Raw genomic sequence first — 57,671 nt, 5'->3', positions numbered from 1 at the left:
ATACTTGATTAAATAGTTTCACTTAAAGTAGTTGTTTGACTACAAAGTGATTGATGTAGTTAAAATATAGGAGGGGGTATAGTGGCGTGATGAAGTGGATTCCTCCAATTAGAATTAGCTAAAATGGATTTTTGTCTAGCTACAGGAGTATTATTAAAAAAAAACGAAGTGTATCGCTACACTACTTTAGGGTTTAGTGCTGTCGATTTGATACTTATTACTAATTGTAATAAAAAATATTTGTAGCTCGGAATACTATTGTGCAATGCACTAATCTTTATGTATTGTTAGGTGTATGTAGTCATGATAACGCGACATCTATATTTGGGAAGTGCTTACGATTCAATTGTTTGCCTTTGGCTAACGGAATAGCCTTTATTTTTACGTCTTTATTTGGTTATGTATCTAGGACAATGGCTTTTTTTCTCTTGTCCTGCCGCTGAACTCGATTATATAAGGGTTTTTTATGCCCCTTTATATATTCGTATCGATCCAAATGGCTTAGTGCTGTTTAATGCTTCTGTGCTGGGATGCGTCGGAATCAATGCTATCTGGAGTACCGATTTTTACTGATTTTTCACCTTAGGGTTCTTCTAATATATCCCGTTCATGTTCCAATATATAGTCCAATATTAGAAACTAGTTGGTGGTGATTTAATTAACTACTAGATTATTTTATGCTTGTAAAAAGGGATAAATGAAAGAAAAAAACAAGCCTTTAAAAATATTGAAAATATATTCTTAAATAATATTTACCCTGTAAAAACAAAATGTTGTAACTAATTGTTATTAAAATGTACTATAAAGAATAATATTATTAATTGGTTTTATTATTCAATAGCACACTATCGTTCCACTATTTTAATTATTCGCTTATGCAATTTTACACTATCGATAAGGATATCCTAGAGAAATTAAATAAATCGGGGTTTACGATACTATCGTCAACGAATACGATGTTTGATGAAACTATCTATTGGTTTCCTGAAAAGGTATACGATATTGATGCATATTTTACAGCTTTAGATTTGTGCGGTGAGCTTAATTCTATACCCTCGATAATATCTATCGTAGATGCTATTAATAATATGGAAGAGAAAAACTTACGTGGTTTAGTTTTCAATTAAGCCACGTAGGTTTTAGTATAATGAAAGGTATTGGTTATGATAGTACAACTCAATCCATCTATATATGTAGATACCCCTTTGGGCAAAGGACATGCTATCTTTATTATTGATTATGGCATCCATCAAAATACCTGTTGGGTAGTCGTGTTGGAGAAAAATGGTATTGTTAAACACTTTGACGCCAACGATATCATTGTATGTACCAATTTTACTTATCATATTAATAAGGATAAAAATGGTTTTAATAGATCCGAATAGTATAATTATTTGTCCTTTACAGCTATATTAATAAAACTCCTGCCATATGAAGTAAGCTTATAGAATCGTTTTTGAATCTCAAAAACATGGCCTTTCTTCTCCATGTTTATTTTTAATTCCTGGAGATACGTACAATTTTCTATTTCCAGGTAACGGTCTTTTTCCAAGGAGAAACCTTCCGGAGATTCTAGTATTCCCATTCTAATGAAATTACCGAAATATAAAGGCATATTATCATTATACGCTACTGATAGGTCATGGTCCTTTGCTAAGCAAGTATGGTTTTCGAGTACAATACTATAGGCTTTAGATTCTTTAGTTGATTTCTGAAGAATATTGACATAAGGGATAGCTTCATTATACGTAAATATAGCAAGCAAACGTGCCTCATCCGGGCTCAAGCTTTTTATTATTTCTACATAACTAGGCAAAACCTTTGACGCTGCTTGTTTATCCATTGCGTTAGCTAATAAGTTAGCATACATATTCTTTATGTCATCATATTGTGCCACATACTTAACAGCGTCCATTACGGGACCCGATATATAGCTAGGTGCAGCTTGCAATTGCGCTGCAGGAATATCCTTAAGCTTTACTGATAAAGTAGAATCAAAGGTATCTAATGTTTTATCAAAGCGCCATACCAAATCTTTAATCGGCATTAACAATGATCTTATAGCTTTCTTCAGATGTTCATCAATATTTATCATCGTACTCACGATAGCCGAATTATTCAACAAAGTTGACGGCACTTCAGCATGATATAAAAAGCGACGATTGGTCCAGATAGCAATAATAAAGTAAAATAGACATATACCCCACATCTGATAGTATATATCTCGAATCTCAAATAATGAAGCCCCCGCTTGCGATAGCGCAAGAAAACCTTTTACACCGATTGTACTTGGAAAGAAAAAAGCCATTACTTTGATCCATACGGGGAAAGCCACAATAGGATAGGAGACACCTCCCATCATTACTGCAGGGATACTAAATACGGTACACAGCATAATAGTATCTTCACGATTCTTGAAGATATTCATCAATACCATTCCTAAAAATGTAATGGCTAGAACAACAGGTATTAGAAATACGAATACTTCCAAACTATCACCACGTTGTGGAATCGTAAAAATATGAAACACCACCTTAATCCCGAGCAACAATAAAAGCATAGAGATTAATAGGTAAGGTAAGGAGCGGCCTATGGTCATAAAGAAATATCCAAAGCGACTTCTTCGTCCAATAGCAAAGTTGGTAATAAAGGTATTGCGCTCGCGCAATGTACCATATAATACGCCCATTCCTGTCAACTGAAGCGTCTGTAGTGCGACAATGATAACTAATGGTATTATAAATATCGCATAGCCTTCATCCAAATTATATAGGGGTGTAGATATGATATTAAATGGCTTGCTCGATGCAATAGCTTCTTTCATAGGAACACCACTCATCATGGTCTGCTTGAGCTGAATCTCTCCCGTAAATGCCCCCAAAGCATTGGTTACTGCGAGTAATGTCTTGTCATAATAAAGCATGTACGAAGCATCACAATAAATCGCTATTGATGGATTACCACCACTTTTTTGTAGATCTTGGGAAAATTTCTCCGGGATTACAATTATTCCACTTACTTTTTCGTCTTCGAAAAGTTTCTTTGCTTCTGCCATACTGTTGACATCGTAAGCAATGTCCAGTGATTCAGTATCATTAAGCATCCTTCTAATTTGATGCGATTCTGTGGTTTGGTCATTATCAACAAAGGCAACAGGAAGATTGGTGAATATCTCTGGACTATATACAAACGTATAGAAAAAGTAAACCAATGCTACAAATAGGATATATATTTCCTTTACAGCATCATCTTTAAAGATTAATCTCCACTCTATTTTAGCTGTTTCTAAAATCAATGAAAGTGAATCACTTATTCTCTTAAGCATTATAATGTCCTTTCTTTAATTTTTTATGATATAATGGAACGCCAATAATGCCAAATAGAGCAAAAACACCTAGGGCTATAATATATCCTTTCTGTGTATCATTAAAAGCAATACCACGAATACCATAATCTACCACAAATCGCATATATGAGGTGAAAGGAAATATAAAACACAAAACTTGTATAAATTTACTCATACCAATAGCAGGGAATGTATAGCCTGCAAATGAAAAGGCTAATGCTGTATAATCGCCTCCTATGGTCAGGGCTGTCCTAAAACTGGTCGTAATAGCCGCAATAAATAAACCCACACTTTGTAATACGATAACGAATGCAAAGAAGATAAGGTTGACACCTAGGAAGCTACCTTGCAAGGGTGTTCCTATTTTGTAGTATAAAATAGCATTCATTAAAAAACCTAAGGCAAAGAATACAACAGTATAGGGCAAAATCTTGCCAAAAATAGCAATATATACTTTTCCACCAGCCTTTGCTAGTAGCTCTTGACCTTTATTTTGTTTAAGTACTAATCCAAAAGTATAAATCGCCATGATCATCACCATGATCTGTAACGCCATAGGCATAAAGGCTACATTTAGATAATAACTGTAGCTTGTATAGGGATTATATAATACGTGCACTACCGTATTGATCGGCAGGATAGAAGACATGGCTTGATCTGGTGAAAGCCCTTTTTCTTCTAATGTCTCTAATACGACACCAGCCATCATAGTCTGTGTCACGGTCTGAAAATCTTTTAATATAATAGCTCCTGACAATAAGTATTGTCCATTGTAATAACAAGAGACACTAGTGTAATTTCCCTTTAGTATATTGCGTTGAAATCCTTTGGGGATAATAATAAACGCGTAGGCATCATTTTTACGAACTAAAGTTTGTCCCTCTAATTCATCATTAACATTGTATGCAAGGTCAATGGTAGCAGAGGCGCTAAACATAAGCCCCATTTGTCGTGACAATGGGGATTTATCTTGATCTAGAATAGCCACTGGTAGCTTGGTGGGAACACCTTGCTGTAGTAAAGAACTATAGAAGAAAAAGACGAAAAAAGGAACGCCAAACAAAATAATTAATAAGCGTGGCGTATTAAAAATTTTATTCCATTCCTCTAAAAATATTTTAAAAAAGCTCTGTATCACAACCTTTGTTTAGTAAAAACATCTATTTTAAATCAGCTTCATCAACCAATGCACTCATCCCTGGTCTCAATCCTGGAACTTTATTTACCGGGTATGCTTTGATTAAAAAGGATTTCATGTCAAAATCCCCTAACGATTTTGTTGCATTCCATGTCGCATAATCTCCTTGTGCCGCAACATAACGTACTTCTAATCGAATTTTCTGATTATCTAAGCCCGGTATAATAGCATCAAATTGTGTCCCCATCTTAAATTTAGAAAGAATAGATTCTTTGATATTAAAATAAACCCATATATCATCTACATCTATTAGGTTGATAATAGGGTAGCCCAAGTTGATGATCTCCCCACTATTGGGCATGATCGTTAATATCTCCCCACGGCGTGGAGCTTTCACATGACCTTCTTCTTTCAATATACTGATGGTCTTGACACCGCCTTGTGCTTGGTTTACCTGTGCTCTAGCTACTCTTTTATCTTCTGGGCGCGCGCCACTTTTTACCATTTCATAGTTGGCTTTGGCTGCACTTTCGGCATTTAGGGCTACTTGATATTGCGTATATGCTTCATCACGATTTTGGGCAGATATGACTTTATCATTATACAAATTCTCTAAACGATTGTACGTTTTTAAAGCTAATTCTTTAGCAGCTTTGGCTTGTTGCCAAATATTATAGGTCGCTAATATTTCTTGTGAACGTGCCCCTTTATCTACCTTTTGATCAATGGCTTCAGCAGCTTCTTTGATGGACTCTGCGGTCCCCAATTGTGCGTCAATCTCTGGAGTACTTATTATGGCTAGGACCTGATCCTTTTCCACAAAATCACCTTCTTGGACTAATATAGAATCTATTCGTCCAGGTATTTTTGATGCTACATTTATTTGTTTCGCTTCCACTTGTCCTTGTAGGTATGATACAGAAGGAGCACTCATATACCAAAGTGAAACACCTACAATTACGAGGATCACAACAACTCCTAATACGGCATTTATTACCTTATTTTTCATGCTTTTATTTTAATTAGTATAATTCAAAAAATCTTTGCTTTGACCTGTAAATTCGAGTAGCCCTGCTAACGAAGTTATATACAAGTATTTAGCATTAAGTATTAATAATTTAACTACAGAAAGTGCATTTTCAGCATCTACGACATCGGTAGAAGTAGCTAATCCTTCCGAAAAGGCTCTATTTCGTGCTCTCACTAGCTCGGTGGCCAATTTCTCTTGTACTTGTAGATTTGAAACCTCCTCTTGGCTTTTTTGAACTTCAAAATACAAGTTCTCTACAAATGTGGTAACATCTTTTTGTGCTTTAGCTTCCAGAAAATCAACTGCTTCGCGTGTTGAAACGGCAGCTTTCAGCTCATTTCTACTTTTCATACCGTTAAATATATTGTAGGTAATCCCTACACCAACTACCCAAGGTCGCTGATTGGAGTGCTCCAATATACCGAAGCCCAAAGGATCATTGTGTAATAATGTCGTTTGACCAAATGCCGCTACTTCGGGATAATACATTGATTTCTTAGCTTTAATAGCTTGGTCAGCGAGATCTTTTTGAAGTAATAGTTTATTTAATTCAGGATAATTTTTTAATGCCGCTTGTTTATAAGCATCCAAACTGAAAAGTGTTATATTGGTAAAAAATGCTGTGGTCAGATTACCCGTTATTTGGTCTGCGTCTAGGGTGTTTGCTAAAGCAGTACGTGCTAGCTTGGTGTTTTTATCTGCTGACTGTAGCTCTCTATTTGCTTCTGATACAGCCACTTCTGCTACTAATTTTTCACTAGGTGCTATTATTCCATTTTCCTCTAATTTGGTCGCATTATAAAGGTGTTTTTTCATTCCTTCTAATACCCCTTGATGGACAACTAACGCCTCATCAGCCAATTTTACTTGAAAATAACGCTGTGCCAACTCCGAAATCAATCTATTTTCGGTACTCTCGATATCTTTTTTAGCGATCTCCGTTTCTATTTGTCCCGCTTTTATAGCAGCACTTATCTTGCCTCCTGTAAAAATAGGCCACAAGGCATTAAATCCTGCAAATGCCATTTCTTTCTTTCCTACCGGAACTTTCCAATCCCCTAATGCACTCGCATCTGGAATATTCAAAAATCCGGCTAAACCATTACGCCAATCATTGAAGCTTAAATCTAATTTGCGGTCAAATACCATTCCGATAGCGTATGCATTCACTGAGGGAAAACGTAAGCCTATCAATGATTTTGAAATGTACTTCGTTGCTTCATTTTGCTTGTTGATAGCTTTTAATGAATTGTTATCTTGATACATCTTGTTGTAAGCATCAGAAAAAGATAAACTTTGCGCATGAAGATCTGTTTTTTGTGTTAAACAGAGCGTAAAACAAAATCCTATAGTTAAATACTGAGATGTTTTAAACATTGTATATGGTAATATTAATTTTAAATACTAAAATGATAAAGCATTATTTATTTGGCTGATAGCCAATGCTATAGCATTATTTTGTCCAATATTAGATTTTAGATTCGAAAAATTATTCTAATTCAACAAATTATAAACCTAAATACATAACAAGAAATTGTTTATTGTGTTTTAGTTTTGGTAAAAAAAATTAATTAATTGTCCTCCATACAGTTTTTTGCAAATTAAATTAACCCAATAAGAGTCGTATTTTTAGTATTAGGTTGAATTGGTTTTTGGAAAATTGGTATTTTAAAATTATATATTATATATTTTAAAATAATAAAATGTTGTATATTTAATCGTTTAAATAACAATAACCAATTGAAACAGTAGTTACTGCGCATTATAATTCCCTTATGTATATGATCATCTTGAGTTCATTTTAACTAAAGATTTATTTTGTCATAGGCTTTTTATAAATAGAAATTTATACTAATTGAAACAAATAACACCTAAACACATGAGAAAGAGTTTTTTTTATTCACTATTGACCATATCGCTATTGTCAATGACTTCAATAGATACTGTTATTGCACAACAAAAGGAGGTAAAAGTATTTGCCCATAGAGGTGGGGTATCTGAATTTGATGAAAACACAATACATGCATTTGAAGAAACCTATCGAAAAGGGATACGAGGATATGAAACTGATATCCGTATGACTAAAGATGGGCATCTTGTGATTTTTCACGATGATAATTTCTCACGTATTGTAGGAATTGATGGTTCAGTCGAAGAAATTACCCTTGCTGAATTAAAGAAACTTAGAACAAAAAAAGGAAATCCTATTCCTACAGTAGATGAATTTCTTGATTTCCTAAAAAATAAGGACGGATTATATGTCGAATTTGAAATGAAAACAAAAGGAAAATATTATGATGAGCAAATACTTTCCAAATATTGTAATGAACTATATACAAAAGTAAATAAAGCAAAACTTCCTAATTCTACTTATTTATTTACATCTTTTGACAAAAGGCCTTTAATATTTCTAAAGGAAAAAGATAAAGATGTCGATTTACTATACATTAAATCTGAGGCTTTGTCACAGGCCGTACTTGATGAAGCTAAAGCGATGGGAATATCAAGAATTGGTTGCCGTGTTGAACAGACAACTAGGGATATGGTCGATAGTGCAAAAAAACAAGGATTCATTGTGAGTTTATGGCCTGGTAAATCTGTAAATGATTTCCTCCTGGGGGTCATGCTAGGGAGTGATTATTTGTGTACTGATGTGCCTATTCAGGTGACTGAATGGGTTAAGAATAATGCATCGTGGATAACTTTAAAGTAATCAATTATGAATAATTATTGTGGTCAACTATTGCTTTTTATAATAATTTTTACCTTTTCGGGCTGTCTTCCACAAGATCAAAAAAAAGAGGTAAGGAGCACTACATCAATTAATAATAATCTGTTGTCTTCAGAAAAAGATCTACAGCATTTGAAAGTTGGCTACTGTGGACCATCGATGGTGGCTCCATACTATGTTGCTTTGGAGACCGTTATAAAGGAAACAGTGAAGCATTATGGTATGGAATATTTTACTGCGGATGGACAGGAAGATATTTCGAAGCAGGTAGCGGCTATTGAAGATTTATTGTCTAAAGGTATCGATGTGCTCATTTTGAACCCCTTAGATCCCAAGGCTGTTGTTCCTGTTGTCAATAGAGCACATAATGAAGGCGTTAAGGTTTTTATTGTAGACTCTATGGTTGATCCTTCTGCCCATTATATATCTTCAATCGTCGCCAACAATATGATGAATGGGGAGTTGCTAGGGCTATGGTTGGCAGATCAAAAAGTAAAAGATCCCAAAATTGCGATTATATCGGGCAATCAAGGAAATCCTGTTGGAAGAGAAAAGAGGCTAGGTTTTATTAGAGGATTAGTAGATGGTCAACTGCACAATAATGCTAAAACTAATTTTACTATCGCCGCACACGGATGGGGTAAATGGAATAATAATGGCGGTGTCAAAGCAATGGAAGATATTTTGGTAGCGCATCCCTATATAAATGTATTATTTGCCGAAAATGACGCTATGGCATTGGGTGCACTAAAAGCAATACAGGAGATGGGCAAGCAAAAAGATATTTTAGTTATAGGAGTTGATGGACAAAAAGAAGCCTATGAAAAGATGATGGAAGGTGTATTTGCTGCTACAGCAGAAAATAGTCCCAAAAAACTAGGGGAGTTGGTTGTGCAGACGATGGTTCGTTACTTTAACGGTGATAAAGATATTGATAAAACAATTTATACGCCATCAATTTTAATTTCTCAAAACAATATTAAAGATTTTTACGATCCCAAAGCATTATTCTAATGCTGCATCATAATAGTATACCAAAAATCCCATTAACATCCTTAATGGGATTTTTTGTGCGCTGAAATAATAGTAAATGAAATTCTAATCCTACTACGAAGATTATATTATGTATTTGATTTGAATAGCAGTATTGTGAAGCTTTTTAAGTAAAAAAAGTCATCTAACGCATTATATAAACATATATTTTTAGGGTGCTAGTACTATTTATGGCATAAAAAAAGTCCTTACCGTTGAAGGTAAGGACTTTTATACGTATTGATTTGCTATTAATTAGCTATGTTGTCGTACCAGAATGGTTTCGAATCACCATTACTTGTAGCCCATTCCATAAAATCTGGATATGTCGTAGTAATTCTAATACTTTCCTTTGGATAGATAAATGACACAGGTGTACTTATTGCAAATGGCTCATTTCTTTTCGTTTTGAAAGGATCTGAAGATAATTCACCTTGTGGGCCTTGTTGCCTTGCAATTAAGCTGCTATTAATTTTATCTGTCGCTTTGCGACCTACTAAGTGTACTTCGTATCTTCCACCGGTTGTTTGTGCCAAATTAACAATAAATGGATTCAAGTCCGCTTGTGAAAAATCTTTGATAGGAGTATTAAATTCAATTGTAATTTCCGTTTCTATTGGCTGATAGCTATTATCATGTGTAAAGATAAATTGTCCTACGTTAGCACCAAATGCAGCATGACCATTGTCAACAATAGAGACGATCGCATGAGTTTGACCTTCTTCAATCCCTTTAGAATTTAATGGTATAATAGATCCTAGAAGATTTTGGTTTGAGTAGGTAGCTGATTTTATATTTCCTGCCAATACGTTGTCCAATTGAATAGCTGCAGATACATGCTTAGAGGCACCAATTGCGCGGATTTTATTTTTTAAGACTACTTTTTCAGTTTCATTAGCCGTGTTTTGATACTTGATGATTTGTACATCTACAACAAAGTCATTCATGTCATAATCACCATTAATCGTACTCGGCCAGTTATCTTCAAATGCATAAGAGTAGGTACCTAATACAACCTCTTTCGGTGTTTGATCTACTGGAGGATTCGTAGTTGGATGATTAAAACCTCCATCGTTACATCCTGAATTTGGAATTACCACATCAGAATTATTGTAACCTAGTATATTAACATCTTTATCAGATAAGTAGTATGTTTGGTATTCTGGGCTAATAGGGTGATTGTCAGTTGATATTGTTAGAAGATTTTTGTAGATAACAGAATGATGACCTTTTAAATTTATTTTCTTAAAACGTGCTAATGAACCTGTATTACCTGTTATAGTATTTGAATTTGTCGTGAATGTAACTTCATTTTTGACATCCAATATAGATTCTTTTCCTAATGTGTATAGTACTCCGCCAGATTTCTCAATTGTATTAATATCTAATCTTGCACCAGCAGCGATATTAACTTTAGCGCCATTGAATTCAGTAACCGTAGAAACCGTAGTATGACAATTTACATTAAATACAGTATTAATAAAGTTAAGTTCATTGATACTCATGTATCCTTCATTGGTAAGTATGCCTGTGTTAGAATTACCTGTAACTTTCTTAAAAATCGCTGACCCAGTATTTAGAACCTGTGCTCCTGAAGGTAAATTCATTTCACCAGTCACAGTTACTGTACCTGAGTTATTAAATGTACCATTACTATTAATTACAATATCTTTCGTTATGAAAGTTCCAGTATTCACAAAAGTACCTTCTGAAGGAATACTTAATCTCTCTTTAACATTTAAGACAGCGTAATTATTAATATAACCTGTATTGTTAGCCGTTAATCTATTGAATTCAGCAGTACCAAAATTAGTAAAGATAGGTGTGTTAGATGGCATTGATAATTCATTAGCTATTATTTTACCGCCTTCTAAAACAATAATGGTATTTTTGGCGCCTAAATTAATCGTTTTACCTGTACGATTCCATGTGCCTTCTACATAGATAACCATATTATCTATTCCTGCATTAAGTGGTATTTCGCCAGTATAAATTTCGTCTTTTTTGATAATAAATTTCTTCTTTGAGCTTGCTTCACTCCAAGTTACATCTACATTACCCTGTATTTCTTCGCCAACAGGAGTAGGCTGCGCTGGTGCTGTTGCTGGAGTTAAGCTAGTTGTAGAAGCCAAAAGGCTAATTCCTTTAGTATTGATTGTTGCTGCGCTAATGCCACTAGCAATTTTAGATTTAGAAATTGTCGTTCCAGATACTTCCAACATAGAATAAGACGTTATACCAGTAGGAGATGTTTGTTTAACATAAACATATTGCAAGCCTGTAGGTATAGAAGCTGTAGTTGTTAGGTCTTGACCTTTTTTTGCTACACCTGCTGCAAGAAGAGTAGCTCCTTCAGCATGTGGCTCTCTATCAAATATTTCTACTTTATAAAAGTATTTACCATCAAATTGATCATCTACCGCAATTTGAATATTGATAGATTTTGTTGTAGCCCAATTAAAAGCTGCAGAAATGTTACTATTTGGGATTAGCTCAGTTACTTCTCCTTGAGGCTGGTTGTACAAGTCTTCAACTTTAGAACAACTTGTGTTAACAAACATAAATCCTGCAGCAAGCGCTACTAATGGATTGAAATGTTTAGTCTTCATAATTTTCATAATAATAAAATAGATAGATGTAAAAACCAATAAGTATATTTCCCCTAATACACCTTTTAATTCTTAACAGATCAAAAGTAATATAATTCAACCTATCTTGCTGTTTATGTAGATTGTAATTTAATTTTTGTAGGGCTATAGCTACAAAAATATATCTTGTCAAATTGTAATACTTTTAAAAGATAAATCTTCTACAAATATTAGCACTAATAGTTTATGTAAAATCCTTAAAATAGCTAATGAACATACGGTTATATTTAATTTTGTTGGTCTAAGGTAATGTGTAATGTAAATAATATTCTGTAGCTGTTAAGTGCTTGGCAGTTTCAACCAGCATATATAGCAACTTGATGCTTTAGCCAAAATTATTATTGAGCTAGATTAAGCTCTAAAACAGAAGAAGGTGCCCTTTTAGGAGGGCACCTTCTTCTGTTTTAGAGCAAAAAAATTAAAATAAACCGTTAATTTCTGCTGTTATCTTTTCTATAGCCAAACCTAAATCTTCAGGGTTATTAGCAAAATCTAAAGTATCTTTATCTAATATCAATAATTTTCCTTCAGCGTAATTATTAATCCATTTATCGTACTTTTCATTCAATTTTGATAAATAGTCTAAGCGGATAGCTGATTCATAATCACGGCCACGCTTTTGGATATTGTTCACCAATGTAGGAACAGAAGCTTTCAAGTATATCAATAGATCTGGTGGCTTTATATAGTGGATTATGCTTTTGAAAATATTGCTATAATTTTCAAAATCACGCTCACTCATTAATCCCATATCATACAAGTTTTCTGCAAAAATATAAGCATCTTCATAGATTGTACGATCTTGAATCATATTGATACCTTTACTTTGAAGCTCTACAATATGTCTAAAACGACTATTCAAAAAGAAAATTTGCAAGTTGAATGACCATCTTTTCATGTCGCTATAGAAATCCTCCAAATATGGATTGTCATCTACTGCTTCAAATTGAGGTTCAAAATTCAAATGTTGCGACAACATCTTTGTCAATGTTGTTTTTCCTGCCCCGATATTTCCTACAATCGCAATATGCATTTCTCTTTGTTAAAATTTTTATTTAAATTAATACAATTTATTGGTTTAAAATAATCTTTTTAAGCCGATTATTTCACGCACTTCCTTAATTGTTTTTTGCGCACTAGCTTGTGCTTTTTCGGCACCCATACGCAATACTTTCTGGATATAAGCGTCGTCATTTTCAATCTCCTCTATACTTGATCGTACGGGTTCTGTAGCGATTACCATATCTTCGGCCAATTGTTTCTTAAAGTCTCCGTAACGGATTTCGCATTTGTTGTATAGCTCTTCAAAATGTGCCAATGTATCTGCTGTAGACACGACCTTCATCAGATCAAATAGGTTTTGTACTGATTCTGCTTTTGCTTGATGTGGCTCTGTAGGTCCTGAATCAGAAACAGCACGCATTATTTTTTTACGTATCACTTCTGGTTTATCAGATAGATAGATACAATCTGCTTCACCATTAGATTTCCCCATTTTCCCTTGACCACTTAATCCGGGTACTTTAACTAATTTGTCAGCGTAGCTGAAAGCAATTGCTTCTTTGAAATAATCTACTTTATAAAGATGGTTGAAGCGGTTACCAAAGGTACGCGTCATTTCTAGGTGTTGCTCTTGATCTTTCCCTACAGGTACTTTAGTACCATGGTGCAATAAGATATCACAAGCCATCAATACAGGATAGGTCAATAAGCCTGCATTCACGTTATCAGGACTAGAACGAACCTTATCTTTAAAAGATGTCGAACGTTCTAACTCTCCCAAATATGCATTCATATTCATGTAAAGGTACAATTCTGTTACCTCAGGGACATCAGATTGTACATATATTGTTGATTTCTCCGGGTCAATACCTGCAGCCAAATATTCTACAACCACATTGCGTACGGTATGTTGCAAATCTTGTGGGGTAGGGTGTGTCGTCAAAGAGTGTAAATCTGCTATAAAGAAATAGCAATTATATTCGTTCTGCATTTTCACAAAATTGCTCAATGCGCCGTAATAGTTTCCTAAATGTAATTTTCCGGTACTTCTAATACCACTAACAACAGTTTCCATAATGCAACAAAATTACGTATTTATTTACGAATCGTGTAATGAAAAATACCTTCCAAAGCGTAATTAATTGCCATTAATAGGTCTATCTTTATTTTATGGCACTTTGTTGACTTTGTATTCTTCGTGAATATTATGGTTTTAGGACCAATTGAATTAGTCCTGTCCTCATGCTGTAATAAAATTAACTCTGGCTGTTGTTACGATTTATCAACTTCGCATAATCACTAGGGCGAATTCCTGATACTCTTTGAAAAATATTGCTGAAGGCTGTTAAAGAGCTATAACCTATCATTAACGCTATTTCGTACATATTGTGTTGTTTTTCAGTGATTAATTGAAAGGCTTTAGTAATCCGAATGGAGCGTAAGAAACGAACATAATTCATGCCTAGTGATTCCTTAAACTTGCGTGAAAGCGTACGTGTACTTAATCCAAATTTTTCTGCTATCTCCTCAATAGTATAGTTAGTTTCTAAATTGTTGCTCAAAAATGCGGCTATTTCAAATAATACAGGATCCTTTGGGAACGGATGTTGGGTCATTATTGGTACACGGGTAGCCTCTATTAGGGGGAGATTTTCTTTTAATGCACGTAAGAAATAATATTTGGGGCGTTTATCTTTTGTTATTTTACCAAACCATTTGGCGGTAAATAATATCATTTCACGCAGTAGATCATTGGCGAAGTAAATATTGGTGTTAGCAAAAAAAGAATCTTCATTGCTATCTTTGATAAAGTAGATATTAAACAAATCTACTTTTTTGCTGTAAGTAAGTATAGAATGTTGGGTATTGGCGGGGATCCACATAAAGCACCGTGCAGGCAAGTACCAGTGTTTTTCTTCCACAAAAATATGTACAATACCGCCTTCGGCATAGAGCAATTGTCCTTTTGTGTGTTGATGAGTTTTTGTTTCTACGGCACTTAGGTGCATATGATTGACATAATAGTCGGTGTCATCACCATCCAATTCACGCATGATTTCTTTCAGTTCCATAGCTACATCCTATCAATATGATGCAATTTAAGATTATTTGGCGTAAATGATTAAGTAAATTTCTTGTTTTATCAATTCGGCAGAATATTGTTGCTGTAACTTTGCGCTATACAAATAATAAATTTTTTATAAATGATAGCGAACAAACATGTTTGTCAATTATTGGTATTTCTATTAATTTCTGCACAACAGGCCTTTGCGCAAGATGTCCTAATCTATAAAAATGTGAAATTGGAAGAGGCTATCGGATTGGCTTTGCAGCATAACAAAAAATTGAAAATTAAGAACATAAACGCGGATGTTTCCAAGCTCCGCGAAAAAGATCTTAAGAATGAGAAATTACCTGATATCGAATTTCTTACGAGTTTCAGTGTATTGAGTAATATCAATCAGTATCAAAGTGGGGTTACCAATCCTTCTACATCATATGAGGTGCCGCGAATCAAATACAACTTTACTCTGGAAGCGAGTATACCTATATATACAGGTGGCAAATTGAAAGCAGAGGAAGAAAAAGCAGAAGTAGAAACAGAAATTGCGGATTTGCGTGTTAAGAAAGAAGAACGTGATGTAAAGCTAGAAATTATCACAGCATATCTAAATGCTTTACATATACAAGAGCAACAAGCACTGATAAGTGAGAAGATGCATGAAGATACTTTGGTGATTAGACAAACGGAGAAATTGAAGCTAAATGGTGCCGTCACCTACAATGATGTCTTGCGTACCAAATTACAACTCTCCAATCATCAGATGGCATATTCTGAATTAGAAAAAGACTACGCTATATTGGAGCACCAGATAAAGACAATACTGGCGCTACCCGAGGAGGCCAGTTTTACGATTAGTACAAAAGAACTATTGTCAGCAGACTCCTATACAGCTGAGCTCAATGATCTCGTTGAAGAAGCTTACCAGAAGAGCGAAGTGCTACATATTAATAAAAAGGAAATTGAACTGAAAGAGTTAGACAAAAAGATTGTGCGTTCCAATGTGCTACCACAGATTTCGGGTGGAGGTGAGTATGGTTACAACTATCCCAATTTTATGTTCTTCCCACCAGAGCCTTATTTATACCGCTTTGGCGCTGTCGGTGTAAATCTAAAAATGCCGTTAAGTAATTTTTACAAGAATAAAGTGAAGATGAAAATGGTAAACAAACAGATTAGCCAAGCCAAGATAGAAGTCGAAGAAAGAGAAGAGCTTATCAGGCATGATGTCTTTGCAGCACAACGCAAATTGGACGAGGTAAATAAAAAAATTAAGATCGCTGAAGAAGCAATCGGTCAAGCAAAGGAAAACTACAGAATTGTAAAAGTAAAATACAGCAATCAATTGAGTTTGATCACCGAGCTTATCGATGCGGACAATGCATGGTTAGAGGCAGAGTCAAATCTGATTTCTTTGCAGATCAATAGGCAATTAAAATATTATCAATTACAATACATTTTAGGAAATATATAAGAATGACAGCGAAACAATTATCAAAAGGAGAGAAAACCACGAATCGAGTACTTAGTATTATAGCTTGGGTTTTTGTAGCAATAGCCTTGGGTGTGACGGGTTGGTTCTATTTATTTTCATCCTCCCATGTGAGTACCAACAATGCTCAGGTAAGACAATATATAACACCGGTATCTAGCAAGGTATCTGGATTTATCGATGAGGTGCGTTACAATGAGAATCAGTTTGTGCATAAAGGAGATACCTTAGTAGTGATCGACAACCGTGAGTTTAAAAACCAACTTAATATGGCTGAAGCTCACATGCAAAGTACAGCACATTCAGTATCTACGTATGAGACTACGGTCAATGCTAAAGCTACTGATGTGACCATCATAGAAGCAAATATAGATGCCGCCAATATCGAAGTATGGCGTACGGAACAAGAGTACCAACGTTTCAAAAACTTGGTGGAACAAGACGCGGCTACTGTACAACAATTTGAAGGGGTAGAAGCAAAATACAAACAAGCACAAGCACATTTGAAAGCATTAGAACGCCAACTCAGTGCCGCTAAAATCAATACTACAGCAGAGCAAACCAAAGTAGCCCCAGTAAAGAGTCAAGTATCTCAACAATCTGCAGTGGTAGACAATGCGAAGTTGAATCTTTCCTATACCTATGTTGTAGCACCTTATGATGGATGGGTAGGCGTCAAGAATATCCAAGTAGGACAGTTGATCAAAGAAGGGCAAGCCTTGGTACAAGTGGTGTCAAAAGAAAAATGGATTGTAGCCAACTTTAAGGAAACACAGCTAGGAGAAATTGATTATAACAAAGATGTGGAGATTAGTGTTGATGCATATCCAGACATCCTGTTCTTGGGACGTATAGAATCCCTTTCACCAGCAGCGGGTTCGGAGTTTTCGTTGTTAAAGCCAGATAATGCTACAGGTAACTTTGTTAAAATTGAGCAACGTTTTCCTGTTAAGATTATTCTAAAGGAAACCAAAGACATGGACAAACTAAGAACGGGTATGAATGTTGTCGTTTCGGCACAAAAAATAGGCTAATATGTCTGCAGCAACAAGTATAATTAATAAATGGGTGCCACATAGACTGGTTGTGCCTCTATTGGTGCTCGCTCTATTTCCACATTTGATGCTCTTGTCACTGTTTAGTATGAATGCTACGTTTACGGCTTCATTTTTGGATATAGAGCCTGACGACTTACAGTTTTTGTTTGCTATAGCATACGCCACCATTATCGGAGGCTTATTTATATACACGCGTTTGTGGGAGGCTTTCAATGTAAGGTCCTATTGCCTGTTGGCTACCATTTTGAATATTATAGTCCTTGTCGCCATGACGATGACGACCAATAGACAGCTGATATTGGTGCTGAGATTTATTCAAGGGCCATTAGCGCTATTTGAAGGGGTGATCCTATTGCCTGTTATCATGTCCAATATCCGTAGTACTCATGCCAAATTTATGGGCTATATTATATTGTACTTTATGATGATGACGAGTGATAAATTCTCTACATCGATAGTGAAATTTGCGATAGAACATTACACGCATGAGGTCATGTTTTGTGTTGTCATAGGTTTCCATTGTATAGCTTTACTCATCTACTTGCTGGTTTTGAATTCAAATCGGATGTTTCCGAAGAAGCCCTTATATCAACTCCATATCGGCGGGATTATTTTGCTGATGTTTTCATTATTATCGGGTGCATTCTTTTTCATATATGGCAAACGCCTCAATTGGTTTGACTCCCAGTTAATAGTGCTGGCATTGATATCCTGTCTTTTTTTTGCTGCTCTTTTTATATTTCATCAAAAAACAAGTAAACGCCCCCTATATCATTTTGAAGTATTCAAATCAGAACGCGTCGTACTCGGCGTTATTTTGTTTTTTGTGTTCTATCTTATGCGTTCCTCCCTTAGCAATGTGTACCAAGTGATGGGGCTCGTTTGGAAATGGCCATGGGAATATATCTTAGAGATACAATATATAAATGTCGCTGGTACCTTTTTGGGTTCTATAATCGCTTATTTGCTCTTTACGAGAGAAGTCTCCTTCAAGCGAATATTTATCATAGGCTTTATCTTTATATGTGTCAGCATGTATTGGTTCAGCTGCTTATTCTTGCCCGATACAACGGTAGAATCTATTGGTAAACCTTTGTTTTTAGAAGGCGTAGGCCAAGGGGTGATATTTGCACCTTTAGTGTTCTATATGTTGGGGTCGGTACATATGGGCTTAACGACCAATGTATCGCAGACGGGGACAGCGATACGTTTTTGGACGACGACAATAGGGTTCTCTTTGATGCAGAATCTCGTATGGATGTTTAGTGCGAAGTATGAATTATTGCTAACGCAAAATCTACAACTTACACAGCAAGTATATCAACAGGAGTGGAGCAATGTATTTGAAAAATATGGCGCTCCATATTTGATCAATGATGCCAACCACCTTTCCGGAGCTATTATAAAGGAAAAGATCGTAAAACAAGCACTGTTGCTCGCTAATACGGAGATCTTCAGAGGCTTATTTATATTTTGCTTGATAGCAATAATCGTAATCATCTCTTATAGCTATATCAAAAGAATTCTTCCAAGGAAAAAAGTTAAAGAAAAATAAAAAAATATCCTTTCAAGCCCAAGTGTTCCCGCTTCTTTCCCAATTTGAGCCTGAATTTTGTTGAAAATAATATTTCAACATGAAAAACATATATTCTCCCTTAGCAATCATTACTTTTCTACAGATTGCTATAAGCACCGCAGTCTTTGCACAAGAACCCGCTAAAGTAAAACATGCCGAACCTTTGTATTTAGACTTGATGCGTGACTTGGGAGCCCGTAAAGGGGAGGCCGAATTTAATGTCGGATACGGTATGACTGATCTCAAACGGGGTAAAGATCGCAATGCATTTATAGAGTATGAATTTGCTCCTATCAACCGATTGGGCTTAGAAATAGAAATCCCTGTCAATTTTTCTAGAAATGCAGTAGCGCATAGTACGGAAAATGTAGAAGGCATAAAATTTGGCGGACAATATACGTTGTTGGTCAATGAGAAACGTCAATTGTCTATGGCTGTAGGTTATATGCATGAGTTTGAATGGGCTCAAGTTAATCACAATAACGCCTATAAAGGTATGGTCTATGCGCCATTCTTTGTAGTTGCCAAAAATTTCAATGCCTTTAGTACTTTATTGTACGTATCTCCATATATCAGCCAAGATCGATTAGCTCAACGTACTGAAACAACATGGTCCATAAATGGTAATATCCACTATATGGTACCCAATACGAGCCATTTTATCGGACTAGAGAATAATATAGAACTATATCAAGGTAAGGTAAATTATGTACTTAGACCGCAGGTCAAAGTAGCTGTTTCGCATCAATTGGCAATAGGATTAGTAACGGGAGTGCCTATTTATTCGGAAACATTTAAGATGGACTTTATGACTCGTGTTATATGGGAACCTAATTTCAAGAAAAAGCATTCATAATCTAGATATGTGCATCATCATGAATGCTTAGTATACATATTTTAAATCTCTCTTATTTTTATATTGCGGAAAGAAACCCCATTGGCCCAGTCCTGAAGTGCGATTTTACCTTTGGTACGTAGCCCAAATTCAGGCTTATCTTTGAAGGATGAACGGGTAATGGCTTCTTTCCATTGAGGCGTTTTGAAGTCCATTTCAGCCGTTAGTATACCATTCAAATAAAACTTAATAACACCATTCTCTTGCAGGATTCGTGACCGATTCCATTCGCCTACTAACTTTGTGTTGGCTAAATTCTTTTGGGGCGTAAATGCATACAATGTACCTGCCTTTTTTAATGGTTTATCAAAATCAGGGTGTGAATCCTCTAATAGTTGATATTCTGGACCTGACATCCATGCTGTCGCTAAGGTGTCATGCTCAAAGACATTGATAAATACACCACTATTACCTTCTTTTGCCAATTTCCATTCAAATTGCAATTCATAGTTCTCGTAATCATTATTACTCACTAGGTCAGCACGCTTACCTGGTTCATCAGGATTAGCTTTTATAGCACCATCCTGTACGTACCAAGCACCCTTAAAAGAAGGATTGTTGTATAAGTGCCAGTTATTAAGGTCTTGACCATTAAATAGCAGTTCCCAACCTTCTGATTTTTCTGCCTCTGTGAGTGTATTGGGAGTTGTATTGCTAGAAGAACAACTGGATACAAACAGATAACTAGCACTAATAATTAATAGGGATATTTTTTTGGTTATCATATTTAGTTGATGTGTTTATAACTTAAAAATAATGATTTATCTCTATAAAATCTTATTTTTTATAGTTTTTGGATTCTAAACATCATTATTTTTACGCTATTTGCGGGAATTGCTTATGATTGGTTTTTATAAGCTACAGCTTTTCTTTATAGTTAATTTTTTGTAGATTAGGGCCTTGAATAAGTAGATCATTCAAAATCTAATCGTTTTTGAAAAATAAAATATAAATCCATGTCAAAATCAATATTAAGCTCAGCAGATGCTATTGCATTAGAAGATAAATACGGAGCTCATAATTATCATCCGCTACCTGTGGTCTTGGCCAAAGGTGAGGGGGTATATGTATGGGATGTAGAAGGGAAGAAATATTATGATTTTCTATCCGCTTATTCTGCTGTAAATCAAGGGCATTGTCATCCCAAGCTTGTGGAAGCGATTGCAAAACAAGCCGGTACTTTAGCATTGACATCACGTGCTTTTTATAATGATAAGTTGGGTTCTTTTGAAAAGAAAATTACAGCATTATTTGGATTCGATAAAGTTTTACCGATGAATTCAGGTGCTGAAGCCGTAGAAACAGCCTTGAAGCTGACACGAAAATGGGCGTACGAAGTAAAAGGTATCCAGGAGAATAAAGCTATAATTGTTGTTTGTGAGAACAATTTTCATGGACGTACAACTACTATTATTTCCTTTTCCAATGATGAAGATGCGCGTAGGCATTATGGCCCTTATACAGATGGGTTTGTACGTATACCATACAATGATTTGATCGCTTTAGAAGCTGTTTTAAAGAATGAAAATGTAGCAGGTTTTCTAGTGGAGCCTATTCAGGGGGAAGCTGGAGTGTATGTGCCTGAAGCAGGTTACTTAGCAAAAGCGAAAGCACTATGTGAAAGTAATAATGTTTTGTTTATAGCCGATGAAGTACAAACGGGGATTGCGCGTACAGGTAAGATGCTTGCCGTACAGCATGAAAATGTGCAACCTGATATACTGATATTAGGAAAGGCGCTATCTGGCGGTATGTATCCTATATCTGCTGTCCTTGCCAATGATGCTATCATGTCGGTTATCAAACCGGGGCAACATGGTTCTACATTTGGTGGTAATCCTATTGCGGCAGCGGTTGGGATTGCAGCTTTGGACATCGTACTGGATGAGAAACTGGCCGATAATGCTCAAGAATTAGGCGATTTATTTCGTGATGAATTAAATAAATATATAAGTAATTCGACGATCTGTTCCATGGTTCGTGGTAAAGGCTTACTCAATGCTATATTGATCAATGATACAGAAGATAGCGATACCGCCTGGAATATATGTTTGCGCTTGCGTGATAATGGCTTGTTGGCAAAGCCAACTCATGGCAATATTATTCGCTTTGCACCACCTTTAGTAATGAACAAAGAACAATTGTTAGCATGTGTTGGTATTATCACCAGTACATTAAAGGATTTTGAAAAATAATATAAATTAAAGGCTGATTAATAAAAAATCAGCCTTTTTTTATGTTCAAATTAGATCTCTTGTGCAAAAAATATAGCAAAATTGCCTCTTACCGTAATCCACATATCTGGGTCGATACTATAAATAACTGATTTACCCTCAATCTTTCCTTTTAATATACCAAAGGTTTTTAATTCCTTTAGATGTTGTGATACCGTGGCTTGAGCTAAGCCCAGTTCGTCAATAAGATCATTGCATATGCCTGTTTTATTAACCGCAATATATTGCAATATAGCGATGCGTGCGGGGTGTGCTAATAATTTAAACATAGCAGCCAATTTGTTTTGTTCTTCTGAAAATATTTCTGCTCGTGTAAGACCCATTTTTATTAATTATATAACATTGCAATATAACGATGTATTCGCAGCAAACAAAATTTAGTATAGTATAAATTATATAGGACAATATTAGCTCAGTAAATAATAAATATATCGCCAAAACAAGAGTCTGCTGATTATAACATCGATACATTGTAATATCACGATGTAACGATTTGTTTACGCTGCTTCTATTTTTTGATTATGTAACATTTGTGACCAAATACCATTTTTAATGTCAGTACTTTTGTCTTATTAATAGTTAATAAAATATGGAAATAATATATGGTACATGGCCTTGGTATGTAGGAGGTCCTCTTATAGCACTGATTATGCTAGCTTTGATCTGGTTGGGTCGATCATTTGGGTTTTCGTCCAATTTTAGAAATATATGCGCTGCATTGGGTGCCGGCAAAAGCTGTGAATTTTTTCGTTTTGATTGGAAATCCCAGTGGTGGAATTTACTTTTTTTAGTCGGCTCTATAATAGGTGGTTATGTAGCTTCACATTATTTGTCTGTTGACCAAATACCACCAATTAGTGAAACTACGATTATAGAGCTTCAGGCATTAGGATTTGAAAGTGCTGGCAAAGCCTATTCTCCAGTAGAACTTTTTGATGTATATTCTGTTAAGAATATCGTTCTCCTTCTAGTAGGTGGTTTATTTATAGGATTTGGAACACGCTATGCTGGCGGATGTACTTCGGGACATGCTATTTCTGGATTGAGCAATCTACAATGGCCTTCATTAATTGCTGTAATAGGCTTTTTTATAGGAGGATTGATTATGGTTTTTGTTTTGTTTCCTTTAATTTTTTAATGATGAAAAGAGTAATATTTATACTGTTGGGTGTGCTATTTGGTATTGTAATGTATAAGGCAGAGGCAGCATCGTGGTTTAGAATTTATGAAATGTTCAAGTTTCAATCTTTCCATATGTACGGGTTTATTGGTTCGGCTCTTGTAGTGGGAGTGATAGGTATTCAGTTGTTCAAAAGGTTCGGTACGAAGACTATTGAAGGGGGGGATCTTGAACTGAAACCCAAAGATAAAACAGTACCTCGTTATCTGATCGGTGGTATTTTCTTTGGCCTTGGTTGGGCGCTAGTGGGTGCTTGTCCTGGTCCTTTATTTGTATTGTTGGGTACAGGATTGTTTTCAATAGGTATTGTTATTATTGGAGCCCTTATAGGTACTTATATTTACGGTGTTGTACGTTCCAAATTGCCTCATTAATATGTATGTCGTAGGTCTGTTGTTAGCTATTTTCGTAGGTATAACACTAGGTATGATTGGGAGTGGAGGTTCTATAATGACGGTTCCTATTCTCGTGTATGTATTGGGTATTAACCCTGTTTTGGCGACAACTTATTCTTTGTTGATTATCGGAACGACCTCTCTAGTAGGTGCTGTAAGTGCTTTGCAACATAAGACGATAGATTTTAATAAAGTAATATATTTTGGTTTGCCTTCCATGCTTACGGTATTTCTAGTAAGATCATATATATTACCCTTAGTGCCTGATGAATTCTTGATTTGGGGATATGCTATTCATCAAGAAAATGTCTTGATGGTGATATTTGCTATCATTATGTTGTATTCTGCTGTTTCGATGATACAAGGCAAAAGGATAGATATTTTTCCAAATATCGATAAAGGTAATGTGTTTTATATTGTTATTCAGGGTATTATGGTTGGGACGGTAACCGGTGTTGTTGGAGCAGGTGGTGGATTCTTAATTATTCCTGTGTTGATTAATAGCTTTGGATTAACCATCAAAAGAGCGGTTAGTACATCACTAGTTTTGATTACTATAAATTCTTTGATTGGTATTATTGGAGATATAGATCGTTTAAATCAATTTGATTGGAAATTGATTATAAGCTATATTTTACTTTCCATAATAGGTCTATTTATAGGCTTTAGGTTAAGTAACCGAATTGATAATTCCGTTTTGAAAAGGGGTTTTGGTATTGTTGTTTTCGTATTGAGTATTTTTATACTGATTCAAGAGTTGTTTGTTAAATAGATTTAAAGAAGTAATATGTTTTTTGAACAAATTTATGATAAGACATTAGCGCAAGCTAGTTATTTGGTAGGCTGTCAGGCGACGCAAGAAGCTATAGTAATTGATCCCAAACGTGATATTGATACTTATTTAGCTATTGCGGTAGCTAATAATTTGAATATTACGCATGTTGTTGAAACACATATTCATGCAGATTTTTTATCAGGATCACGCGAATTAGCAACAGCAACAGCTGCAAGATTGTATCTTTCTGATGAAGGTGGAGTAGATTGGCAATATGAATTTCCACATATAGGTCTAAAGGATGGTGATGTAATAACTGTAGGTAATTTATTGTTCACTGTATTGCATACTCCAGGACATACACCCGAAAGTATATCTTTACTGTTAGTAGATCAACCCGCAGCAAAAGAGCCTGTTATGTTGTTTACTGGGGATTTTGTATTTGTAGGTGATGTTGGTAGACCAGATTTATTGGAAGAGGCCGCGGGTGTTGTGGGGTCTTCTTCCGTAGGTGCAGCGCAATTGTTTCATAGCTTGGCTAAGTTCAAAGCACTACCTGATTATGTGCAAATATGGCCGGGGCATGGTGCTGGTTCTGCATGTGGTAAAGCATTAGGCGCTGTTCCTAGCTCTACGGTTGGCTATGAGAAAATACGCAATTGGGCTTTGCAATTTGGGGATGACTTTGAGGGATTTAAAAAAGAGCTTTTGAGTGATCAACCCGAAGCACCTCATTATTTTGCTATGATGAAGAAATTGAATAAGGAGGATCGCCCATTATTGGTTTCTGTGCCAGATTACCCGATTATTGACCTCAAGTCCTTATCGTCAGATACAATAATTGTAGATACAAGATCTAAAGTTGATTTTGCAAATGGCCATATTGAGGGGGCCATTAATATACAGAATAATAATAGCTTCGCCAATTGGGCGGGGTGGATGCTACCTTATGATAAGCCTTTGGTTTTTGTTATCGATCAAGGTCAGCAAGAGTTAGTTACGCGTAAGTTGATGCGTATTGGTTTAGATAATATAGCAGGTTTTATTGCTACTACTGAAGGACATGATCTAACGCAAACGACGATTATCGATGCTGATGCAGTAGATATACTGAAAGATCAAGAAAATGTTGTGTTGTTGGATGTTCGCAATATCAAAGAATTTAAAGCTGGACATATTGATGGTGCTCAACACTATTTTGTGGGCAGAATGGCCAAAGCACTTCCCGATATTACGAAAGATAAAACAATAATCATACAATGTCAATCCGGTGACCGTGCTACGATTGCTAGTTCTTTTTTAATGAAACAAGGTTTTCAAAATATCCTAAATTACAGTGGTAGTATGATAGACTGGATTAAAAAAGGTAAGAAAGTAGTCCATTAATTATTATTTCAATAAGATTATTGCAGATTAGTATAATATATAACGATAAAAGGGGAAAACTTAATTTTCCCCTTTTATCGTTATATGATTTTAGTAGACCATTCAGCTCCACTTATGTCGATTAGTACTATTTCATTTATGTGGTTTTTTATTTCTTTAGGTACAGAAAGTGTTAATGTTGCTTTGGCACCCAACGGAATAAGCATACTGTGTTTGTCTGCTTTTACTTTAGTTACATAATAATTCTTTATGTGTTGTGGGTTAAAATTAGCTAAATCTTGCTGATCTAAGCTTTGAATTATTTCCCCATTATGGGATTTAAATAGAATTTTTATGAGAAATGAGCCATAAACATCTGCTCCTTCCGTTCTATAAATATCCAAACCTATTTTGTTTGTATCGTTGAAGGTTGCCTTTAACTCCAACTTTGGTTTTACTGATTTATTATGAAGTGTGCCGATTACACCACCATGGAATACTTGATTTGTATATAATGCTATTCCTAGCGCAAATAAACTTATCATTAGGATGTATCTGCTGGAGGTTGGTATTAGTAATTTATCGAATGGTATAAGTATATTTTTTTTAGTAAACCAATAATCGAAAGCATATTTACCACCTCCTGTGAATAGTATAGCTATACCACCACCGATACCTAAAATCCCTATTTGCCACTCATCTAAACAAGTAGTGCCAAGCCATCCTGCACCTAATAGAATGCCCGTAGCTAAGAATATGACACCAATACTCATGAAACGAGTCCAGATGCCCAATAATAAACAGAAACCTACTATAGCCTCAACTATAGTAAAAATAACCATATTGTACCATAATAATTCAGGGTTGCTGACCAGGTATTCGATAATGGGCTTTATAAATAATGCATGGGGTAAAAAATGGTTAAATTTTTCACCAATATAACCGACCTCATCTTGTATGAGTTTGTTGTCTAATATTAATCTTCTCCAAAAAGCGGAAAAATACGTCCATCCAATGATAAGGCGCAGGGCTAAAGTAAATTGCCCTGACCAATAAAATAATTTTTGATTCATGCTATAAATAAAATTGTTAATTAATTAATGTAATGTCGTTGAGATATTTATAACTATGAATTTTTAGTGACTGATAGAGTATATATTTTGGAGGGGAATTATTATGAATTTGATTCGGGCAATTGCTTAGGTATCGAGTTTTACCTTTTAATACGTTATTACTAAATAGTATTCTATTATGATTTATCTTATTTTCATATTGTTTAACACTATTTTGTGTGATGCATGTAACTTGTGTTGTTTGGCACTTATTATATTTATTACTTATCAGGTGGAGCTTATACGTACTATTTATTTCCGCCAAGGAAAGTAAGTGTTTTTTTATAACACAAGGATTTATAAGTATAGTGATAATTGCTATACTTAAAAGGATAAAACGTTTGATACGGATATAGATTTCCAATGGCTTTAGCAGTTATTAATTCAAACGGTGATTGGAAGTTTGTTCTTTCTTTGTGATGACCGCTTTCGATGATAGTACTAATATCTGTATGAGAATGGATATTATAATCAAAATAACGATCTCTATATAAGATAATATATTACTCGTATTCGTCATACTTAGTACTTCATCTAATTTACTTTTCCCTTCTTCCACTTGTATTGACGATAATGTATCTAATATATGATCAGCTTTTTTAGCAGATTCTAACGCTTTTGTGATATTATTAGCATTATTATATGTTTTAATATCTAGACACAAAACTTTAAATGCGGAGAAATTACGCTGTTCCGTTTCGGTAAGAATAGTTTTATCGTAGAGTTGATTAAGGCGATCAATTTGATCCAATTGTATATCTATTGCTTTGATAGTGCTGTTAGAGCTAGATTCATGCAACAAGGTAAGTATAGCGTCTGTATGATTAGATAATTGTAATATATAATTGCCGACGACAATCCTATCTTCATAGAGGGATGTAACCGCTTTATTTATATGTGTCACCATACGCTGCTCTTGTAGATTAGTAAGCATAACTAAACAGAGAACGGTGAATAATAATAAAGCCGCAGTAATTTTGTTCTTAATCGTGAATGCCCACATGCTATGCAATTAGAAATTTTAGATTTAATCTAACAATATAAGAAATTTAAACTTATTCTCTAAAAGCTTAGCGCGCACTTTTTAAAATTATTTATTGTTACCTAATATTTCACTCCAAAGTTATTGTGGCTAAATTACTATGTATAGACTGTATATTGGTAGAAATGAATAGGGATAAACCAGAAATTATAACTTAGTTTAGTTAGTAACCTATAGTTTTTATAATCAGTTAAAAATGTGATTGCTGTAATTTTTTAGACATCTTATTGTCCTTATATTTCTATAAATAAAACAAAGGATAATATTTTACGTTTTATAGATAACATTATAAATTTTAAAAATTATGAAAGCATTAGTATATCGTGGAGATCACAAAATTGGATTAGAAGATAAACCAAAACCTCAGGTTTTAAAGCCTACAGATGCTATTATCAAAATTGTGAAAACTACAATTTGTGGTACTGATCTTGGTATTTATAAAGGAAAGAACCTTTACATGAAAGAAGGTACAATATTGGGTCATGAAGGCGTAGGAATTGTAGATGAGATAGGAGCAAGTGTATCCCAATTTAAGGTTGGTGACAAGGTTATTATTTCTTGTATTACTTCTTGTGGCTCTTGTGAATATTGTAAAAAGCAATTGTATGCCCATTGTAAAGATGGTGGCTGGATTCTAGGACATATGATCGATGGAACACAGGCTGAATACGTTCGTATCCCATACGCTGATAATAGCCTCTACAAGATACCTTCTACAATAGAAGATGATGTCGCCGTAATGATTAGTGATATTCTACCAACAGGACATGAGATTGGTGTGCAGTATGGCAATGTAAAACCTGGAGATGCAATAGCCATCGTTGGAGCAGGGCCTGTCGGTATGTCTGTGTTGCTGACGGCACAGTTTTATTCTCCTTCTATTATTGTGGTCATAGATCTAGATGATAATAGATTAGAAATGGCTAGGCAACTTGGGGCTACACATACGATAAATTCTGCCGCAAACGTCAAAGAAGAATTAGCGAAGATCGTAGGATCTGAGGGAGTAGATGTCGCTATTGAAGCTGTAGGGATACCACAAACATGGAATATATGTCAGCAAATAGTGAAGCCTGGTGGACATATTGCTAATGTAGGTGTGCATGGGCAAAAGGTGGATTTTGAAATTCAAGATTTGTGGATTAAAAATCTAACTATTACGACCGGATTAGTGAACACCAATACCACGCCAATGTTACTAAAAGCTGTAGCATCAAACAAATTGCCTCTAAAAAAGCTTGTTACACATCATTTTAAACTAGAGGAAGTAGAAAAAGCTTACGAGGTATTTTTAAATGCTTCTAAAGAAAAAGCAATGAAAGTCATCATTAACGCTTAACAATAAATATCAAATAAAGGTTCAAACAACAATTCGTTTGAACCTTTATTTGTATTAAAGGGATGATTTTTTGTTATCAGCTTTTGAAACCGCTGCTATTGGAAATTTTGTAATGGACATCCCTTTGGAACGCGGCATAAAAAAAGAACAGGTAACATCTGTACCTTCGATTTTCAGTACCTTTCCAATTACTTTATTACGTTTTACGGTAATTAATACCTCATCACCAATGTTGATGTCTGCCATATCATTTTTTTTCAAAGATAACGAGATTAAAATAAGAATACCTGTATCTAATTTGTATAGATACAGGTATTTTTATTTTAGCTAATAGCGCCCGCGACGGGGGTCGAACCCATATCGTCAGAACCGGAATCTGATATTCTATCCATTGAACTACGCAGGCTGTTTGGCAAAAATATAACTTATTTGCATATTTTACACTTATTTTTTACTTGCGTAGTACTTTTTTATTTAAAATATAGATTTCGAGGCGTTATTAGTGACCGTGTCCTTCTTCAGTGAAGTGTGCTTCAAATTTTAAATCCAAATCATTAGCTCCTGTAAATTGCGTATAGTTGCTATTATTCCAATCTGCAGCAGTTATTCTCGCTTTAACACCAGGATTGAGATGACGCATGATATAGCGTAGTGCGAATGCATCCGTTTCCGCTAATATAGTGATATAAGCAGTTACACCTACTTGATCATCAGCATATACAAAATCCATACTGTTGGCAGGAGCGTTCAATAGGAAAGCTTGGTGCGTATCTGCGCGTTGGATGAAAGTCTGTTGCGACGGTCTATTGGCGAAATCTAATGTAATAAGTTCCATTTTGTAAGTTTCACCAACATGTAGGTGTATATGAGCACCAACAGGAGGCAATAATGGATTGCCAGAAAATTCTAATTTCTGTGCTTCTTCACCTTGTATGGGAGCGTAACTAATACTGCCGTTGTCATTAATTTTTTGTACAGGCGTAAAGGTCAGCGAAGCCCTTCCTAACTCTTCCTGATCAACTTCTGGCGTAGGATCATTTTTTGAACACGACGTTAATGTAGCAATAGCAATAAATAAAGTGAAAAGGTATTTGTTCATGATATGTAATTTTAAAATGTATAATTAATTTTTAGTGAAATATTTCTGCCAAGTGCATGAGCATAATAGCGGAAACGATCCATATAATCTTTGTATTCTGTATTAAAAAGGTTATTTACCGTTAGGTGAATACCCGTTATTCTATTCGTTTTACTTTTGATGTAAGTTCCTGCAGCCATATTAAATAAGGTGTATGCTGACGGAGGAGCCGTGAAATCGGTTCCTTCCGTATAACGTCTTTGCTTATCCTGAAATACCTGCTCTATTTTGACATATGAATCTGATAATTTACGAATCGGCAAGCTGTAGCGAATAGCTTGGCGATAGCTATCCGAAGGGATATAAGGCAAGTATTCATCAGTACTGGTATTTTTGGCACGTACAATAGCTACACCAAGTTCGTACTTCCAATCCTGCGTCAAATTAATATCCATACCATAATCTAGGCCATAGAATAAAGCATTGGCTTGTGTATATTCAAATAAAGGGAATGTACCACGTATAGTCTGACGCGTAGAATCTGGGTTTGGCTCACTATAAATATAATCTGCTATCACCTGCGTGAAAATATCTAAATGAGCATTTATAGATTGATTATTAAATAGTAATGAATTAACCCATTTAAGCCCCTTTTCACTCTTCAATGCTTTATTGCCAATTTCATACGTTCCTGTACCATGATGAATTCCATCACTATAGAGTTCATTTGCAGAAGGAGCGCGCCAAGCTAAACCCATATTGGTTTTCCATGAGAAATTGCTGTTAATAGGAAAGGATAATCCTGCAATACCCGAAATATTATTGAAATGCTTTTGATCTTTCAGCAAATACTGATTGATGGAGCCATCATTATTAGGATTGTTGTAATCATAACGGTAGCCTGCGACGTCAAAATATTTGTAATCATAGCGGATCCCCAATTCTACTAATTTCTTTCCTAACGGAATTTTTTGACTTACAAAAGCACCTAATGTATGATTGTCAAAATTTGGGATGAATGGGGTAGAGCCTGTCCCTGGAGTATTGTTGTTCACCTGCAATGTTCCCGAAATACCCACCATTGTATTCAATCGCTTATATATCAACTCGAGCTGTTGTGTTGATAGAATGATATCGGCCATAGGCACGTTGTCTTCTAAAACTCTTCTTAAGTCAAATTCTTTGCGATGATTGCGCTGGAAGCTATATTGTGCTTCTAGCTTCGAATCCTCATTTATTTTATATTGGTAACGCAATTTTGCTAATTGATGCGTTACTTCCTGTTTTGGGGCATTGATATCATAGGAGAAATCATAGGTTTCAAAAGGTCTGCCATGGGCTATACGGCTCAATATATCTTCCTTTGAACCTATATGAGCACCTTCGAAGATCCCTAATGTCGTGCTGAAATGGCTTAAAGAGAATTGGAAGTCACTTTTTTTCCATTTGTATTCTGTCAGCAAATTTAGATTAAGTTCTTCAGTACCGGTATTACCCAAGTAATAATTGGCAGTTTTTAGATTCCCTGATTTCTTGCCTGTAACACCGAATCGGTAAGCAAAATTTTCAATATTACCTTCCAATTGTGTATTAAGTACAGCACCTTTGCCATTAGCGTTCAATACTAAGGCAGTATTACTTAAGGCCTTCCTAGATTTGTCGATAGCGGTAGGGTTTATTTGAATGATACCTGCTAAAGCATCAGGCCCATATCTTACGGCATCGGCATTTTTTACGACAACAATATCTTGACCAGCAAAAGGATCTATTTCTGGTGCATGATCCGAACCCCATTGCTGGCTTTCATGACGAACACCATTATTCAATAATATTAATCTATTACCAAACAACCCGTTCAATACTGGTTTAGATATATTACCTCCTGTTTTCAAGATACTTACGCCGTCTATATTAGCAAGTACTTCAGAAAGGTTATTCCCTTGACTTAACTTTATTTTTTCATTACTAATTCTATAGCCACTTTGCGAATTTTTATTTACCGCAACAGATTGGACACCTACCGCTTCTAATTCCACAGATTTTTTATCCATAAAAATGGTAATAACAGTATCCTTCTGGATCGTGAAACTATGGTGCTGACCCTTAAAAGCAATGTGTGATAGGTATAGATTAATAGTGCCATCACAAAGATTATGAATTGTAAATTCGCCTTGATGATTGGATAATACGGTTTGCTGATTCGCCACTTTGATCTGTGCGTGAGCTACAGACTGATTACTTTCAGCCTCCATAACTTTACCTTTAACACGCCATTGACAGCCTTTTTCTTGTGCCATAGCAATTATGCTCATAGCACACGAAAAAAGAATCATAATGATTTTCTTCATTTGTTATATTTCAATGTATTTAATAGTAGTTGACCTAAGAAATAATTGAAATAGGGGGACCTCTGTTGGTAGGAGAAAGTATATTTGTATTGTACCAAAAAATAGATCTATCATCATCATATATTCGATAATATTCTATTTCTACAGCAGCATAATCAATTGTTGGCAGCTGATCGATGGCAAAAGGAACATGTATATTTAGGCAAATAACACATTCGTCCTCGCTGCTATGTTGATGATCACCTTGTTCAAGAGCAATTTTTTCATGCAGGTGATTATGTTGGTGAAAAGGAAGTGTACCTATTACCCACAAGTAGATAATAAGCCATAGATAGTTATATGTGTACAATTTCCTTAACATAACGGTGCAAAGATAAGTTAAATGCAGTTATGTTGCAAATTAAAATACACTTTGTTGCATTTACCTTGTTAAGAGCGTGGATGGTACTGTGTAATAATAGATTGTAGATAATCTTTGTCCACATGGGTATATATTTCTGTTGTCGTAATGCTCTCATGCCCCAGCATATCTTGAATAGCACGTAGATCAGCTCCTCCTTCCACTAAATGGGAGGCAAAACTATGTCTAAATGTATGTGGACTTATTGATTTTTGTAAACCAGTTTTATGTGCTAAATCTTTGATGATAATAAATATCATCACACGCGATAAAGGGGCTCCTCGTCGATTGAGAAATACAAAATCCTCAGCACCTGATTTTATAGCTTGTTGGGGACGAATTTCATTGAGGTATATTTTCAAATATTTAATAGCTTGTTTTCCTATCGGTATAAGACGCTCTTTGTTGCCTTTTCCTTCTACTTTTATAAATTCTACTTCAAGGAATAGATTCGATATTTTTAAATTTATCAATTCGGATACACGCAGCCCACATCCATATAAAACTTCTAAAATAGCTTTATTTCGCATTCCTTCCGTTGAAGATAAATCTATGGATTCTATTAATTTATCTATTTCTATGACAGACAAGGTGTCGGGAATTTTCCGTGTCAAACGTGGGGTTTCAATTAGTTCTGCCGGATTATGGCCTACATTGTATTCTAGTTGCAAAAAATTGAAAAATGCTTTTAATGCAGAAATTAAACGAGCTTGTGTAAACGGTGAGATAGAAAAACTATTCATCCAAATTAGAAAATCTTGCAGGTGCTGTGCTGTTAGCCCCTCTAATGGAAGATCATGATCTTCACAAAAAACATGAATTTTATGGACATCATTCAGATAAGCTAGAATAGAATTCTTAGAGAGATTTCGTTCAAACTCTAAATATCTTTTATAATCTTTTAATAGAACTGACCAATCCATGCTTTTTTGTATATAAAGGTATTTTAACCTTATTTTTATTGAACGTTAAAAACCTATTTTGCACCTGCTTTTACGGCTGATATTTAAACATCATTTACAGTAGTAAATGCAGTTGCTAGCATAAATATGGTGCAAAATAATAGCCTGTTTTTTATCTTTAGAGAGCAAGAAGTATATACAAAGCTAACTATATATTCTCATAAATGGGAAATTGAATAACCATTTGTGCTGATGTAAAAGTATGAAATTAAAGAATGGTTTTATGTATTGTAGCCGAAAAATGTCCATTTCAATAAATCTCATGTGATCTTCATAGTATACTACAGAAAAACAACCATGGTGTCAAAGGATAAATGGAATAATCTACTATAGTGTATTTATATGTCGCGACATCATAAGGTATATTTTGTCTTGTGCTTTACACCTTTTGTGTGCTTATTTTTAATATAATAGATACTGCTCATGTATTTTATAATACCTGTTAAAATTTCTTCCAATAGGTCTTTACTTTTTTTATCGCATTACAATATCTTTAATTCTGCAAGGTCATCAAATAGCTAGCTAAGACTTTCTGCTATCTTTGATTGTATGATCTAAAAAAAGGAAGACAATTTTACTTCTAATATATAATTATATATGCTTATCTTAACCATCAATTATATAGTGTCGCTCTTGTGACAGTGTTATTTAGTTTATATACAGCCTGATATGCGATTTTACTGTATTGTATAGGTATATTATGAATAAATGAAAGGCTAATACCATTGTAATTTATTTAATACTATAGCATATTTAAGGCCTTTAATAATTTAATTTGTACTTGAAATCTAATTGTTATAACATTAATGAAATTTTTAAAACCGTTAGCTGTAGCATTCTTATTGCCTGCTACATTTGTGTCTGTTGACGCAACGCCATCAATTTTAAACCCCGAAGCTAAGGTCATATTAGCTGCAGACTCCTTAAAATGGAACAACCCATTGCCTTTTGACAATGAGGTGAAAGTTGGTAAATTGAAGAATGGTTTTACCTATTATATTCGTAAAAATGTAGAACCTGCGAAACGGGTTACTATGTTTTTAGGTGTTAAAGTAGGTTCTATTTTAGAAACAGAAGAAGAGCTAGGTTTAGCACACTTTCTGGAGCATATGAACTTCAATGGTTTGAAGCATTTTCCAAAAAATGATTTAGTAAATTATTTGCAGAAAGCAGGCGTTCGTTTTGGATCTGACCTGAATGCTTATACGGGTTTTGAACAAACGGTATATCAATTACCTATTCCTTCGGATGATCCAGAATTATTGAAAAATGGTCTTCAAGTAATGCGTGATTGGGCGCAAGATGCTTTATTGACAACAGAAGAAATTGATAAGGAAAGAGGTATTGTCCTAGAAGAGATGCGTGGTGGAAGAGGGGCAGGCCAACGTATTCAAGATAAAACATTACCAGTATTATTGAATGGTTCCTTGTATTCCAAGCGTCTTCCGATTGGTACGGAGGATATAATCACTAATTTTGACCCTGCCGTAATCCGTGCATTTCATCAACGTTGGTATCGTCCGGATCTGCAGTCAATCATCATAGTAGGGGATATTGACCCTATTCAAATAGAGCATGAAGTAAAGCGTCTTTTTTCGGATCTTAAGGTTCCAAAGAAACCTGTAGAGCGCAAGAAATATAGCGTGGATTTGACCAATAAGAATCAGTTTTTAGTGGTTACAGACCCAGAGATGACTTCTACGGTAGGTCAAATTATAATTAAGCATCCCGAAGAAAAAGTCAAGACTGTAGGCGATTATAGAACCTTGTTGATGAAAAGTTTCTTTAATCAAATGATTGGTTCCCGCTTGCGTGAGTTGGCACAAAAGCCGGAGTCACCATTTTTGCAAGCAGGTATTTCGATTAGCTCTTTATTTGGTGGGCTCGACAATCTATCTATTTCTTATGTAGCGAAGCCTGGCCAACTGGAAGCAGCTACGAAAGCAGTAGTTCGTGAATTGGAACGCTTCGAGCAATATGGTTTTACAGAAACGGAGTTTAAGCGTACCCAATTAGCATTTGCTAAAAATAACGAAACACAATACGTAGAGCGCGACAAGCGTAAGTCTGATAGCTATGTAGAGCAATATTTGTCACATTTCTTAGAGGGTGATGCTACGTTGAGTAATGAGGATAGATATCAGATTACAAAACAATTGTTGCCTACGATTAGCCTGAAAGAAGTTGAAGCTGTTGGGCATCGTTTTTATACCGATAATAATAGAGATATAATTATTATATCTCCAGAGAAAGATAAAGGTATGATGCCGGTAGAAAGTACGGTTAATAGCTGGTTGGCAGAGGTCAATAAAGAAAAGCTTACGGCTTATGAAGATCAAGTATCAGCTTTGCCATTGTTAGCAAAACAACCTTCTAGTAAAGGTGCAATAGTTGCTTCTAAGGCTCTTGAGCCCATTGGAGCGAAAGAATTGATCTTAAGTAATGGTGTCAAAGTAATATTAAAACCTACAGCATTCAAAAATGATCAGATATTAATCACTTCATTTAGTCCTGGTGGAACTTCCTTATATAATGATGCTGACTATTTTTCTGCAACCAATGCTGCAGGATTAGTCAATGGCTCAGGTTTGGGCCAGTTGAATGCTGCAGAATTAAGAAAATATCTTACCGGAAAGAATTTGAATATCTCCCCTAATATTTCGGAGCGTTCGGAAGGGATCTCTGGTTATACAGATAAAGAAGGTTTAAAAACGGCTTTTGAAATGATCTATGGCTACTTTACAGAGCCAAGGATTGATACGGATATTTTTCAAAGTAGCATAGCTAAGGTATTGTCATCTATGGAAAATAGAGAAGATGATCCTTCATTTGTATTTGGAGAAGGCATCCGTAGAACACTTTATGGCGATAATATCAGAAGAAATTCTCCGTCGCCAGCACAGATTAAAACTGTAGATCAGGATAGAGCATTAGCGATTTATAAAGAACGCTTTGCGGATGCTTCAGATTTTACATTTACAATCGTAGGGTCGATTACGGAAGAAGAAATAAAACCTTACTTAGAGCAATATATAGCGACTTTACCTGCTTTAAACCGTAATGAAACAGCAAAAGACCTAGGTATTAAAGAACCCGCTAAAGGGGTGGAGCTAGTGGTCAAGAAAGGTAAAGAAGCAAAAGCGCAAGTAGCGTTGTTATATGCGGGTGATTTTGATTATTCAGAGCAAGAGAAATTAAATTTTCAAGCGTTAGAAAGTGCTTTATCTATCAAATTGTTAGAAAGATTAAGGGAAGATGAATCTGCAGTATATGGTGTTGGTGCACGAGGATCAAATTCTAAAAATCCTTCACCGCGTTACAATGTACAGATATCATTCGGTACTAGTATTGACAAGTATCCTACATTAATAAAGTCAGCTTTAGATGAAGTAAATAAGATCAAAAAAGAAGGCCCTACACAGGGTGACTTAGACAAATTTTTAATTGAACAACGTCGTCAGTTAGAGCTTCAATTGAAAGAGAATAATTTTTGGTTGTCACAGATCAGCGGTTCCTACCAATTGCAAGAAGATCCTACAGCTATCTTGCGCCGATTGGATGAATTGAACAAAATTACAGTTGAATCTATTCAAGAAGTAGCGAACAAATATTTAGTTGAAGATAAATTATTCAAATTTATCTTACTTCCAGAAGATACGAAGTAGCATTTAGTAGTACAAAACGTAAAAAACCTCCAAGGGATCCCTTGGAGGTTTTTTATGTTTTGTAAGTGCTTTATTTTATTTCACCTTTGATTTCGTAATCGTTGGTGCCTAGGATTATCACTTTTTGACTCTTTTTGATACTGTACATTTTATTGGGCTGATAAATCAGTGTTTCATCAGTTCTATACAAAAAATTTTTTATTTGTTTTGCAATTTCAATTTGACTTGGAATATTGTTGTCATAGGTAATAGTTACTTTAGATACTTCAGCTTTATCGTCTGTAATTTTATAATTTACAACATTACCAATGCTATCTTTTATTATGTATCCCTTATAAGCAGGCTTATTTAAGTCTACTGTCAAGAAAGAGGATAATTCAATATTCCAATCCCCAATATTCAACTCTTTTTCTTCACTTACTTGATTTGTATATACAGTTTTTAAAACTAAAGGATTTCTTTTTTGTAGAGCTGAAATCTGTTCTCCAAAATACAAAGGAATATCAAAATAAGTAGAATTAGTGTCCACGCTACTTTTTAAATCTTTGGATTCACAGCTCGATAATAAACTAGCTAGTCCTAATGGAAATAGGACAGCTAGTCTATTTAGTTTTTTTATTTTAGTATACCAATACATCAGCATTCATTTCCAAAGGGATCTCCACACCTAATAAGTTCAATACCGTAGGTGCAATATCTCCTAATTTACCGTCTTTGATATTTTTGTAATCTTTATCAATTAATACGCAAGGTACCAAATTTGTCGTATGTGCCGTGTTTGGTGAGCCATCTGCGTTGATCATAAACTCGGAGTTACCATGGTCCGCAAGGATAATAAAAGAATAACCATTGGCTAAACCTGTTTCCACTACTTTCTGTGCACATCTATCTACTGTTTCTACCGCTTTTACTACTGCTTCAAATACACCTGTATGACCCACCATATCAGGGTTGGCAAAATTTAAACAAATGAAATCAGGCGCATTTGTTTCGATATCATTTACAATAGCATCTGTGATACTCTGTGCACTCATTTCTGGTTGCAAATCGTATGTCGCTACTTTTGGTGAAGGTATCAATAATCTTCTCTCACCCTCAAATTCGGACTCTCGTCCTCCTGAGAAGAAAAATGTTACGTGTGGGTATTTCTCCGTTTCGGCGATTCGTACTTGTGTTTTGTTATTCGCCGCTAATACTTCACCTAATGTATTCGTAAGGTTATCTTTTTGGAAAACTACTTTTACATTTTTGAAGCTCTCATCGTAAGAAGTCATGGTCACATAATACAAATCCAAAGGATTCATATTGTATTCTGGAAATGGCTTTTGTGTTAATGCGATAGAGATTTCACGACCTCTATCTGTTCTGTAATTGTAACAGAAAACAACATCACCTTCTTGGATCGTAGCAATAGGACTGTTGTTGCCGTCTACCATCACAATAGGTTTTATAAATTCATCCGTTATATTGTTTTCATATGATGATTTGATAGATTCCTGTAGGTTATTAGATGCTGTACCTGTGCCATGTGTCAGTAGATCATAGGCTTCTTTGACACGTTCCCATCTATTGTCACGATCCATCGCATAATATCTACCTATAGCTGTCGCAATAGTACCTACAGAATGCTTCAAGTGACCTTCCAATTGCTGCACATAACCCAATCCTCCATTAGGATCTGTGTCACGGCCATCTAAGAAGGCATGTATAAATACTTGTTCATTTGTTAATCCTGCTACTTTGGCCGCATCACACAATGCTTTTAGGTGATTGATGTGTGCATGTACACCTCCATCAGACAATAAACCAATAAAATGTACTTTTTTATTTTTTGATTTTGCGTAATCAAATGCATCTTGGATTACTGTATGTGTTTCAAATACACGGTCCGTGATTGCTTTGTTGATTCTACCTAACTCCTGATAAACGACACGTCCTGCTCCCAAGTTCATATGACCTACTTCAGAATTACCCATTTGACCTTCAGGTAGACCTACGGCTTCGCCAGATGCTTCCAGCCTAGAATTAGGGTACTTTTCTAATAAACTGTCAATAAATGGCGTATGAGCTGCTAAAACTGCATTTGAGCTATTTTCGGGGCCATATCCTAATCCATCCAAGATTAGTAAGGCTACTTTTTTCTGATTTATATTGTTCACACACAAATATAAAAAATAATGATTATTTACTTTTTAATTTTTCAATAGATAATTAAATTTGTATTACTAACATAATTCAGACTATGATGAGGATATCTAAGCAAGATAATATAAAAAAGTTGATGAAGTATGTTTTTTCTTTAACTGTTGTTAGCATGTTATTTAGTTTTCAAATACCTAAAGTTTACAGTAATATTCTCGAGGGTTTGAAAAAAAATGATAGTAAAGCTGTGGTAAAATATTTTGGTTCCACTGTCAATCTATCTCTGAATGGTCAAGACCGCATCTCTACCAAGTTTCAATCCGAATTAATATTAAATAATTTTTTCAAAGAGTATCCAATTAATACTATTAAGATTGTTTCTAATGGTGGCAATGGCCAATCTACTTCTTATGTAGTATATGGCATTAAGACTATAAAAGAGAATTTTCAAATCGTGGTTAAGTTCATGGAAATCAAAGGAGAAACAACTGTTGTTGAATTTAAAATGTACTAAAATATTTATTTCAGCTATTTTTTTTCTTAAATATATATTTTTTTTACTCATCTTAGCTTAATATTTGGCATTAAATGACGCAAGAATACAAGGATAAATTAGCTGTTTTTGTTAAACAAGCTCTAGAGGAGGACGTAAAAGACGGCGACCATACATCACTAGCTTCCTTACCGGAAGATAAACTAGGTGAGGCAAAGTTGTTAGTTAAAGAAAACGGTATAATAGCAGGTGTAGACGTAGCTGTAGAGATATTTTATCAAGTAGATAAGGATTTTCATGTTGAAGTTTTTATCCATGATGGCGATGCGGCAGAGGAAGGGCAGATCGTACTTTATGTACGTGGTAGGATTCATTCTATCTTAAAAGCTGAGCGACTGGTATTAAATGTAATGCAACGAATGTCTGCCATAGCTACTAAAACGGCAGAATATGTTAAGCAGCTAGAAGGTACAGGTGCTAAAGTATTGGACACCCGAAAAACTACACCATTACTACGTTTTCTAGAAAAAGAAGCTGTTAAAATTGGTGGCGGTGTTAATCATCGTTTTGGTCTTTATGATATGATTTTGATTAAGGATAATCATATCGATTATGCGGGCGGTGTTGTTAATGCTGTACATAATGCTGTAAAGTATAAAAAAGAAAATAATATCAATATTCCGATCGAAGTCGAGGTTCGTAATTTTGATGAATTAGGAGAATTATTAACGACTGAGGGTGTTGAGCGCGTGATGTTTGATAATTTTACACCTGAGGATGTATATAAAGCCGTAGATATCGTAAAAGGAAGATTTCTGACAGAAGCTTCTGGAGGCATCACCTTAGATACTATTCGTAATTACGGGTTGGCCGGTGTAGATTATATTTCAGTAGGGGCGTTGACACATTCTGTCAAAAGTCTAGATTTGAGTTTGAAGGCAAAGCTTATATAGAGAATTAGAAACGTTAATGATTTCAATATATTTAATAGGGATAGTAATATTAGCTTATTTGTTTGGCTCCATTCCAACTGCAGTTTGGTTTGGTCAGGCATTTTACGGGGTCGATGTTAGGGAATATGGGAGTGGGAATGCGGGTGCTACAAATACATTTCGTGTTTTAGGAAAAAAAGCGGGTACTATTGTGATGTTTGTCGATATCCTAAAGGGATGGACAGCTACAAATTTACCCTATTTATTAGATTCTTCAATTGTCGGAGACCCTAATTCGCCACATTTTGTTAACTTCCAATTGGCACTAGGTGTTATAGCAGTATTGGGACATTTATTTCCTATTTTCGCGGGATTTAGAGGTGGAAAAGGAGTGGCTACTTTATTTGGGATGATTTTAGCCATACATCTATCTGCAGCATTGTGCTGTGTAACTGTATTTGTATTGTGTCTTTTGATTACACACTATGTATCCCTGAGTTCTATTTTGGCGGGTTTTACTTTCCCCATTAGTCTAGCCTTAGTTTTTAAGACTACGGTGCCCTCGATTATGCTTTATGCTATCGCGATATGTGCACTAATACTTATTACGCACCAGAAGAATATCGAAAGACTTTTGAAAGGTAAAGAGTCCAAGATCTATCTTTTTAAGCGTAAATCACCAAATTAATTTGAGGTTTGTATATAACTGTTAATCAATACTATTAAAATGAAAAAAATATTTAAATATTCTGCTATGGCTTTGTTAGCGGTTACAGCAGTAGGGTGTGCAACATCAGCAATTACAGGTAGAAAATATTTAAAATTAGTTGATAGTAACACGATAAATCAACAGTCTTCATTGGCATATAAAGAGTTTTTGTCCGATAAGACGACTAAAGTAATTACAGGAACTAGTCAAGCTACAACCGTAAAACGTGTAGGTAATAATATTGCGGCAGCAACCATGCGCTATCTGAAAGAAAAAGGTATTGCTGATAATTATAATTTCAATTGGGAATTTAATTTGATTCAAAGTGACGATGCTAATGCATGGTGTATGCCAGGTGGTAAAGTTGCTGTATTTACAGGGATTTTACCTATTACAGCGAATGAAGCAGGCTTAGCAACAGTAATGGGGCACGAGATTGCGCATGCTATCGAAGAGCATTCTGTAGCTCAGGCATCTAACCAAATGGTATTACAAATGGGTGCGCAAGTATTAGGTGCTGCAGGGGCACTAAGTACGAATAAAGGCGTCGATGTAATGAACCAATTGTATGGCATTGGTGCTCCTCTTAGTCAATTGAAATTCTCGCGCAATGATGAATTGGCAGCAGACAAGGCAGGTTTGATTATTATGGCAATGGCAGGATACGATCCCAGAGAAGCTATCGCTTTTTGGGAAAGAATGGCCTCGGGAAAATCGGGCGCGCAGCAGTCTGAATTTTTAAGTACTCACCCTAGTGATGCGCGACGTATAGCGCAGCTGCAGGAGCTGATGCCTGAAGCCATGAAGTATTACAAAAAATAGCACATACGAGCTTTTAATGATACAAGCAATCCCTTCGGATTGCTTTTTTGTTGTATGATTTTCTATCTTTGTAAAATAGAAAATATTGAATTTTATTATGTCGACTAAGCAAGAGAAAATAGCAAATTTTGACCCTTCACAGCCCGGTTTGGCTGATTCTAGTATATTTGGACTACCATTTACGGCAGAGGAAAGTGATATTATTGTCGTGTCTGTGCCTTGGGAAGTAACAGTGAGCTATGGGGCGGGAGCATCTAATGGACCTGAGGCAATATTGAATGCTTCTTTTCAAGTAGATTTATTGCAACAGGATTACCCAGAGCTTTGGAAGTTAGGAATATATTTGGATGAAGGTCCACAACATTGGGCTGAGAAAAGCGAATATTATAAAGCCAAAGCGCAACCTATAATTGCGGCTTTGGAAAATGGTGAAGTGATTACGGAGAACCCACAATTGGCAAAAGATTTAGCGGAAATTAATAATGCCTCTGCTCAATTGAATAGTGAATTGAAAGAGCGTGTATTAGCATGGTATGCTAAAGGGAAAAAGGTAATACTATTGGGTGGAGATCATTCCACGCCATTAGGTTATTACCAAGCTTTATCTACAATACACGATAATTTTGGGATTCTACACTTTGATGCTCATATGGACTTACGTATAGCTTACGAAGGATTTACATATTCGCATGCTTCTATTATGTATAATGCTATTCAGTTGCCACAAATTAGTAAATTAGTGCAAGTTGGTATACGTGATTTCTGTGAACAAGAGGTAGCTGTAGTGAAGTCTTCGGATAAAGTAGCTGTTTATACAGACAAGGATTTGAAGAAAGCTGAATTTGAAGGGCAAACTTGGCAGCAAAAAATAGATGAAATCATCAATTTATTACCACAAAATGTAGCGGTAAGTTTTGATATCGATGCTTTATACCAATGGTATTGTCCTAATACGGGAACTCCAGTACCGGGAGGAATCTCTTATGAGCAAGCGACCTATGCGTTGTCAAGATTAGCGGATTCTAAGAAAAATATAATCGGTATTGACTTAGTTGAAGTTGCACCAGGTGAAGATGAATGGGATGGTAATGTCGGTGCACGTTTATTGTTCCATATGTGTGGTGTATTAGCTAAAAATAATGGTCTACATACTGGAGAGCCTATTATATTTTAATAATACGAGTTCTAAAGTATTTATACAGCTTGGCTTTAATGACTTTTGTCGTTAAAGCCAAGCTTTTTTAGGGGATTTACTTAAATATATTTAAGGATTCATTATAAAAAGGGGTATTGATGCTAAGGAAATTCAAAACACTATGAAAGACATGATTTTGTGATACCTGTTCTTGTGGTTTTAGCTGCTTTGAATTCTCCGAAACCCATACTATAAAAGGGATTTCATATTGTTCCTTTGGTGCAATACTCATTGGAACACCATGCATATATAGATTTTTTTCTCCCAATGACTCCCCATGATCTGACACATAAATCATCGCGCTTTTATAATCTTTTAGTTGCTCCAATTCACCTATTATACTGTGTAATATATAGTCTGTATAGACAATTGTATTGTCATAAGCATTGATAAGTTCTTGGTTAGAACAATGTGCAAGTTCTACAGAGTTACATACAGGTTTGAATACCTCAAACTGTTTAGGGTATTTTTTGCTATAAGTAGGTCCATGGCTGGTACTCGTATGCAGTACTATTAATATCTTGTCTTGCTTTGCATTTACTATTTCTTGTTTGAGGTCTTTTAAAAGGATCTCATCATAAGCGCAGCTTTCATCTTTACAGTTAGGAGCCAAATCTTCTGCTTTTTGGTATTTATCGATATGCACTGGTGGCTCCCCCCAATTGGTGGTACGCCATATTACAGCGACATTATTGCGGTCTAAATAATTTGGAAGAATTTCGTAAAGTTCATTCGTGTTTTGATGCTCTAGTAGACATTTTACAGCCGCAGTTGTGTAGGTGGCACATGATGTAGCCTTAAAATGGTAGAGATTGTCAGTCTTTGCTAATAGAGGGTTAGTATTTTTATCATATCCATATAAAGAAAAATTCTTACTTCTCGCTGATTCCCCAATTACTAATACAACGACAGATTTCTCCTTATTTGTGATCGTAGCGTCAGGAAGTAATATTTCTTTTTCGTTTTCTTGATTCTTGTGAATAAGGTATCTTGGAATATTGACGGTATACGACCAAGGCATAGCTAGGCCACCGATTACTTTAGAATGCTTGTCTATCCACAGTATATTGTTCGCATTGGCGATAACAATAATAATAATTAAGCTCAAGGCGATTCCAGTATTTTTGAAAAAAAGCTTCAGGTTTACCTTTTGGATCTTAACCTTAAAAATTAAAATTGAAGGTATAATTCCCAACAATACAAGATATAGTACGAGTTTTAAGGCAAAGAAACTACTGGATTCCGCATAATTAGTATTAAATATATTGCCGATCATGCTTTCATCTATGATGACACTGTACGTATTTATAAAATATACGGCCACAGCATTTATCACAAAAAATAGTGATGTTATAATTCTCCCAAATAAAAAATTGATGGAATAGAATAAATAAAAAACAAAATAGTTAGCCAAAATAATCATTGCCATGAAACTGGCTATTAAAATTGAGCCACTCAGCGTCTTATAATTGCTGTTTTCAAGTATAAACGTGCAAAAGGGTAAATTAAAGAATAAAAAATTAAGCGTACAAATGAATAAAATGAGTTGTGATAATTTAAACGTTTTTTTTAACATATAGGTTGATAATGAGATATAGCGATATTAATAAACTGAAAAGTGCTAAATAAAATATAACTAAGTTAATAGCTAGTATTTTAGTAATTATTATAATAGAACTAACAGCGAATAAAGCTATAAAAAAAGGATAATATTTCCTATTAGAAATCCACCCCCAAAGGCTATATTTTTCATTAATAATAATGCCTAATATACCAGATATATACCCAATAATAGCACCAACGGTAACATCAATAGGGTAATGTGCCCCGACACCTATTCTTGTAGAAATTAAAACTATGCCAATAGTGCATATACAAAATGTCCACATCACGCGGTGCCTGAAAAGACTAGGCATAAAAGCAAATAGGAGTATAGTTAATACCGTAAATACCGTGATCGAGTGCCCCGAGGGGAAGCTGTTATGTCCCGTCAGTTTGTCCCCAATTATCGTGAAGTGATCCTCTAAATAGGTTGCTGCGGGTCTTTTAATGCTAAATAATCGTTTTAAGACAACGGTAAATACTGCAGAAATTATAAAACCTGTGATCAAAGATTCCCAAAACTTAGGAGCATAGATTAATAGGGCAGTAAAAAATGAAAGTATAATTAAGCCATCACCCAATTCGGTAAGGTTTTTTAATGCCAATGGATATTGTGCTAGCTGCGTATTCAAGGATATGAACCAATCCTTTTGAAAATTGCTATAAGTATTACCTTGTAAGGCATCATTAATATATAGCACACTAAATATAGCCAATAACAATATAATTGGTACAATAAATACATGGTATTTCAGTTTGGCAAAATTGGTAGTGACGGTATTATTCATTTATTTATAAATTTATATTGGTAGCATGGAATAGGTTAATTCCCTCTTTTCAATTGTAAGTTCAAATAACTGAAAAAAAAATTTATAAACAATATTATTTATTAAATTAATATTGTTTGCTGAAGTTATTTTTCTTTCGCGTCTTGTGATACAAGAAGGATGTAGTCATTTTCCAATTCTAAATAACCATAATTATATACAAATATGTAGGATTGTCCTTCCTTGCTGTGCATTGTATGGGTGTGATAAGTAAAATTATAACCTTCCATTAATAATTCATTCCGCTTGATTTTTATAATTTTATTTGTATCAAATTGACGCTCTATAATTCGTCTATTTTTACGTAGGATAGTATTTATATTTCGAGTAATATTATTTTGATAGCTATTCAGCCGATTGTTGTAGCTATTTCGGCAGAAGTCATCACAAAATCGTTTATCTGTTCTTCCTTGGATTGGTAATTGGCATTCTATACATATTTTTCTTTTCATAATCTTTACGCTAAGGGTTGGATAATTATTTTTAAACAGTTATAATCGATATTAAGTAGTTATCTCCCGAATCAAAAACAGTGCTATCGTTTATTTTGTAATGTTTAAACATCATTATTATAGAGCACATGTTGTTCACTAATAGTTAATGTATTTAATTTACAAATTAAATTTTAAAGTATGAGTAGTTTAGTTAATCAAGTTCAATTAATTGGACATTTGGGTTCGGATGCAGTAATTAAAACAACGGCACAGGGTGTACAAGTAAGTACATTTAGTGTGGCTACCAATGAAATGGGGAAGAGTATTTCGGGCGAAAGAAATGAAGCCACACTTTGGCATCAATGTGTCGTATGGGGAGACCTTAATAAGCGCATAGAAAAATACGGTAAGAAAGGTGCTCAAGTTATGATACAAGGCTCTTTAAACTACCGCAGTTATGAAGATACTAAGGGGCTAACAAAGCATTTGACAGAAGTGAGGGTGCATAATTTTTTGGTGCTAGTATTCGCAAAAAGTAAAGACTATATAGAACATGAAAATGATGATAAATTGCCTATTTAGTATCAAGGCAATGTATGGCAATCGGTAGGACCGGTCATATTATTATTTATGTGGCTGCTAAACAATTCTAAATCTTTGTAGGCTATAGATATAGTTCTATAATTACTTTAAGCGTACTATTAGGTATAAAATTCGATAATAATCTTGTTTAAGAGTTTAAATAGTAAGTTATTTTCATTTTTAAGCCTTACTTTTGCGGTATGTCTACAAATGGATTAATATCACAAGATACTATTGTTGCCTTAGCAACATCAGCAGGTGCGCAAGGTGCTATTGCTGTGGTTCGTGTTTCGGGCGCACAGGCGATAAGCATCGTTAATTCTATCTTCAAAGGAAAAGATCTTACGAAACAAGCTACACATACCATTCATTTCGGGACGATCCGTGATGAGGAAGAAATTGTGGATGAGGTTTTGGTGTCTTTGTTTGTAGGACCCAACTCGTATACCAAAGAGAATTCCGTAGAGATATCGACACACAATTCTAAGTATATTATAGAACGTGTGATTAATCTTTTGATTCGTAAAGGTGCACGCGCTGCCCGCGCTGGGGAGTTTACATTGCGTGCTTTCCTTAATGGTGGATTAGACTTGTCGCAGGCCGAAGCGGTTTCAGATTTGATAGCTTCTAATTCAGCAGCCTCTCATCAGATTGCTATGCAGCAGATGCGCGGTGGATTTTCTAATAAATTGAAACAGCTACGTGAGGATTTAGTTCACTTCGCCTCCCTTATTGAGTTGGAGCTTGACTTTGCCGAGGAGGATGTGGAGTTTGCAAACCGTGACCAACTTAAAAATCTTATCCAACAGATATATACTGTTATTAATAAATTAATCTCTTCTTTTGAACAGGGCAATGTGCTGAAAAATGGCGTACCCGTCGTTATTGCGGGAAAGCCCAATGTCGGTAAATCTACCTTGCTGAATGCCTTATTAAATGAAGAACGTGCTATTGTTTCTGATATTGCAGGTACTACACGTGATACCATCGAGGATGAAATCAATATCAATGGCGTTACCTTCCGATTTATTGATACTGCAGGGATCCGTGAAACGGTAGATGTGATCGAAGCCAAAGGGGTAGAGCGTACCATGGAGAAGATGAAGCAGGCCCGACTTATTGTCTACTTGTTTGATCCTATGCAGGATAAAATAGAAGCTGTACAGGAACAAATTGTTGAGGTCCAAGCTTTGGATATTCCTTTTGTGACGATCATCAATAAAGCGGACCTTATCACAGCACAACAACGTGATGAATATGCTGTACTCCAGCCTTTATATATATCCGCCAAAGAGCAGATTGGTATTGAGGAGCTCAAAGAGGAGCTGCTCCGCCAAGTGAATCTTTCGAATATAAATACGGATGATGTGATGGTTACCAATATTCGTCACGTCGAAGCATTGCAGCATACACAGTCGTCTTTAGAACGTGTGCTTTTTGGTATCGACAATCCTGTGACTTCGGATTTCTTAGCAATGGATATACGCCAAGCTTTACATCACCTCGGTGAAATAACAGGTACCGTAACGACGGATGATCTTCTAGATAATATATTCTCTAAATTTTGTATCGGAAAGTAACCGCAGTAAATTGATAAATACAAAAACAATATTTAAATTACTTTAAAGCCTCTAAATGAGGCTTTTTTATTACTTCAAAGTAAGTTAGTTTATTTCTATTATGGAAATATTTACTTATTATTTGTTGCGTTTGTGTTGCTTGTCTATTATCTTAGTGTAATTTTGTTGCGGTAATGCCGATGTAGTTTACACTTTTGTACACTTTTTACAGATAATTTACACTTTATAGGGGGAAATTATACTTTTTAAAATATGAGTTCAAATATTACAGTTATTCGAGTTTGTGAGCATTGCGGTAATGATTTTACAGCCCGAACAACTGTTACAAGGTTTTGCGGTGATCTATGTGCTAAACGGAATTATAAGCAAAGACAAAAGGAAAAGAAGATAAGCCAATCTAACAAAGAAACTGAAAGTATAAAACAGAATAAGGTTAAGTTTATCAAAGACGTTTCAAATTTAGAATTTCTTAATCCAAGTGATACGGCTAAATTATTACAATGTAGTCGTGTTTATGTCTATAAGCTTTTAGATAGTGGTAAATTGTCTTTTATCCAATTGTCAGAAAAGAAACGATTGATTAATAGAAAATCAATTGATAATTATTTATTATCATTACATAAGCCAATTATAAAAACTGAAATTCTACAATTTGAAAAGCCCTTTGATATAAATAACAGCTTATCTATGTCGGAAGCTCAACAATATACTGGACTATCTGAAAAGGCTTTGTATAGTGCAATAAAGCGAAATAACATTAGAAAGCATCAAAGCGGTAAATACGTGTTTGTTGAAAAGGTTGAACTTGATAAACTATTAACCAAATGACTAGAGTAGAACTAAGAAAACGTAAAAGGGATAACGGACGTTTAAGTTTGTTTCTTGATTATTACCCACCTATTAAAGATATGAAGTCGGGTAAAGAGAAAAGGCAAGAATTTTTAAAACTCTACATTTGGGAAAAGCCAAAAGGTCAAGCCGAAAAGGATTTTAATAAATCTGTATTAGCTACTGCAAACGAAATATTAGCAAACCGCATCAACCAAATACGTAAAGAGGATATTTATTCCCCTTTTGAAAAAGAGCGTTTGAAGCTTAAAGAAATAGGTGATCAAGATTTTATCGAATATTTTAAAATACTGACTAGAAAAAAGAAAGACAGTAACCGCCAAACATGGAAAACGGTATTGATGTATTTAGAAGAATACTTTACTAATGGATTGAAGTTTTCAGATATTGACGAAAGAACAATAAACGGATTTAAAGAATATTTGCTTACAGCTAAAAGTATAAAATCAGATAAAACAACCTTAGCACAAAATACAGCCCTTTCATATTTTAATAAAGTCAAAGAGTCATTAAAACAAGCTTTTAAAGATGGTTTTTTACAAGTTGATATAAACGGACGTGTTGATCCAATTAAAGCAGAGGAAACACGCAGAGAGTTTTTAACTATTGAAGAATTACAACGATTAGTAAATACGCCTTGTAACGATGATGTGTTGAAACGTGCATCTTTATTTAGCGCCTTGACTGGGTTGCGGTTTTCTGATATAGTAAAGCTAAAAGGTAATGAGGTTAACAATGATAGTACTGGTTACTATTTAACTTTTACCCAACAAAAGACAAAAGGTGTAGAGAATCATTATATCAGTGAACAAGCTTATAACTTATTAGGTGATTTTGATAAAGATGATAGTCAAGTATTCAAAGGTTTGAAGTATTCAGCTTATAGCAATAAGCACTTAGCGCAATGGATCGGCGCATCTGGAATAACTAAGAATATAACCTTTCATAATTTCCGTCATACATACGCTACATTGCAATTAGATAATGGAACAGATATTTATACCGTTTCAAAGCTGTTAGGTCATAAGAGCGTTAAAACAACGCAAATTTATACTAAGGTTTTGGATGATAAGAAAAGAGAGGCAGCTAATAAGATTAAATTAAATTTTTAAGGGTATGAAAAGGAATTTAAAAATGTTATTTGATAGAGAGATTTCAAGTAATAGAGTTGATAAAAGTTTTCCATTATTTTTAAAAAAGCTACTTGGTGATAGTGTAATCTATAATTATTTATTTGAGCAATTTAAAAGAGCACCCTTAATACATGATTTTGATAGTTATTTAGAATTATATTCTAATGAATCTGTGAAAGCTACTGATTTGTTAAATGACTTTATTAATAAACATCTTGATGAGGTTCTAGATCCAAGTTGTTATATCAATAATCTTCATGAAACACAATTGATAAAATTATCTAAAGAATTAGATAAGGTATTCATTGATATGCAGAAATATGTTATAGATGATATAAATAGTTCTGAGGATAAAAATAAAATATTTGACATTAAACAAAGTGAAGTTTTTGCGTATGATTTTTATTCAAGGATTATGGCAGTAGACAACCTTTATGTTAGAGAAAAGTTCTTTCAGTATTTCTTAAGTGAAGATAACAACATTTATTTTGAGATTCAATACTGTATCAATAATAAATATAATGATAGAATTGATAGTGAGAAATGGAGGTCACTAAAACGTAATTTTAATTTAAACCTTAATAAGTTGATTACTAGAAACCTTACATCAAGTTCTAGTGAAATTGACTCAACAGTTTCATCTCGTGGTTCGATATCAAATTTTAATCTATTGCTTAAAGAACTTAAGCGTTTAAATCTGATTGTGGAGAATTGCTATTTAGTTCCTGGTGTTGGTAAAGTAAAAGTATCTGAAGCACCAAAGGGCTTAGAAAAGACTTTTAAAGCAGTAGATTTATTAAGCGTTACACTTACCGATAAGAATTATTTAAGGGATTTACAGAGTGATGCAATTAATGAAATAATGTTGCTAGATGATGAACAGCTAGAAAAATGTATGAATAGACTTATATCATTTAATACCTTTAAAAAGCTTTATGAATTTTTCGGCACTTTTTATGTTAAGTTTATTAATAATGAATACGACAATAGAGATTTGTTTGATTTAGAAATGTGTTTAGAAGGTTATTTTTCAGTTAATTATCCTGAAAATTCAGAAGTTAACTGGGATTTTGTACATGAATTGCAAGATGAAATATCACTTAAAAATGGCATATTAAATGGCTTAATTTATCAAATTGAACAAATGACTAATACTAGTCATCAAAAGGAATTCGAAGAACTTAAAAAGACTGAAGCTAAAGCTTCAATCAATGATGGTGTTAAAAACAGAGGAAGAAAATATACTGCAAAGGAAGATGCATTAGCCTATGTTTTCGATTTGTACGCTAATGACTTATTAATTCCTATAAACCCCATTGATCAAAGTATAAGTAAAAGTTCTTTGATTGGTGTAGGTAAAAAAAGAGGATTTGATAAACCAGATACATTTTATAGAGCAGTAAAAGTTGTACATGATACTGATTTGAATTCTGAAAAGTATTTGAAATTTATTTCCAAAGATTGGCTTAATGTGTTACAAGATTTATCAGATGATTATGAAAAATTAAGTAAGTATTTAGAAAATAAGGGATTGATAGGGAAAAATCCCTAATAGTCCCCACGAAATTCCCTTTTCATATTTGATGCATATCAAAATTATTTAATATGCATAATATTGTTTTAAGTCCAATTGGAATCGAAAATCTAGTCAGCTTAATAGCTGATGAAGTAGTAAAGAAGTTATCTAGCCAACCAGAGCCAAGCGAAGAAAAGCTTTTCGGCGTAGATGGGGCTATGTTGATTACTGATCTAAGTAAACAAACTATCTATAACAAAGTAGCTAAACGAGAAATTCCTCACCAAAGGAAAAACGGACGATTGTATTTTTCGTCAACTGAATTGACCGAATGGATTAAATCAGGTAAAAGGAAAACAAACGAAGAAATTAAAGCAGATGCTCAATCTTACCTAAAAAAGAAAGGGGTTAACAATGTATAACCACTGCAACCCCTCAATATCTTTAAATTCAACCAAAGATAAGCAATTTTTAGTTACTTCGATTAGACAAACTTTGGAAAAAGCCCTTAATAAAAGCTTTTTTCAGCTTAAAAAAGAGAATACAGAGGATAGGCTTTATTATCTAGGGTTGCGATATGTAACCACAACCAATAAAGCTATTTGTGAAGCTTTGACTATTCCAGTAGAAGCAGGTACACGATATAAACGTTCACTTGAAAAAGCTGGTTTATTAGTTCAGTCTATTGATGGATTTAATTGTCCTTACACATTCCATAAATCACATTTATTAAGTACCAATCCTAAAGAGTTTGTAAAGTTTCAAAAATCAAATTCTAATCAACTTAATCTATTTGAGAAAGGGGGTAATGATGGAAACTAATAATATCAACCCAAATTTTGATAATCTAAACAATCCAGAAACGATCAAACAGCATTTTGAGAAATTGACTAATAGTAATGTAATACTACATGATCAATTACTATGTGTTTTGTTAGAACAAGTTCAGCCAATTGATTTTAAGGATAAAGCCTTTCCGCAAATAGCCGAATTAAAAGAACGCTTAAAGCATTTGACAGATCAGTCAGATGAATATCATTCTATAAAAAAGGAAATAGAAAGCTATAAGGTAGGTTTAAAGCATTACTTGATAATCAGTATTGAAAATGTTTTAAGTATCGCAAATCGTAATAAATGGGGTTTATGTAAGAAACACGATTTTATTTACTTGTATAATGGTCAGTACTGGCAAGAAGTAGACAAAGAATTGTTTCAAAATTTTTTAGGTGAAGCATCTGAAAAAATGGGGGTCGTAAAATTCACATCTAAGCACTATGAATTTAGAGAGAAACTGTATCGTCAATTCCTATCTATGGCGTATTTGCCAGAACCAGAAAACAGGAAAGATGCGGTGTTGATCAATTTAAAGAATGGCACTTTTAGAATTACAGCAAATGAAAGCAAGCTTACTAATTTTGATAGTAAGAATTGCCTAACTTATCAATTACCTTTTGCTTATGATAAAACCGCAACAGTACCGATATTTCAAAAGTATTTAGATACTGTTATTCCTGATAAAGAGAAGCAAAATATATTAGCTGAATATTTGGGGTTGGTGTTTATTAAGAACGGAAACAAAGCTATTAAAGAGGAAAAAGCACTTATACTTTATGGTACTGGTGCAAATGGTAAATCAGTATTCTTTGAGATTGTAAACGCTTTATTAGGTGATGACAATGTAAGTAATTACTCTTTATCTAGCCTAACAAATGATAACGGTTATTTTAGAGCTAAGATTGCAAACAAACTTGTTAACTATGCGAGTGAGATAAATGGCAAATTAGAAGCTTCAATATTTAAGCAATTGGTATCTGGTGAACCAGTAGAAGCACGTTTGCCGTATGGTCAACCTTTTACATTAAGAGAATATGCACGTCTTATTTTTAATTGTAATGAATTGCCAAAAGATGTAGAGCAAACAAACGCCTATTTCAGACGATTTTTAATTATTCCTTTTGATGTGACTATTCCAGAACATGAACAAGATAAAGAACTACATAATAAGATAATTGACAATGAATTGTCTGGTGTGTTTAATTGGGTTTTGTCTGGACTTGATCGTTTGTTGTCGCAAAAGGGATTTACTAAATGTAATGCAGTAATTGAAGCAGTAGAACGCTATAAAAGTGAAAGTAACAGTGTGTTGATGTTCTTAGAAGATAAAGGATATAAAAAGTCCTTAGAAGAATACCAAAGATTGAGTGCTTTGTACATTGAGTATAAAAATTTCTGTATTGAAGATGGTATGCTACCATTTAAGAAGAGTAATTTTTCAAAACAATTGAAAAATTTAGGTTTTGTTTCTGATCGTCAATCTGGGACTGGTCAAAACATTGTATTTATTGGAGTTTAATAAAAAAGCTAATGTTTCTGTTTTCTTCCACAAAATTCACACTTTTCACAAAATGAAATATACTTTAGAATCTGGTAGCAAAAAATTTCATTGTCCTAATTGCGATAAAAAGACTTATGTGCGATATATTGATACGTCAACAAATCAATATATCGACTATGAGTTTGGTAGGTGTGATAGAGAATCACGATGTCAATACCATAATAAACCAAACTTTGGGATTGGTTTAAAAATGAGGCAATACACACAGCGACCAATACAAAAGAAAGAGGTTGTTTATTTCAATTTTGAGGTTTTTAAAGTAACATTACAAAGCGAACGGTACGTAAGTAATGTGTTTATTCAAAACTTAAGTAAAAATGTCTTATATCCTTTTAAAATAAGTGATTTAAATACTGTTATTTCAATCTATAGACTAGGTACTGTAGTTAATGGATATAGGGCAGGAGGTACAACGTTCCCTTTTATTGATATTAACCAGAATGTTAGAGCAATTCAAGTGAAACAATTTGATGAAAATAATCATACCATAGGTACGGACTTCTTACATTCAATTATTGAAAAGCATTACAAAGGCAATAACAAGGATTTACCAAAGTGGTTAAAAGAATATATTAATCAAGATAAGCGTATTTCTTGTCTATTTGGGGAACATTTATTAAGCAAGTATCCAAATAATCCAATTGCTCTTGTAGAAGCGCCAAAGACGGCTATTTATGGCACTTTGTATTTTGGTTTCCCAGAGGAAAGCGAAAGTAATATGATTTGGTTAGCGGTCTATAATAAGAGTAGTTTTTCATTTGATAAATTAAAGGTTTTAAAAGGTCGTGATGTGTTTGTGTTTCCTGATCTGTCAAATAATAAGCAGACTTATAATGAATGGCAACAGAAAGCTTTAAACTACGAAAGTCAGCTATCCAATACAAGATTTATATTTTCTGATATACTTGAACGTTATGCTAATAATGAGCAAAAAGAAAGAGGATTGGATTTAGCTGATTTCTTGATAATTCAAGATTGGAGTAGATATCGACTTTGTGAAAAATGTGAAAAAAGTGAAGCTTAAACAAAGCATTTATTTTTTGATGTAAAAAGGAAGATGAATGAACTGTTTTCCTTAGTTATTTAGGTTATTAATTATAAAAGGTTATGGGAAGATATACAACTTGTCCATTGTTAATAGATGATATTCGTAGACTTACAATATCAGATTTTAAAAAGCTTTCTCTGATTGATTTTAATAGTGCTAGGCAATACACACAAGTAATTAATTGGAATAGTAGTAGAACTAATGAAATCACAGCAAGAATTAGTGTTGATTTTTTAGGAAATGGAATCTATAAATTTCATTATAGTTATAATGAAGTTCCAGTACATTATTATGTTGAAATAGTCAGTGAGCCATCTAATTTGGGAAAAGGGGAGGTTTACTATTTTAAATGTCCTAAGTCAAAGCTAAAATGTAGGACACTGTATTTGTATCATGGTGTTTTCGTTCATAGATCATTATGTAAAGGGGCATTGTATGAAAGTCAAATACATAGTAAGAAGTATCGAGAATTGGATACTATTTTTGGTAATGTATTTGGTTTAGATAGAATGTACGAACAGCTTTATGTAAAAAATAGAAAGAAGTATTATAAAGGAAAAAAGACAAAATGGTTTAGTAAATTAAGAAAAGAGATTGATAGAGCAGAGAATATAAACTTATTAGAGTTTAATAAGTTAATGAATTGAGGCTATAGAAAGATAATAAAAGAGCCTTTTGAATTAAATCTATTTAATCATCTTGTTTTAAATTATTGAATTGATGGTATTATGCTTAGATTAGAGTTTAGTAAACAAAATTATGAAAACAAAATTTTTACTTTTATTAATAGCAAGTATATTGGTATCTTGTAGTAATCCATTAAACATTAGTATTGTTGATGAATTACCAGACAATGTCGTTTCAAAATATATTGCGAAGGATAGTCTTTTTGATGGTTTTTATAAAGAGGTTAGGTTGTTGGTTGATACTGTTTATAAGAAAAACAATATTAACGAAATTAAGCCTATTAAATATTCAGATCTTTATATTATAAACCAAACTTTCAATCGCGAAAGGAAAGCATTAAGTAATGATCAAAATTTGTCTAATTGGCTTTTGGAATACGAAAAGGATATAAAACAATTTGATATTGATTCATTCAAATATACTGATTACATAAACCAAAATGATTACAATAACTATTTGTCTATAGAGCCATTTAGAGTTTATGAAAAAGCGGATTGGTTGGGTGTCAATATCCCAACTTTAGACATGAATATAGAACCATTAGATAACAATAAGATAAGAAAAATAGTAGGTTTTGTTAGCTTAGTTGAAAAAGGTCAAAAAGAGGATATATTTAGTTATTCCTATTCTAATGGTGCTTTTTTCTCTAATAGTGATACATTTCAAAAGAATTTTAAATTAATTGCTCAAGATCATTCTTCTGGAAATAGTGGATTAAGTAATGTTATAAATTTACCTATAGAAGTAATTAAACAGAAATATAATTTTCACTTTAAAATTACAGATTTAGTTGTAAATGATAAATATGTTGATGTTTTAT

The 57,671-nt window shown here is 34.4% G+C and carries 53 protein-coding genes, 1 tRNA gene and 1 pseudogene; 32 read left to right on the top strand and 23 right to left on the bottom strand.

Annotation, left to right across the window (positions count from 1 at the left end; genetic code table 11):
• Positions 1-875 precede the first annotated feature (875 nt).
• Together IP023_RS13255 and IP023_RS13250 are read left to right on the top strand one after the other, a co-directional pair.
• Positions 876-1,127, top strand: coding sequence for a hypothetical protein (locus IP023_RS13255; RefSeq protein WP_241790874.1), 252 nt, complete (start codon positions 876-878; stop codon positions 1,125-1,127).
• Positions 1,128-1,163: 36 nt separating this feature from the next.
• Entirely contained in the window at positions 1,164-1,385 is a 222-nt protein-coding gene (locus IP023_RS13250; protein ID WP_241790873.1) for a hypothetical protein, read from the top strand.
• A gap of 5 nt (positions 1,386-1,390) precedes the next feature.
• Here IP023_RS13250 and IP023_RS13245 read toward each other — a convergent pair whose 3' ends face one another.
• From IP023_RS13245 to IP023_RS13230, 4 genes are read right to left on the bottom strand one after another with little or no spacing between them, the layout of a single operon-like run.
• Positions 1,391-3,325 (bottom strand): Abi-alpha family protein, encoded by a 1,935-nt coding sequence (locus tag IP023_RS13245; protein WP_241790872.1) that lies wholly within the window; start codon positions 3,323-3,325, stop codon positions 1,391-1,393.
• Positions 3,318-4,484 (bottom strand): ABC transporter permease, encoded by a 1,167-nt coding sequence (locus IP023_RS13240; protein ID WP_241790871.1) that lies wholly within the window; start codon positions 4,482-4,484, stop codon positions 3,318-3,320. The genes IP023_RS13245 and IP023_RS13240 overlap by 8 nt, the downstream gene beginning before the upstream one ends.
• Positions 4,485-4,506: 22 nt before the next feature.
• On the bottom strand, positions 4,507-5,493 hold the full coding sequence (locus IP023_RS13235; RefSeq protein ID WP_241790870.1) for an HlyD family secretion protein: 987 nt from the start codon (positions 5,491-5,493) through the stop codon (positions 4,507-4,509).
• Between the two features lie 9 nt (positions 5,494-5,502).
• On the bottom strand, positions 5,503-6,891 hold the full coding sequence (locus IP023_RS13230) for a TolC family protein (RefSeq protein ID WP_241790869.1): 1,389 nt from the start codon (positions 6,889-6,891) through the stop codon (positions 5,503-5,505).
• Between the two features lie 502 nt (positions 6,892-7,393).
• On the opposite strand from IP023_RS13230, the gene IP023_RS13225 reads away from it, so the two are divergent.
• Both IP023_RS13225 and IP023_RS13220 read left to right on the top strand, forming a co-directional pair.
• Positions 7,394-8,227, top strand: coding sequence for a glycerophosphodiester phosphodiesterase (locus IP023_RS13225; protein WP_241790868.1), 834 nt, complete (start codon positions 7,394-7,396; stop codon positions 8,225-8,227).
• Positions 8,228-8,233: 6 nt separating this feature from the next.
• The gene (locus IP023_RS13220) at positions 8,234-9,259 is read left to right on the top strand and encodes a substrate-binding domain-containing protein (RefSeq protein WP_241790867.1); all 1,026 of its coding nucleotides are present in this window, start codon (positions 8,234-8,236) and stop codon (positions 9,257-9,259) included.
• Positions 9,260-9,528: 269 nt separating this feature from the next.
• Here the strand turns inward: IP023_RS13220 and IP023_RS13215 are convergent, their stop codons facing one another.
• From IP023_RS13215 to IP023_RS13200, 4 genes are all read right to left on the bottom strand, one after another.
• Complete coding sequence (locus tag IP023_RS13215; RefSeq protein ID WP_241790866.1) at positions 9,529-11,886, bottom strand: LruC domain-containing protein; 2,358 nt, start codon at positions 11,884-11,886, stop codon at positions 9,529-9,531.
• Positions 11,887-12,343: 457 nt separating this feature from the next.
• On the bottom strand, positions 12,344-12,958 hold the full coding sequence (locus tag IP023_RS13210; RefSeq protein ID WP_241790865.1) for a deoxynucleoside kinase: 615 nt from the start codon (positions 12,956-12,958) through the stop codon (positions 12,344-12,346).
• 45 nt (positions 12,959-13,003) lie between these two features.
• Complete coding sequence (trpS, locus tag IP023_RS13205; protein WP_241790864.1) at positions 13,004-14,002, bottom strand: tryptophan--tRNA ligase; 999 nt, start codon at positions 14,000-14,002, stop codon at positions 13,004-13,006.
• A 181-nt stretch (positions 14,003-14,183) separates the two neighbouring features.
• Positions 14,184-14,999, bottom strand: coding sequence for an AraC family transcriptional regulator (locus tag IP023_RS13200; protein WP_241790863.1), 816 nt, complete (start codon positions 14,997-14,999; stop codon positions 14,184-14,186).
• A gap of 132 nt (positions 15,000-15,131) precedes the next feature.
• Between IP023_RS13200 and IP023_RS13195 the strand changes: the two genes are divergently transcribed.
• The 4 genes from IP023_RS13195 to IP023_RS13180 all read left to right on the top strand — a co-directional run bounded on the left by IP023_RS13195 (position 15,132) and on the right by IP023_RS13180 (position 19,971).
• The gene (locus IP023_RS13195; protein ID WP_241790862.1) at positions 15,132-16,463 is read left to right on the top strand and encodes a TolC family protein; all 1,332 of its coding nucleotides are present in this window, start codon (positions 15,132-15,134) and stop codon (positions 16,461-16,463) included.
• A gap of 2 nt (positions 16,464-16,465) precedes the next feature.
• A complete protein-coding gene (locus tag IP023_RS13190) occupies positions 16,466-17,515 on the top strand; it encodes an HlyD family secretion protein (RefSeq protein WP_241790861.1) in 1,050 nt (349 codons plus the stop codon).
• A gap of 1 nt (position 17,516) precedes the next feature.
• Complete coding sequence (locus IP023_RS13185; RefSeq protein WP_241790860.1) at positions 17,517-19,094, top strand: efflux MFS transporter permease; 1,578 nt, start codon at positions 17,517-17,519, stop codon at positions 19,092-19,094.
• A gap of 79 nt (positions 19,095-19,173) precedes the next feature.
• A complete protein-coding gene (locus IP023_RS13180) occupies positions 19,174-19,971 on the top strand; it encodes an HAEPLYID family protein (protein ID WP_241790859.1) in 798 nt (265 codons plus the stop codon).
• A gap of 41 nt (positions 19,972-20,012) precedes the next feature.
• Here the strand turns inward: IP023_RS13180 and IP023_RS13175 are convergent, their stop codons facing one another.
• Complete coding sequence (locus tag IP023_RS13175; protein ID WP_241790858.1) at positions 20,013-20,735, bottom strand: 3-keto-disaccharide hydrolase; 723 nt, start codon at positions 20,733-20,735, stop codon at positions 20,013-20,015.
• A 231-nt stretch (positions 20,736-20,966) separates the two neighbouring features.
• Here IP023_RS13175 and rocD point away from each other — a divergent pair, with 231 nt between their 5' ends.
• Complete coding sequence (rocD, locus tag IP023_RS13170) at positions 20,967-22,205, top strand: ornithine--oxo-acid transaminase (RefSeq protein WP_241790857.1); 1,239 nt, start codon at positions 20,967-20,969, stop codon at positions 22,203-22,205.
• A 50-nt stretch (positions 22,206-22,255) separates the two neighbouring features.
• Here the strand turns inward: rocD and IP023_RS13165 are convergent, their stop codons facing one another.
• Positions 22,256-22,567, bottom strand: a complete 312-nt coding sequence (locus IP023_RS13165) for an ArsR/SmtB family transcription factor (protein ID WP_241790856.1) — start codon at positions 22,565-22,567, stop codon at positions 22,256-22,258.
• Between the two features lie 266 nt (positions 22,568-22,833).
• Between IP023_RS13165 and IP023_RS13160 the strand changes: the two genes are divergently transcribed.
• From IP023_RS13160 to IP023_RS13145, 4 genes are read left to right on the top strand one after another with little or no spacing between them, the layout of a single operon-like run.
• Positions 22,834-23,382: a YeeE/YedE family protein gene (locus IP023_RS13160; RefSeq protein ID WP_241790855.1), complete on the top strand. Its 549-nt coding sequence runs from the start codon at positions 22,834-22,836 to the stop codon at positions 23,380-23,382.
• On the top strand, positions 23,382-23,798 hold the full coding sequence (locus tag IP023_RS13155) for a DUF6691 family protein (RefSeq protein ID WP_241790854.1): 417 nt from the start codon (positions 23,382-23,384) through the stop codon (positions 23,796-23,798). The genes IP023_RS13160 and IP023_RS13155 overlap by 1 nt, the downstream gene beginning before the upstream one ends.
• A gap of 1 nt (position 23,799) precedes the next feature.
• A complete protein-coding gene (locus IP023_RS13150; protein WP_241790853.1) occupies positions 23,800-24,591 on the top strand; it encodes a sulfite exporter TauE/SafE family protein in 792 nt (263 codons plus the stop codon).
• A 15-nt stretch (positions 24,592-24,606) separates the two neighbouring features.
• The gene (locus IP023_RS13145; protein WP_241790852.1) at positions 24,607-25,980 is read left to right on the top strand and encodes an MBL fold metallo-hydrolase; all 1,374 of its coding nucleotides are present in this window, start codon (positions 24,607-24,609) and stop codon (positions 25,978-25,980) included.
• Positions 25,981-26,060: 80 nt separating this feature from the next.
• On the opposite strand, the gene IP023_RS13140 is transcribed toward IP023_RS13145, so the two are convergent.
• Both IP023_RS13140 and IP023_RS13135 read right to left on the bottom strand, forming a co-directional pair.
• Entirely contained in the window at positions 26,061-27,032 is a 972-nt protein-coding gene (locus tag IP023_RS13140) for a TQO small subunit DoxD (RefSeq protein ID WP_241790851.1), read from the bottom strand.
• A 418-nt stretch (positions 27,033-27,450) separates the two neighbouring features.
• Positions 27,451-28,074 carry an MCP four helix bundle domain-containing protein gene (locus IP023_RS13135; protein ID WP_262914418.1) on the bottom strand — a complete coding sequence of 208 codons (624 nt, stop codon included), beginning with the start codon at positions 28,072-28,074 and terminating at the stop codon, positions 27,451-27,453.
• 343 nt (positions 28,075-28,417) lie between these two features.
• On the opposite strand from IP023_RS13135, the gene IP023_RS13130 reads away from it, so the two are divergent.
• Positions 28,418-29,452, top strand: coding sequence for a zinc-dependent alcohol dehydrogenase family protein (locus IP023_RS13130; RefSeq protein WP_241790849.1), 1,035 nt, complete (start codon positions 28,418-28,420; stop codon positions 29,450-29,452).
• A gap of 54 nt (positions 29,453-29,506) precedes the next feature.
• On the opposite strand, the gene IP023_RS13125 is transcribed toward IP023_RS13130, so the two are convergent.
• The 6 genes from IP023_RS13125 to xerD all read right to left on the bottom strand — a co-directional run bounded on the left by IP023_RS13125 (position 29,507) and on the right by xerD (position 34,201).
• Positions 29,507-29,698 (bottom strand): hypothetical protein, encoded by a 192-nt coding sequence (locus IP023_RS13125; protein ID WP_241790848.1) that lies wholly within the window; start codon positions 29,696-29,698, stop codon positions 29,507-29,509.
• An 88-nt stretch (positions 29,699-29,786) separates the two neighbouring features.
• Positions 29,787-29,858: transfer RNA gene (locus IP023_RS13120), tRNA-Arg, on the bottom strand.
• A gap of 93 nt (positions 29,859-29,951) precedes the next feature.
• Positions 29,952-30,551: a hypothetical protein gene (locus tag IP023_RS13115; protein ID WP_241790847.1), complete on the bottom strand. Its 600-nt coding sequence runs from the start codon at positions 30,549-30,551 to the stop codon at positions 29,952-29,954.
• 11 nt (positions 30,552-30,562) lie between these two features.
• Positions 30,563-32,842 carry a TonB-dependent receptor gene (locus tag IP023_RS13110; RefSeq protein WP_241790846.1) on the bottom strand — a complete coding sequence of 760 codons (2,280 nt, stop codon included), beginning with the start codon at positions 32,840-32,842 and terminating at the stop codon, positions 30,563-30,565.
• A 70-nt stretch (positions 32,843-32,912) separates the two neighbouring features.
• A complete protein-coding gene (locus tag IP023_RS13105; protein ID WP_241790845.1) occupies positions 32,913-33,239 on the bottom strand; it encodes a hypothetical protein in 327 nt (108 codons plus the stop codon).
• Between the two features lie 68 nt (positions 33,240-33,307).
• A complete protein-coding gene (gene xerD, locus IP023_RS13100) occupies positions 33,308-34,201 on the bottom strand; it encodes a site-specific tyrosine recombinase XerD (RefSeq protein ID WP_241790844.1) in 894 nt (297 codons plus the stop codon).
• Positions 34,202-35,046: 845 nt separating this feature from the next.
• Here xerD and IP023_RS13095 point away from each other — a divergent pair.
• Entirely contained in the window at positions 35,047-37,905 is a 2,859-nt protein-coding gene (locus tag IP023_RS13095) for a M16 family metallopeptidase (RefSeq protein ID WP_241790843.1), read from the top strand.
• A gap of 70 nt (positions 37,906-37,975) precedes the next feature.
• On the opposite strand, the gene IP023_RS13090 is transcribed toward IP023_RS13095, so the two are convergent.
• Positions 37,976-38,542 (bottom strand): hypothetical protein, encoded by a 567-nt coding sequence (locus IP023_RS13090; protein ID WP_241790842.1) that lies wholly within the window; start codon positions 38,540-38,542, stop codon positions 37,976-37,978.
• Entirely contained in the window at positions 38,526-40,055 is a 1,530-nt protein-coding gene (gene gpmI, locus IP023_RS13085; RefSeq protein WP_241790877.1) for a 2,3-bisphosphoglycerate-independent phosphoglycerate mutase, read from the bottom strand. Before gpmI ends, IP023_RS13090 begins: the two co-directional genes overlap by 17 nt.
• Before the next feature lie 92 nt (positions 40,056-40,147).
• Between gpmI and IP023_RS13080 the strand changes: the two genes are divergently transcribed.
• The 5 genes from IP023_RS13080 to IP023_RS13060 all read left to right on the top strand — a co-directional run bounded on the left by IP023_RS13080 (position 40,148) and on the right by IP023_RS13060 (position 44,177).
• Entirely contained in the window at positions 40,148-40,561 is a 414-nt protein-coding gene (locus tag IP023_RS13080; protein ID WP_241790841.1) for a DUF4783 domain-containing protein, read from the top strand.
• A 74-nt stretch (positions 40,562-40,635) separates the two neighbouring features.
• Entirely contained in the window at positions 40,636-41,493 is an 858-nt protein-coding gene (nadC, locus tag IP023_RS13075; RefSeq protein ID WP_241790840.1) for a carboxylating nicotinate-nucleotide diphosphorylase, read from the top strand.
• 16 nt (positions 41,494-41,509) lie between these two features.
• Positions 41,510-42,160, top strand: coding sequence for a glycerol-3-phosphate 1-O-acyltransferase PlsY (gene plsY / locus IP023_RS13070; RefSeq protein ID WP_241790839.1), 651 nt, complete (start codon positions 41,510-41,512; stop codon positions 42,158-42,160).
• A 39-nt stretch (positions 42,161-42,199) separates the two neighbouring features.
• On the top strand, positions 42,200-43,003 hold the full coding sequence (locus IP023_RS13065; RefSeq protein ID WP_241790838.1) for a M48 family metallopeptidase: 804 nt from the start codon (positions 42,200-42,202) through the stop codon (positions 43,001-43,003).
• A 97-nt stretch (positions 43,004-43,100) separates the two neighbouring features.
• Positions 43,101-44,177: an agmatinase family protein gene (locus tag IP023_RS13060; protein WP_241790837.1), complete on the top strand. Its 1,077-nt coding sequence runs from the start codon at positions 43,101-43,103 to the stop codon at positions 44,175-44,177.
• Positions 44,178-44,253: 76 nt separating this feature from the next.
• On the opposite strand, the gene eptA is transcribed toward IP023_RS13060, so the two are convergent.
• The 3 genes from eptA to IP023_RS13045 form a co-directional block, all read right to left on the bottom strand.
• A complete protein-coding gene (gene eptA, locus IP023_RS13055) occupies positions 44,254-45,774 on the bottom strand; it encodes a phosphoethanolamine--lipid A transferase EptA (protein ID WP_241790836.1) in 1,521 nt (506 codons plus the stop codon).
• Positions 45,755-46,588: a phosphatase PAP2 family protein gene (locus IP023_RS13050; RefSeq protein WP_241790835.1), complete on the bottom strand. Its 834-nt coding sequence runs from the start codon at positions 46,586-46,588 to the stop codon at positions 45,755-45,757. The genes eptA and IP023_RS13050 overlap by 20 nt, the downstream gene beginning before the upstream one ends.
• A gap of 125 nt (positions 46,589-46,713) precedes the next feature.
• Entirely contained in the window at positions 46,714-47,079 is a 366-nt protein-coding gene (locus IP023_RS13045; RefSeq protein ID WP_241790834.1) for a hypothetical protein, read from the bottom strand.
• Between the two features lie 180 nt (positions 47,080-47,259).
• On the opposite strand from IP023_RS13045, the gene IP023_RS13040 reads away from it, so the two are divergent.
• From IP023_RS13040 to IP023_RS12990, 12 genes and pseudogenes are all read left to right on the top strand, one after another.
• Entirely contained in the window at positions 47,260-47,643 is a 384-nt protein-coding gene (locus IP023_RS13040) for a single-stranded DNA-binding protein (protein ID WP_241790833.1), read from the top strand.
• A 200-nt stretch (positions 47,644-47,843) separates the two neighbouring features.
• A complete protein-coding gene (mnmE, locus tag IP023_RS13035; RefSeq protein ID WP_241790832.1) occupies positions 47,844-49,223 on the top strand; it encodes a tRNA uridine-5-carboxymethylaminomethyl(34) synthesis GTPase MnmE in 1,380 nt (459 codons plus the stop codon).
• A gap of 252 nt (positions 49,224-49,475) precedes the next feature.
• Positions 49,476-50,051 carry a helix-turn-helix domain-containing protein gene (locus IP023_RS13030; protein WP_241790831.1) on the top strand — a complete coding sequence of 192 codons (576 nt, stop codon included), beginning with the start codon at positions 49,476-49,478 and terminating at the stop codon, positions 50,049-50,051.
• Positions 50,048-51,184 carry a tyrosine-type recombinase/integrase gene (locus IP023_RS13025; protein WP_241790830.1) on the top strand — a complete coding sequence of 379 codons (1,137 nt, stop codon included), beginning with the start codon at positions 50,048-50,050 and terminating at the stop codon, positions 51,182-51,184. The genes IP023_RS13030 and IP023_RS13025 overlap by 4 nt, the downstream gene beginning before the upstream one ends.
• 4 nt (positions 51,185-51,188) lie before the next feature.
• Positions 51,189-52,757, top strand: a complete 1,569-nt coding sequence (locus IP023_RS13020; protein ID WP_241790829.1) for a hypothetical protein — start codon at positions 51,189-51,191, stop codon at positions 52,755-52,757.
• Positions 52,758-52,810: 53 nt separating this feature from the next.
• Complete coding sequence (locus IP023_RS13015; RefSeq protein WP_241790828.1) at positions 52,811-53,143, top strand: helix-turn-helix domain-containing protein; 333 nt, start codon at positions 52,811-52,813, stop codon at positions 53,141-53,143.
• A 73-nt stretch (positions 53,144-53,216) separates the two neighbouring features.
• Entirely contained in the window at positions 53,217-53,543 is a 327-nt protein-coding gene (locus tag IP023_RS13010; RefSeq protein WP_241790827.1) for a hypothetical protein, read from the top strand.
• On the top strand, positions 53,530-55,074 hold the full coding sequence (locus IP023_RS13005; RefSeq protein WP_241790826.1) for a DNA primase family protein: 1,545 nt from the start codon (positions 53,530-53,532) through the stop codon (positions 55,072-55,074). The genes IP023_RS13010 and IP023_RS13005 overlap by 14 nt, the downstream gene beginning before the upstream one ends.
• Before the next feature lie 52 nt (positions 55,075-55,126).
• Positions 55,127-55,276: pseudogene (locus IP023_RS15960) on the top strand (PG0870-related protein); the annotation flags it as partial.
• 30 nt (positions 55,277-55,306) lie between these two features.
• Positions 55,307-56,140 carry a DUF6371 domain-containing protein gene (locus tag IP023_RS13000; protein WP_241790825.1) on the top strand — a complete coding sequence of 278 codons (834 nt, stop codon included), beginning with the start codon at positions 55,307-55,309 and terminating at the stop codon, positions 56,138-56,140.
• Between the two features lie 83 nt (positions 56,141-56,223).
• The gene (locus IP023_RS12995) at positions 56,224-56,811 is read left to right on the top strand and encodes a hypothetical protein (protein WP_241790824.1); all 588 of its coding nucleotides are present in this window, start codon (positions 56,224-56,226) and stop codon (positions 56,809-56,811) included.
• A 112-nt stretch (positions 56,812-56,923) separates the two neighbouring features.
• Positions 56,924-57,671 (top strand): hypothetical protein (locus IP023_RS12990; RefSeq protein ID WP_241790823.1); only part of this gene is annotated, 748 nt, incomplete at its 3' end.

This window comes from Sphingobacterium rhinopitheci (genome assembly GCF_022627575.1).
Taxonomy (GTDB): Bacteria; Bacteroidota; Bacteroidia; order Sphingobacteriales; family Sphingobacteriaceae; genus Sphingobacterium; species Sphingobacterium rhinopitheci.
Note: the sequence above shows the minus strand (reverse complement) of the source record. Positions and strands in the feature narration are given on the sequence as shown.

Bases quoted from the DNA above. Each gene is read 5' to 3' on its own strand.
- IP023_RS13255 (WP_241790874.1), top strand. From the start codon at position 876: ATGCAATTTTACACTATCGATAAGGATATCCTAGAGAAATTAAATAAA.
- IP023_RS13250 (WP_241790873.1), top strand. From the start codon at position 1,164: ATGATAGTACAACTCAATCCATCTATATATGTAGATACCCCTTTGGGC.
- IP023_RS13245 (WP_241790872.1), bottom strand. From the start codon at position 3,325: ATGCTTAAGAGAATAAGTGATTCACTTTCATTGATTTTAGAAACAGCT.
- IP023_RS13235 (WP_241790870.1), bottom strand. From the start codon at position 5,493: ATGAAAAATAAGGTAATAAATGCCGTATTAGGAGTTGTTGTGATCCTC.
- IP023_RS13230 (WP_241790869.1), bottom strand. From the start codon at position 6,891: ATGTTTAAAACATCTCAGTATTTAACTATAGGATTTTGTTTTACGCTC.
- IP023_RS13225 (WP_241790868.1), top strand. From the start codon at position 7,394: ATGAGAAAGAGTTTTTTTTATTCACTATTGACCATATCGCTATTGTCA.
- IP023_RS13220 (WP_241790867.1), top strand. From the start codon at position 8,234: ATGAATAATTATTGTGGTCAACTATTGCTTTTTATAATAATTTTTACC.
- IP023_RS13215 (WP_241790866.1), bottom strand. From the start codon at position 11,886: ATGAAGACTAAACATTTCAATCCATTAGTAGCGCTTGCTGCAGGATTT.
- IP023_RS13210 (WP_241790865.1), bottom strand. From the start codon at position 12,958: ATGCATATTGCGATTGTAGGAAATATCGGGGCAGGAAAAACAACATTG.
- trpS (WP_241790864.1), bottom strand. From the start codon at position 14,002: ATGGAAACTGTTGTTAGTGGTATTAGAAGTACCGGAAAATTACATTTA.
- IP023_RS13200 (WP_241790863.1), bottom strand. From the start codon at position 14,999: ATGGAACTGAAAGAAATCATGCGTGAATTGGATGGTGATGACACCGAC.
- IP023_RS13195 (WP_241790862.1), top strand. From the start codon at position 15,132: ATGATAGCGAACAAACATGTTTGTCAATTATTGGTATTTCTATTAATT.
- IP023_RS13190 (WP_241790861.1), top strand. From the start codon at position 16,466: ATGACAGCGAAACAATTATCAAAAGGAGAGAAAACCACGAATCGAGTA.
- IP023_RS13185 (WP_241790860.1), top strand. From the start codon at position 17,517: ATGTCTGCAGCAACAAGTATAATTAATAAATGGGTGCCACATAGACTG.
- IP023_RS13180 (WP_241790859.1), top strand. From the start codon at position 19,174: ATGAAAAACATATATTCTCCCTTAGCAATCATTACTTTTCTACAGATT.
- IP023_RS13175 (WP_241790858.1), bottom strand. From the start codon at position 20,735: ATGATAACCAAAAAAATATCCCTATTAATTATTAGTGCTAGTTATCTG.
- rocD (WP_241790857.1), top strand. From the start codon at position 20,967: ATGTCAAAATCAATATTAAGCTCAGCAGATGCTATTGCATTAGAAGAT.
- IP023_RS13165 (WP_241790856.1), bottom strand. From the start codon at position 22,567: ATGGGTCTTACACGAGCAGAAATATTTTCAGAAGAACAAAACAAATTG.
- IP023_RS13160 (WP_241790855.1), top strand. From the start codon at position 22,834: ATGGAAATAATATATGGTACATGGCCTTGGTATGTAGGAGGTCCTCTT.
- IP023_RS13155 (WP_241790854.1), top strand. From the start codon at position 23,382: ATGATGAAAAGAGTAATATTTATACTGTTGGGTGTGCTATTTGGTATT.
- IP023_RS13150 (WP_241790853.1), top strand. From the start codon at position 23,800: ATGTATGTCGTAGGTCTGTTGTTAGCTATTTTCGTAGGTATAACACTA.
- IP023_RS13145 (WP_241790852.1), top strand. From the start codon at position 24,607: ATGTTTTTTGAACAAATTTATGATAAGACATTAGCGCAAGCTAGTTAT.
- IP023_RS13140 (WP_241790851.1), bottom strand. From the start codon at position 27,032: ATGAATCAAAAATTATTTTATTGGTCAGGGCAATTTACTTTAGCCCTG.
- IP023_RS13135 (WP_262914418.1), bottom strand. From the start codon at position 28,074: ATGTGGGCATTCACGATTAAGAACAAAATTACTGCGGCTTTATTATTA.
- IP023_RS13130 (WP_241790849.1), top strand. From the start codon at position 28,418: ATGAAAGCATTAGTATATCGTGGAGATCACAAAATTGGATTAGAAGAT.
- IP023_RS13125 (WP_241790848.1), bottom strand. From the start codon at position 29,698: ATGGCAGACATCAACATTGGTGATGAGGTATTAATTACCGTAAAACGT.
- IP023_RS13115 (WP_241790847.1), bottom strand. From the start codon at position 30,551: ATGAACAAATACCTTTTCACTTTATTTATTGCTATTGCTACATTAACG.
- IP023_RS13110 (WP_241790846.1), bottom strand. From the start codon at position 32,842: ATGAGCATAATTGCTATGGCACAAGAAAAAGGCTGTCAATGGCGTGTT.
- IP023_RS13105 (WP_241790845.1), bottom strand. From the start codon at position 33,239: ATGTTAAGGAAATTGTACACATATAACTATCTATGGCTTATTATCTAC.
- xerD (WP_241790844.1), bottom strand. From the start codon at position 34,201: ATGGATTGGTCAGTTCTATTAAAAGATTATAAAAGATATTTAGAGTTT.
- IP023_RS13095 (WP_241790843.1), top strand. From the start codon at position 35,047: ATGAAATTTTTAAAACCGTTAGCTGTAGCATTCTTATTGCCTGCTACA.
- IP023_RS13090 (WP_241790842.1), bottom strand. From the start codon at position 38,542: ATGTATTGGTATACTAAAATAAAAAAACTAAATAGACTAGCTGTCCTA.
- IP023_RS13080 (WP_241790841.1), top strand. From the start codon at position 40,148: ATGATGAGGATATCTAAGCAAGATAATATAAAAAAGTTGATGAAGTAT.
- nadC (WP_241790840.1), top strand. From the start codon at position 40,636: ATGACGCAAGAATACAAGGATAAATTAGCTGTTTTTGTTAAACAAGCT.
- plsY (WP_241790839.1), top strand. From the start codon at position 41,510: ATGATTTCAATATATTTAATAGGGATAGTAATATTAGCTTATTTGTTT.
- IP023_RS13065 (WP_241790838.1), top strand. From the start codon at position 42,200: ATGAAAAAAATATTTAAATATTCTGCTATGGCTTTGTTAGCGGTTACA.
- IP023_RS13060 (WP_241790837.1), top strand. From the start codon at position 43,101: ATGTCGACTAAGCAAGAGAAAATAGCAAATTTTGACCCTTCACAGCCC.
- eptA (WP_241790836.1), bottom strand. From the start codon at position 45,774: ATGTTAAAAAAAACGTTTAAATTATCACAACTCATTTTATTCATTTGT.
- IP023_RS13050 (WP_241790835.1), bottom strand. From the start codon at position 46,588: ATGAATAATACCGTCACTACCAATTTTGCCAAACTGAAATACCATGTA.
- IP023_RS13045 (WP_241790834.1), bottom strand. From the start codon at position 47,079: ATGAAAAGAAAAATATGTATAGAATGCCAATTACCAATCCAAGGAAGA.
- IP023_RS13040 (WP_241790833.1), top strand. From the start codon at position 47,260: ATGAGTAGTTTAGTTAATCAAGTTCAATTAATTGGACATTTGGGTTCG.
- mnmE (WP_241790832.1), top strand. From the start codon at position 47,844: ATGTCTACAAATGGATTAATATCACAAGATACTATTGTTGCCTTAGCA.
- IP023_RS13030 (WP_241790831.1), top strand. From the start codon at position 49,476: ATGAGTTCAAATATTACAGTTATTCGAGTTTGTGAGCATTGCGGTAAT.
- IP023_RS13025 (WP_241790830.1), top strand. From the start codon at position 50,048: ATGACTAGAGTAGAACTAAGAAAACGTAAAAGGGATAACGGACGTTTA.
- IP023_RS13020 (WP_241790829.1), top strand. From the start codon at position 51,189: ATGAAAAGGAATTTAAAAATGTTATTTGATAGAGAGATTTCAAGTAAT.
- IP023_RS13015 (WP_241790828.1), top strand. From the start codon at position 52,811: ATGCATAATATTGTTTTAAGTCCAATTGGAATCGAAAATCTAGTCAGC.
- IP023_RS13005 (WP_241790826.1), top strand. From the start codon at position 53,530: ATGATGGAAACTAATAATATCAACCCAAATTTTGATAATCTAAACAAT.
- IP023_RS13000 (WP_241790825.1), top strand. From the start codon at position 55,307: ATGAGGCAATACACACAGCGACCAATACAAAAGAAAGAGGTTGTTTAT.
- IP023_RS12995 (WP_241790824.1), top strand. From the start codon at position 56,224: ATGGGAAGATATACAACTTGTCCATTGTTAATAGATGATATTCGTAGA.